Here is a 57671-nt window from a genome sequence, read left to right on the forward strand (position 1 = left end):
CTGACGGATCTGCTGTCGTGGCGGTGGGCGTTCTTCATCAACGTGCCGGTGGCGCTGGCGGTGTTGCTGATCGCTCCCGCGGTGATCAAGGAGTCTCGTCCGTCGGTGCGTCCGAAGCTGGACCTTCCGGGTGCGACCGCGGTGACCCTCGGCCTCCTGGCGCTGATTTACGGTCTGACGCAGGCGGGTGAGCATGGTTGGGGTTCGGGTTCGGCGTTGGGCTGGTTGGCGGCGGGTGTGGTGCTGCTGGTCGTGTTCTATGTGATCGAGGCGAAGAGTGCGGCTCCGCTCGTGCCGGTGTCGGTGCTGAAGAAGAAGACGGTCGCGTGGGGCAACATCGCGGGTCTGATCGCTTTCTTGACCGAGACCAGCCTGGTGTTCCTGATGACGCTGTATCTGCAGGAGGTGCTGGACTTCTCGCCGTTGGCGGCGGGGCTGTCGTTCGGTGTGCTGGGTATCGGCACGGTGATCGGTGGTTCGATCGCGCCTCGGGTGATCGCAGCTTCGAGTACGCGGTCGACGCTGGTGGTGGGTGGTGTGCTGCAGGCGGTGGCGACGTTGAGTCTGATCGCGTTGGGTGAGACCTCGTCGAGCATGTGGCTGCTGCTGATCGCGACGTTCGTCGGTGGTGTGGGGAACATGCTGGTGATCGTCGGGTTCATGGTGACCGCGACGACGGGTCTGCCGGATCACGAGCAGGGTATGGCGACGGGTCTGGCGACGATGACGCAGCAGATCGGTATCACGATGGGTACGCCGATCATGTCGGCGATCGCCGCTGCGAACACGGACATTCACGCGGGGATCACGACCGCGGTGATCGTGAACACCGCGATCGTGGTGATCGGGACCCTGACCACCGTCCTCTTCCTCCGCAACAAGCAGCCCCAGCACGGCAACTAAGGCAACTCCGCCTTGTGACAGCCCTGCCGTGGCGGCGAACGTTGCCCCAGGCACGGAGGGAAGGAACCCCGATGGCAACACCCACCCACTCGGCCGCCGGAACGAACCGTGCCGCGGTCCGCTGGGAGCAGGTCCGCATCCCCTCCCCGTCCGGCCCGGTCCCCGCCAGGGTGTACCGGCCGACGGCGGCGGCACCGCACGGCTGGCTGGTGTGGGCCCACGGCGGCAGCTGGCGCGCCGGATCCGCCCAGGACTGGCACGGCGCGACCGCCGAACTCGCCCGGTTCTCCGGCTTCGGCGTCGTGAGCGTCGACTACCGGCTGGCCCCCGAGGTCCGCCACCCGGCCATGGTCGAGGACGTCCTGTCCGCGCTCGACTGGGCCCGGGAGCGGGCCGGGGGCACGGTTCCCGTCGCCGTCGGCGGAGACAGCGCGGGAGGCACCCTGGCCGCCTGCGCCGCCCTCGCCAGCCGCGACCGCGGCCTTCCCCTGGCGGCCCAGGTGCTCGCGTACCCGCCGCTGGACCCCGGCTGCACCGCGGCCTCGTACCACCGCTTCCCCGACATGTTCCCCACCGCGCCCTACCTGGTCTCGGCCTGGCGGGCCTACCAGGCCCCCGGCCGGCCCCGCGCGGCCGACGGCACCCGCCTCCACAGCACCCCGTTCGAGGCGGCGGACCTGCGCGGTCTCGCCCCGGCCGTCCTCGCCACCGGCGACCTCGATCCCGTCGGCGACGACGTCCACCACTACGCACGCCTCCTGCGTGCGGCCGGAGTGGAGGTCGCCCTGCGCGAGTTCCCCCAGACCGGCCACGGAGCCTTCCTGCAACCGGCCCGGGGCCAGGCCGGGCCCGGCCCGCACAGGCCCGTCACCCTGCGCGGCTGGCTCGGACTGGCCCTGCACCTGCTCACCACCGAACGCCCGCACGAATCAACGGAGTCGGCATGACCACCACCCCCGCCCACCCCACCTCCCGGATCCCCAACCTCGATGCGCTGCTGCGGCACTTCGCCGACCTGCGCGACGGCGTCCACGGCGACGCCGTGACCCGCCCCGGCAAGGAGGAGCACTTCCGTACCGCCGCGCGCCTCCTGGACCCGTACGCCCGCCAAGCCCTCAACGAGCTCAACGACGAACTCCTCCTCGGGCAGGGCGTGGTGGACGCCACCGGCGTCGAGCGCGCCGAGGACGGCAGCCTCTTCCACGCCTGGACGCTGTGGTGGGACGAGCAGTCGACCGCCGACATCCCGCCGGTCACGCTGTACGCGCACTACGGCGCCTCCTTCCACCACCCCCACCTGCGCGGGGCCACCGTCTCCGAGTGGCCGCTGAACGTCTTCGACGACGCCCAGGCCGCCGCCGAACTGCCCACGCTGCGCGCCATCGCCGCCGCCGACCTGCACAACCTCGTCTTCCAGCGGGACTTCAGGATCGTGCCCGCGACCATGGCCGGCGCCTCCGGCATCCCGTCCCACCAGCACTGAAAGGCGACGCACGATGACCAACCCCCGACTGTCCGTACTGGACCAGACCCCGGTCGGCGAGGACCACACGCCGGACCAGGCGCTGCGCGCCTCCGTGGACCTCGCCCGCACCGCGGAAGACCTCGGCTACACCCGCTACTGGGTCGCCGAACACCACGGTTCCCCGGGCTTCGGGGGCAGCGCGCCGGAGATCCTCGCCGGGGCCGTCCTGGCCCACACCTCGCGGATGCGGGTCGGTACGGGCGGGGTGCTGCTGCCCCGCTACCACCCGGCGAAGGTCGCCGAGGTCTTCGGCGTCCTGGCCTCCCTCCACCCCGGACGGGTCGACCTCGGCATCGGCCGGGCCGGCGGCCCCGCCCACGACTTCCCCCAGCGGCTGGCGGACCTGCGCACGCTCCTGGCCGAGGGCGGCGTCGTCCCCCACCCGCCCGTCCCGCCGCAGATGTGGCTGCTGGGCGCGGGACGCGAATCGGCCCGCCTGGCCGGACGCCTCGGCACCGAGTTCGCGTTCGGACACTTCTTCTCCCCGGCCGGCGGCCCCGCGGCGTTCGAGGACTACCGCACCGCGTACACGGCCGCCACCGGGCACCGGGCGGGCGGCGCGCTCGCCGTGCGCGTGGTGACCGCGGACAGCGCCGGCCGCGCCGAGGAACTGGCACAGAGCCTGCTGCTGTGGCGTGCCCGCAAGGACCTCGGCCACGACCGTCCGCTGCCCTCGTACGAGACCACCCGCCGCCACCGCTGGACCGGCGCGGAGCTCGAGCGGGCCAAGGTGCACCGGACGGCCCTGGTCTCCGGAGCGCCCGAGCAGGTGCACGCCGCGCTGACGGCACTGGCCGCGTCGCACGGGGTGGACGAGCTGATCATCAACACCCTGACGCCCGACCCGGCCGACCGGCAGCGCTCGTACGAACTGCTGGCCGAGGCGTTCGACCTCCCCCGCTTGATGGGCCAAACGGGGGACGGGTTAGCATATGAGCGCCGCCTAGCTCGAAAGATAAACCTGTGACTGTCAATGACGACTCGTTCACCAACTGGAAGAACCGCGAGGAGATCGCGGAGTCGATGATCCCGATCATCGGGAAGCTGCACCGGGAGCGGGACGTCACCGTCCTGCTTCACAGCCGCTCCTTGGTGAACAAATCGGTCGTGAGCATCCTCAAGACGCACCGCTTCGCCCGGCAGATCGCCGGCGAGGAGCTGTCCGTCACCGAGACGATGCCGTTCCTCCAGGCCCTCGCAGCCCTCGATCTCGGTCCCTCGCAGATCGACCTCGGGATGCTGGCCGCGACGTACAAGACGGACGACCGCGGACTGTCGGTCGCCGATTTCACCGCCGACGCGGTCGTCGGAGCCACGGGTGCGAACAAGATCGAGCGCGCCGAGGGCCGCGACGTCGTCCTCTACGGCTTCGGCCGCATCGGCCGCCTCGTCGCCCGCCTGCTGATCGAGAAGGCCGGCTCCGGCAACGGCCTGCGGCTGCGCGCCATCGTCGTCCGCCAGGGCGGCGACCAGGACATTGTCAAGCGCGCCTCGCTGCTGCGCCGCGACTCCATCCACGGCCAGTTCCAGGGCACGATCACCGTGGACGAGGCGAACAGCACGATCATCGCCAACGGCAACGCGATCAAGGTGATCTACGCCAACGACCCGTCCGAGGTCGACTACACGGCGCACGGCATCCAGGACGCCATCCTCATCGACAACACGGGCAAGTGGCGCGACCGCGAGGGCCTCTCCAAGCACCTGCGCCCCGGCATCGACAAGGTCGTCCTGACCGCCCCGGGCAAGGGCGACGTCCCGAACATCGTGCACGGCGTCAACCACGACACGATCAAGCCGGACGAGCAGATCCTGTCCTGCGCCTCCTGCACGACGAACGCGATTGTCCCGCCGCTGAAGGCCATGGACGACGAGTACGGCGTACTGCGCGGCCACGTGGAGACCGTCCACTCGTTCACGAACGACCAGAACCTGCTGGACAACTACCACAAGGCCGACCGCCGCGGCCGCAGCGCGCCGCTCAACATGGTCATCACCGAGACCGGTGCCGCCTCCGCCGTCGCGAAGGCGCTGCCGGACCTGAAGGCGCCGATCACCGGCAGCTCGATCCGCGTCCCCGTCCCGGACGTCTCGATCGCCATCCTGAGCCTGCGCCTGGGTCGCGAGACCACCCGCGAGGAGGTCCTCGACTACCTCCGCGACGTCTCGCTGCACTCGCCGCTCAAGCGCCAGATCGACTTCACCACCGCGCCCGACGCCGTCTCCATGGACTTCGTCGGCTCGCGCCACGCCTCGATCGTCGACGCCGGCGCCACCAAGGTCGACGGCGACAACGCCATCCTCTACCTCTGGTACGACAACGAGTTCGGCTACTCCTGCCAGGTCATCCGGGTCGTCCAGCACGTCTCCGGGGTCGAGTACCCGACCTTCCCGGTCCCGGTCCCGGTGGCCTGAGCCGCCGCAGCCGCACCACGCACCGCACCCCCGTCCCGGCCGTCCGGGGGCGGGGGTGCGCCGCGTTCGCGCTACTTCGGGTCGCGGTTGAAAAGCGACGTGGACCAGAGGTAGCCGAGCACGGCCAGCGCCAGGCACCAGGCCACGGCAAGCCACCCGTTGTGGCCGATCTCGGTGCCGAGCAGCAGCCCGCGCAGGGTCTCGATGGCCGGGGTGAACGGCTGGTACTCGGCGATGGGCTGGAACCAGCCCGGCATCGCGTCGACCGGTACGAAGGCGCTGGAGATCAGCGGCAGGACCATCAGCGGCAGGGCGTTGTTGCTGGCGGCCTCGGCGTTCGGGCTGGACAGGCCCATGCCGACGGCGATCCAGGTGAGCGCCAGGGATACGAGCGCCAGCAGGCCCACCGCCAGGATCCACTCCAGGGCGGTGGCGTCCGTGGCCCGAAACCCGATGGCCACGGCGACGGCCCCGACGAGCAGCACGCTCATCACGCACTGGAGCACGCTGCCGATGACGTGTCCGACGAGCACGGAACCGCGGTGGATCGCCATCGTGCGGAAGCGGGCGATGATGCCCTCGGTCATGTCGTTGGAGACGGACACCGCGCTGCCGATCGTGGTGCCGCCGATGGTCAGCATCAGGATGCCGGGCACGAGGTACGCGATGTACTCGGACCGGTCCGCCCCGCCGTCCCCGATGCCGGCGCTCATCACGCCGCCGAAGATGTAGACGAAGAGCAGCAGCAGCATCACCGGCGTGAGCAGCAGGTTCAGCGTCAGGGACGGGTAGCGCCGGGCGTGCAGCAGGTTCCGCCGCAGCATCGTGGACGAGTCGCGCACGGCGAGGGAGAGGGAGCTCATCGGGCATCTTCCTTGGGCTGGTCGGCCCGGCCCGGCACCGCGGAGCCGGTCAGGGCGAAGAACACGTCGTCGAGGTCGGGCGTGTGCACGGTCAGCTCGTCCGCCTCGATGCCGGCCGAGTCCAGCCGGTCGAGGACGGAGCGCAGCTCGCGCTGGCTGCCGTCGCTGGGGATCTGCAACGCCAGCGCCTCGTCGTCCCGGGTGGCGTCGCGCAGGGCCGAGGCGGCGGAGCGGTAGGCGGCCGGGTCGGTGAAGCGGAGCCGGACGTGTCCGCCGGGGACGAGCCGCTTGAGCTCCTCGGCGGTGCCCTCGGCGGCGATCCTGCCGTCGTTGAGCACGGCGATGCGGTCGGCGAGCTCGTCGGCCTCCTCCAGGTACTGCGTGGTGAGGAAGACGGTGACGCCTTCGGAGACGAGCTCGCGGATGATCTGCCACATGTTGTGGCGGCTGCGCGGGTCGAGGCCGGTGGTCGGCTCGTCGAGGAAGATGATGCGCGGATTGCCGACGAGGGTCATGGCGATGTCGAGGCGGCGCTTCATGCCGCCGGAGTAGCTCTGGGCGGGCTTCTTCGCGGCGTCGACGAGGTCGAACCGCTCCAGCAGTTCGGCGGCGACCCGCCGGCCCTCGCGCTTGGACAGGTGGTGCAGGTCCGCCATGAGGAGCATGTTCTCCTCACCGGTGATCAGCCCGTCGACGGCGGAGAACTGCCCGGTGACCCCGATCGCGGCCCGCACCCCGTGCGGGGACGTGGCGACGTCGTGGCCCGCGACCCGGGCCTGTCCGCCGTCGGCCGAGATGAGCGTGGACAGGATCTTCACGGCGGTGGTCTTGCCGGCGCCGTTCGGGCCGAGCAGCGCGAACACGGATCCGGCCGGGATGTGCAGGTCGATGCCGTCGAGGACGGTCTTGTCGCCGTACGACTTGCGCAGGCCGACGGCGGAGACGGCGGCCGGGGACGGCGGACCGTCACCCTTCCTTGAGGTGGGCATGACAGAAGAAGGCATGGGGCCCTCCCGTTCGGGGGCTGGAGTGGTGGGGGAGCGGGCGAGCCGGGGCGCGGGCCGGCTCTGCCCGGGGGTCGTGCCTTGGCGGGGGCAGGCCTAGGCGGGGGTCGGGCCTTGGCGGTGGTCAGGCCTAGGCGGTGGTCAGGCCTGGGCGGGGATCAGGCCTTGGCGCGGCGGACGTCGATGTTGCCGTACCGGGTGCGGGCGCGGATCTTGACGGTGTCCTCGGCCGTCTCCGGGCTCTCGGACGCGGTGAGCGTGTTGCGGACCTGTCCGGAGTTCGAGCTGACGTCGAGCCAGGCGGCCGTGCCCTCGCGGACGCCGACCTCGATGGCACCGAAGCTGGTCTCCAACTGGACCTCTCCGCGGACCACTTCCCCCACCCGCAGGGTGCCGTGGGCGGTGGTGGCGACGACCGAGTCCTCGGCGCGCCGGATCTGGATGTCGCCGTTGGCGTTGCGCACGCGCAGCTCGCCGGTCGCGGCGCCGACGGTCGTGGTGCCGTGCGAGTTCTTCAGGACGGCGGTGCCGTCGACGAGGCCGACGCTCACGCTGCCGGTGCTGGTGGTGATCTCGGCCGCGCCCTCGACCCGGTCCACGGTGATCGAGCCGTGCGACGCGACCAGGTTCAGCGGGCCCGTCGTGTCGAAGCGGGCGTCTCCGGAGGAGGTCTTCACGCGGACCTCGCCGAACCGGCCCTCGCCGAGCACCTGGGCCCAGGCTCCGGTCATGTCGATGCGCGAACCGGTGGGCAGCTCGACCGTGATGTCGACGGTGCCGGTGCGGCCGACGAGATAGCGCGTCTTGGGCGTCCTGACGGTCAGTACGCCGCCCGCGTAGGCGATCTCGGTCTGGCCGGCTGCCCGTACGTCCAGGTCCTTCTTCGGGTCGCGGGGCCGCACCTCGACGACGGTGTCGAGGCGGTCGCCCGCGGTGAACTGGATGGAGCCGGCCTCCACGTGCGCGGTGACCGAGATCGGTTCGGGAGTGTCGAAAGAAGGCATGGCTGTCCCGTCCTCTTGGGTCTTCAGGGCGTCCCCGCTGGTGGGACGTGGTGTGGGTGAGGTGGTGCGGGTGGAGTGGTGCGGGCGGGGATGCGGCTAGGTCGTCTCTTTTGGATCTTGCCGGTTAAGCCCGCGTCGTCTGGTGCCGTGCATCGCAAGGCGGAGGGGCGCCCGAGTACTGGACGTACTTGGGCGCCCCGACAACGCGGCGAGGCGCGGTGCCTGGGGGCACCTCCCAGCGGTAGCTGGGGGAGCGGCGCGGGTCAGGCGAGATCCGACAGAGACGGCCTAGCGCACCCAGCCCGTGAAGCTCTGTCCGATCTGGGTCTTCTCCGTCGTGCGCGGCCGGTTGCCGCCCTCGACCGCGGCCGACACGGCCCGCACCAGCCACGCGTTGACCGACAGGCCCTCGCGGCCCGCGGCCTCCTCGGCGCGCGCCTTGAGGTGGGCCGGCAGCCGCAGGTTGACGCGGGCGGTGCCGCCCTCGTCGCCGTCGGCGGGTGCCTGCGCCGTCAGCGGTTCGACCGGCGCGGTCGGCTCCGTGTGGCCGCCGCCGGTGGGCGGGGGTGTCACCACGAAGTCGGGGTCGAGCCCCCGCAGCCGTACGTCGACCGAGCCGGGGGCGAGTTCGCGGGTGATCTCGTCCATCGCGGCGGAGAGCACGTTGAGCATGGTCAGCCGGGTCGCCGACTCCAGGGGGGCGGTCAGCCTCTCGGCCAGCTCGCGTGCTTCTTCGCCGCCGGCTTCGGCGGCCACCGCGAGTTCGCGGCGGAGGGTGTCGATATACGGCGTGAGGTCCATGACGTCATCATGGCACCACGATGGCGCCATGTGCAAGCCCGTAGCGCGCCATGCCTGGTGCCGCTCTACGGGGATGGCCTCTGACCTGCATAAATGTGGTGGCATTGTTCTGGATGACGGTGGTGTCATCCGTGCCGGTGTGCCGCTGGGGACATGAAATGGCTCTGCTTGGCACCGGGTGGTGCCAAGCAGAGCCATCCGGCGGTCGGGTGGCCGGTCAGAAGTCGAGGACCACCCAGGCGGGGTCGTGGTCCGAGCCGTCGCCGGCGTGCCGGGTGCGCCGGTCGATGTGGGAGCTCTTGTGCCGTGCGTGGAGGCTGCGGCTGAGCCAGATCTGATCGAAGAGCTCGTACTGCGCGGCCGTGCCCGACTCCTTGAACCGGTGCGTCCAGGACCCCGACGCGGGCGGAGGCGGCACGTCCGGCTTGGGCGGGCGGGTCTCCACCGGGTGCGCGAGGGCCTCCTCGAGCGTGAGCTGCGCGGTCGGCGCGGCCAGCGCGGCGAGCGTGGGCGACTCCGGGGTGTCGTTCATGTCGCCCAGCAGCACGAACCGTCCGTCGGGGCGGGTGCGGGCGGAGAGGATCCGGGCGATGGCCTCCGCCTGCAGCGTCCGGAGGTGGTCGTTGTACTCCTTGCCCTCCACCGGGTCCGCCGTGTGCTCGACGAACTGGCTCTTGAGGTGGTTGTTGAAGACCGTCAGCAGGTGCCGGTCCGGATCCCGCGGATCGAGGATCTCCACCTCCAGCAGGTCCCGGCTGAACAGCCGTTCGCCGGGCAGCTCGGGATGGGGCGCGTGCTGCCAGGAGGTGACCGCCCCCATCGGGAACTTGGACAGCACCGCGAGGTCGATCAGCCGGGGGTCGTTGCCCTCGATCAGCGACAGGTACGGGTAGGCCCTGCCGAGGCGCCGCGAGACGAAGAACCGCAGCGTGTCGATGTCCTCGACCTCCTGGACGGCCAGGATGTCCAGGTCCATCGCGATGATCCGCCGGGCGAGCATCTCCTGCTCCTCGGGGCTGATGCCCTTGACGAGCCTGCCCTTGTACCGGCGGATCCGGAACTCCTTCGGATCCTTGAACTCGTAGCTGGAGGTCAGTTGACCGTTGTCCCCGGTCGGCAGGACCTCCTGTATCTCGGCTCTGAAGTTGAACCGGGAGAACAGGTTGTTGAGGTTGAACGTTCCCACTGTGACGTCCATGGCGATGCCCTCTCCCAGGGTGCGTCCGAGCGTGACCGACCCGAGCAGGCGCCTTCCACGGTACGTCGCCCCGCCGCGGGCGGCGCGTCGGGGGCTGGCCGGATGCCGCCGTTGGCATGGACCTGCTGGGGCAAAATACGTGACATCAGTGATGATCACGGGCGGGGTGGTGTGGTCGGTGGTGCCTTTGTCGACAAGGCGATTACGGGCACTGCGCAGGACGACCGGGGTCGGGTCGGGGCTGCAGCGCGCCCAGTCCTTCATGATCCTGACCACCCTGCTCTACCGGACGAGCCATCTGACGGTCGGCGTCCTCGCGGTGGCGCAGCGCCGGCACGACCTCCCCCTCCAGTACGCCGGGCTCGCCGCGGCCCTGGGGCTCAGCGCGCTCGGCTACGGCGCGGCCCTGCGGCGCGGCTGGTTCGACCCGCGGCACGTCTGGGCGGACGTCCTGGTCACCGGGTGCGTGCTGCCGCTCCTGCTCTGTACGTGGGGCGGGGTACGGGAACCCGCCCTGCTCGGCTGGGCGATGCTGCTCGGCGGGTCGTCGAGCGCCGCCGCGGCCATCGCCCTCGAACGCCGCTTGCACGTCCTCACCGCGGTCGCGCTCCTCCTGGTGACCCACCTCATCGGCTACCAACTGGTGGGCGCGAGCCCCGCGGTCATCGGCGGCCACGTCAACTCGCTGCTGTCGTCGGCCGTCATGGCCTGGGTCATGTGGTGGTACCTGCGCCGCCAAGGGCGCCTCCTCGACGACGCCAACGCCCGCGCGCTGGCCGCCGAGGCGCACAAGGCGCGCTACGCCGAACGCCTGGAACACCACCGGGCCCTGCACGACACCGTCCTGGCCACGCTCACCACCCTCGCCGCGGGCGGGATCGACGCCAACGCGCCCCGGGTGCGCGAACGGTGCGGCCGCGAGGCCGCCTACCTGCGCCGGCTGATCCAGCAGACCGCCGACGAGGACCACCACCGGGAGATCGGCGAGGCCCTGGAGGAGGCGGTGAGCTCCGTCGAGAGCCTGCAACTGCGGGTCACCGCCCAGTACCACGACCTCCCGCACGTGCCCCCCGAGGTCGCCGCCGCGTTCGGCGACGCGGCCCGCGAGGCCCTGAACAACGTACGGCGGCACGCGGGCACCGGACACGCCTACCTCACCGCGACCCGGGGCACCGACGGACGGGGCGGAGCCGTCGTCACCGTCGTCGACCGGGGTCCCGGCTTCGACCCCGAGCGGTACCTGCCCGGCCTCGGGCTGCGCGGCTCGGTCTGCGCGCGGATGGCCGAGGTAGGCGGCCTCGCGACCGTGGACACCGCCCCCGGAGAGGGCGTACGGGTGGAGCTGAGATGGCCCCGGTGACCACCGTCGCGGTGGTGGACGACGACCGGATGCTCCTCGACGGCATGCGGGCCTGGCTGGGCACGGTCCCCGAGCTGCGCCTGGTCGCGACCGCGGCCACGGTGGGGGAGCTGATCGGCGCACCCGCCCCGGCCGAACCCCCGTACGGGCCCGCTCCCTCGGGCTACGTCCCGCCCGACGTCGTCCTGCTGGACCTCGTGCTGCGCGACGGCTCCGCACCCGCCGACAACATCCGCCGCCTGCTGCGCACCGGCAGCCGCGTCCTGATGATCAGCACCGTCCCGGACCGCTCCCGGATCATCGAGGCGCTGCGGGCCGGCGCCGACGGCTACCTGACCAAGGACAACGACCTGCCGACGCTGGTCGCCGCGGTCCAGGACGTCGCGGCCGGCCGCAGCGCGCACTCCGCGGAACTCGCCTTCGCCTGCGCCCACGACGACGGTCCCGACCGCCCCCGGCTCTCGCCCCGGGAACGCCAGGTCCTGCTCGACTACGCGTCCGGGATGACCCTCAAGTCCGCCGCCCGGCGCGCGGGCATCACCGTCCACACGGCCAAGGACTACCTGGACCGGGTCAAGGCCAAGTACCAGCAGGCGGGCCGCCCCGCCTACACCAAGCTGGACCTGGCCCGGCGGGTGCGCGAGGACAGTCTCGACGGGGGCTGACTCCCGCGCGCAAGCCCCCCAAACGGACGGCTACAGACCGCGCTCCCGCCTTCGTATCGTCGGCTCCGGCGACGACCTCGCCGCCGCTCGCTCCGCCAGGCGACCGCACCTCCGCTTCCCCGCGCACCAGGAGAGGCAGATGACACAGCTGTACGACCGCACCACCACGGGCATCGACGGCAGACCCCCCGCGCCGGGGGAACTCATCGGCAGGGAAGCCGAGATGGCGCAGATCACGGCGGCCCTGGCCGCCGCCCGGCACGGCCGGGGAGGAGCGGTCTTCGTCACCGGCGAACCCGGCATCGGCAAGACCCGCCTCGCCGCCGAAGCCCTCGCCGCCGCGGCCCGGGAGGGCATGGCCACGGCGCAGGGCCGGGCCGGCACCATGGGCGCCCCCGTCCCCTACCGGCCGCTGGTCGAGGCGCTGCTCCTGCTGTCGCGCGCCGGCCTGCTGCCCGAGCCGGGCGGACCGGGCCGCTACCCGGCCGCCCTCGGCGACCTGCTGAACGGGACCCGGGGCGCGGGGGCCGGCGCCGTGTCCCCGCTCGTGGTCGCCGAGACGGTACTGCGCCTCGCCGCCGCCATCGGACGGGAGCGGGGCTTCCTGCTGGTCCTCGACGACCTGCACGAGGCCGACGCCGAGACGCTGGCCGCCGTCGAGTACCTGCTGGACAACATCGGCCAGCAGCCCGCCGTACTGCTGCTCGCCGCCGGGAGCGAACCCTGCGCGGCGGACGAACTGGCCGCACGGGCCCGCCGGAGCGGGACCGCAACGGTGCTCGACCTGGCTCCCCTCGGCCGTCCCGAGGTCCACCTCCTCGTCGCGGCCGAGCTCGGGGCCGACCCGTCCGAGATCTGCCCCGAGCTCGTGCGGCGCGCGGCGACCTGCGGCGCCGGGATCCCGTTCGTGGTCAAGGAGCTCGCCCACGACGGCGCCGGCCGTGCACCCGGCGACGGCCGGACGCCGCCGGTCCCCGCCGCCGTCGTGGACAGCGTCCGGCGGCGGGCCGCGAAGCTCGGCCTGTTCGGCCGCGAACTCCTCAGCACGGCCGCCCTGTTCGGCCCGCGCTTCCCGCTGCCGGTGCTCCAGCACGCGACGGGCCGCGACCCCGCGGAGCTGGACGTGACCCTGAGCGCCGCGGTGGCCGCCCGCCTGATCGTGCCGGACGAGGCCGGCCCGCACTGGTACGCCTTCCGCTACCCGCTCGCCGCGCAGGCCCTGCTCGACGGCCTCGGCCCCGGCGAGCGCGCCGGACACGCGCGGCGGACGGCGCACGCCCTGGCCGAGCTGCACCCCGGGCTGCCGGGAACGTGGTGTGCACAGGCCGCCGAGCTCCACGGGCACGCCGGCGACACCCGGGAGGCCGTCCGGCTGTACTGCGAGGCGGCGGAGCGGGCGATGGGCGGGGGCACGGTCGAACGGGCGGTGGAGCTGCTGCTCCGGGCCCACCGGCTCCTCGACCCCGCCGCCGAGCCCGCCCTGCACGCCACCGTGCTGGAGCGGCTGCTCGACGCCGTCGCCTGCTCGGGCCGGTTCGACCGGCTGCCCGCGCCGGCCGCCGGCCTCGAAGCACTGGGCGGCGAGCCCGCGGTACCCGCCGGACGCCGGGCCGGGCTCCACGCACGGCTGGCCCGCATCGCCGTCCTGAGGGGCAGCCCCGCAGAAGCCCTCGGACACCTGGACACCGCCCGCCGCCTGCTCGGCGAAAACCCGGCCGCGCCGTCGCCACCAGCCCCGGCCCCGGCCCCGGCCCACGTGGCCCTCGTCGACCTTGCCGCGGCCCATGCGGAACGGTGCCGGTTCGCGCCCGACCGGTTGGCCGCCGCCGCCGCGTTCGCCCGCCGGGCGGCGGACGCGGCGCTGCGCGCCGGCCTGCCCGCCGTGGAGGGCGAGGCCCTGCTCCTGCTCGGGGAGCTGGCCCGGGAACGCGACGAGCCGGCCGCGCAGGCCCACCTCGCGCGGGCCCGGACCCTCGCCCACGAGCACGCCCTGCCCGCACTCGGGCTGTCCGCCGAGGTGCACCTGGCCCGGAGCGCTGCGCTGTACGACGGCCGGACCGCACGGCTCGAACAGGCCCGGCAGGAGGCCCTGCGGACGGGCATGCTGCCGCTGGCGCACGAGACCGGCTTCGTGCTCGCCCTGGACCACGTCCGGCGCGGCGAGTTCGGGCCCGCCCGCGACCGGATCCGCGCCGGGAGGGCCGAGGCGGCCCGGCTGGGACTGGGCCGGGCCCTGGCCCTGCTGCGGCTGGCCGACGCGGTGCGCTGGGCCCACCAGGGCCGGCGTACCGAGATGACGGAGGCACTGGAGGCACTGGCACCGCTCCTCGACCACGCGCCGGGCGTACGGTCCATGGCGTACGGCCTGGCGCGGGCGTTCTGCTCGCTGCTCGAGGAACGGCACGACGCGGCCGAGCAGGAGTTCGCGCAGGCCCTCGCCTACGACGCGGAGAACCCGGCCACGGCCGACTTCGGCAAGCACGGCGTCATCCTGCTGCTCGGCGTGCTCGCCGGGCGCATGGGCCGCCGCCACCACGCCGAGGCGGCCCGGACGAGCACCGGTCGTACCCGCTGGAACCGCCCCTTCGTCGGCCTGGCGCACGCCGTACTGCTGGGCCGCGAGGGCCGCACCGCCGAGGCGACGGCCGCCGCGCGCACCGCCCTGGAGGCGGCCGAGCCCCACCCCGTGGCACACCACCTGTGTCTGCGGCTGGTCGCTCGCACCGCGTACGCGGACGGCTGGGGCGACCCGGCCGACTGGCTGCGCGAGGCGGAGGAGTACTTCCACGGCGCCGGCCTCCAGGCCGTCGCCGGTGCCTGCCGGGCCCGGCTCCGCGGCATGGGCGCCCCGGTCCGCCAGCGCCGCACCGGCACCGAGCAGGTGCCGCCGGTCCTGCGCCGGTGCGGCATCACCTTCCGCGAGTTCGAGGTGGCCCGGCTGCTCGCCGAACGGATCGGCAACAAGGACATCGCCGGCCGGTTGCACATCTCGCCGCGCACCGTTGAGAAGCACGTCGCGAGCCTCCTGCAGAAGACCGGGCACCCCAACCGCTCCGCCTTCGCCTCCGCCGCCCGCGACCTGGTCACCGGCACCGGCACCGGCGCCCCGGTCCCCGTCTAGACGGTGCCGGTCCCGGAGAGCGCGCCGGCCGCAGCCAGGGTCACCACGCGGTCGAAGCGGCCGTCGAGGTCCGCGTCCCCGTGGTGCACCACCAGGAGGGCGCGGCCCCCGGTGCGCTCGCGCAGGGTCCGCAGCACCAGGTCCCTGCCGTCCGCGTCGAGGTTCGAGAACGGCTCGTCGGCGAGGTACACGTCCGCGTCCTCGCACAGGAGCGCGGCGACCCCGACCCGCTGCCGCTGGCCGGACGACAGCTCCGAGGGCAGCTGGTCGGCCAGCCCGTCCAGGCCCATCGACGTGCGCAGCCGCCCGTCGGCGACCAGTTCGCGCACCGGCAGCGGCGGCAGGTTCACCGGGGTGGTCAGGCTCGCCACCCGGGGCGGCAGGGTGACCTCACCCGTGTCCGGGGCGAGGGTCCCGGAGACGATGTGCAGGAGGGTGCTCTTGCCGCAGCCGTTGGGGCCGCGGAGCAGTACGTGCTCGCCCGCCGCCAGCTCGAAGTCCCCGACCGTCACCTCGGCGCCGGCGCCGGCGCCTTCGCCGTACCGCACCCTCGCCCCGCGGACCCGCACCAGGGCCCCCTCCTCGTGGTACGGCGCCTCCTGGGCGTCGCGCAGGGCCTGGATCCGCTTGAGGACCGCGGTGCTCCGGCGGGCCTGCGGGATCATGTTGACGAGGTCGAAGATCCCGGTGACGGCCCGCCACAGCGAGTTCACGAAGGCGAGGAAGCTGCCGAAGGACATCCGGCCCGAGAAGACGAAGAAGGCGCCGATGACCATCGAGGCGGTGTCCGACAGGTTCATGACCAGGTCGCTGAGGGTCTTCTGCTTCAGCGACAGGCGGTAGTTGACGAACTTCAGTCCGAGGAATCCGCGCAGCGCGTCCTGGTTCACCGCGCGGGTGCCGGGCAGCAGCGACGGCAGGCCGCGCAGCGCGTGGAAGGACTCCAGGGTCCGGGTCAGCCGGTTGATGTACCGCGCCTCCGCCTCGCGTTCGGGCTCGGTGTTGTCCTCGATGCGCCGGGCCAGCCGGTTGCTGACGAGCACCAGCGGCGGCACGATCACCAGCAGGATCAGGCTGGCCTGCCAGGACAGGTACAGCAGCACGCCGAGGAAGACCAGCGAGGCGACGGCCTGCCGCGCGATGCGGATGGCGACGTCCACGGCCGGCAGGACGCCCTCGGAGACGTCGTTGTGGATGCGGCTGACGTACGAGGCGTTGCCCGCCGCCGAGACCTTCCGGCCGTCCAGGGCGACCGTGCGGTCCAGCAACTCCGTCTCCAGCACCAGCGTGAACGCGTTCTCGCACCGCCTGCGCCAGGTGGAGATCGCGTAGCCCGCCAGGTTCAGGGTGAGCCCGAGCACCAGGTAGCCGGCGCCGAGGACGAGGAACCGGCGGAAGTCCGCGGCCAGGATCGCCTGGTCGAACAGGGCCTTGAGCAGGAGCGGGTGCAGCAGCGCCTCGAGCCCGCCGGTGGCCGCCTCGGCGGCCATGATCACGATGAACCTGGTCCGGTGGCCGCTCAGCGTGAGCCACAGCTGCCTCACCGCGAGACCTCGTCCAGCAGGAAGTCGGCCGTGCCACCGCCGTTCACGCGGTGCAGCACCCGCAGCACGCCCGCCGAGCCCGTCAGGTAGTCGCAGGAGCAGCGCAGCAGCCCCTCACCCGGGACGCCCAGCGGGGCCGCCCCCTCCCCGCGGGGCACTCCGAAGCGCTCCGCGGGCTCGAACAGGAACACTTTCCGGACGAAGTCGAGCTGCCGCAGCGCGGTGTCGCGGTACGAACGGTCGCCGGTGAACTCGGCCGCGTCCAGCAGCGCGTCGGCGACGCCGCTCATCCCGAAGGCGTACCCCGGCAGCACCGAGTGCCCGGCGTCCAGCCCGCGCAGGACGGTCCGCGCCGCGTCCAGGTCCCCGTAGCGCAGCAGCACCTGCGCCACCCCCGCGGAGCCCACCTCCACGTACGGCTCCATGGTCCCCTCGTGCTCGAACATCACCGGGCTGCCGGGGACGTCGGGGTCCAGGGGCTTCGCGTGGGCCGTCTCCCAGGCCAGCGCCTCCTGCCCGATCCGCAGGAAGCGCTCCTCCCCGGTGACCTGGTGCATCCGCAGCAGGAACAGCGCCACACCGGCCTGACCGAAGCCCAGACCGGTCAACGGCCCCTTGGACGAGAACTCGTTCAGCCAGTAGGCGTGCCGGCCCTCGCGCTGCGCGGCGGCGCACAGTACGCGCGCGCACTCCCGCGCGGCGGCGAGGTCGCGCGGGTCGTGGCCGCGCAGGAAGAAGCGCAGGTTCGTCATGCCCAGCCCGGCGAGGCCGTAGTAGAAGGTGTGGTCGCCGGTCTCGGGCGCCCGCCGGTTGGCCAGGGTCAGCAGCTCGCGGGCCTGGGGCCGCAGCCCGAGCGAATCGGCCGCCCAGGCGATCCCGGCCAGGCCGCTCATCAGGCCGTCCGGGTACTCCGCCACGTCCATGCGGTCCAGTTCGTCGCGCAGCCAGGTACGCCATTCGGGCCGGATCGGGATGCCGGAGGCGTGCAGCGACCACAGGACGCCGCCCGCTCCGAAGCCCAGGCTCAGCGGGTTGGTGACGTGGGCGAACGGGTCGACGGGGAAGAGCGTCGCCCGGTCGGTGTCGGCGACGGCCGTGACGAACGCGGCCACCCCGGCCTCGGCCTCCACCAGGCCGAGCCGCTCCTCGACCACCGGCCGCCGCGGCGCCGCCTCGACCCGGCCGACCAGGTCCTCCTCGTGCTCCAGCGCCTCGAGCACCTCGGGGAGGGTGATCCGCGCCTCGGCCAGGCCGGTGAGCAATTCGTGGATCCGCTCGGGCCAGCCCAGGGCGTCGGTGAAGATCCGGTAGGTGCCGAGGACGTCCTCGCGCAGGTAGGACATGGCCGCGATCGGGAAGATGAAGTAGGCCATGGTGTTCGCCAGGCCGTACAGGTCGCCCTCGGTCCCCGAGGCCTTGTAGAGGCTCCGGGAGAGGCTGAACCCGGGTGTGAACAGCTCGACCGGCTTCTCCAGCGCCGCGTCGTCGCTGACGGCGCCATCCCCGTCCCCGTCCCCGGCCGCCCCGCCCTCGGCCAGCCGGCAGGCCTCCAGGTCGACGATCGTCACCTTGAGGGTGTCGGGGTCGATGAGCAGGTTCGCGGGGGTGAAGTCGCCGAGGATCACCCGGCGTTCGTGGGCGGACCGGATCGCGCGCGCCAGGCCGCGGAAGACGGCGATGAAGATCCGCAGGAACTCCCGGGACCGGTCGATGTCGAACTCCGGCCGTGCCAGCGGGTTGCGTTCGAGCAGGACGGAGCGGACGTCGGAGCCCTCGATGAACTCCTCGGCGATGTAGTGGTGTTCCCAGTGCCGGAAGGTGGCGATCGGCTTCGGATAGGAGCCGGCGTCGGCCAGCCGGTTCAGGAACCGCCACTCCCGGGCGAGGATGTCCACGGCGTCGTGGTCCTGGCGCGGGTTGATGTTGGTGTGCGGGCGGGCCTCCTTGAGGACCACCTTGCGGTCCCCGTCCGCCGTGTCCTCGGCCGTGTACACGCCGCCGCTGTTGGAGAACTGGATCGCCCCGGTCACCCGGAAGCGCCCGCCGAGCAGTCCGTCCCCCTCGTCCCCGTCGGCGGGCTTCCAGTCGGTGAACGGCCACGGCACCCACCAGGGCTGGGCGTAGCCGGGCCGCCGGTCGTCCGGTACGGGCCCGTCCGGTCCGGTGATGTGCGGCACCCGCCGGCCCAGGACGTCGACGGCGTGCGTGTCGAGGAACTGGCCGTAGCGGAAGTAGAGCGCCTTGCTGTCCCGGTAGCGCAGGTCCGACAGCACGTAGGCGCCCTCGACGCCCTCCAGGACGCGGGCCAGGTCGGCCAGGCAGGTCCGGAACTCCTCTTCGTCGCGCGGGTAGACGGTGACGAGCTTCCCGCCGCTGCCCCGGGACATGGCCTTGGAGTTGAGCATCTCGAAGATGTTGAGGTCGAGAGCGATCTTGAAGTCGATCTCGTGCGCGGTCAGATGGGCGATCACCGACGCGGCCGTTTCGCGCACGGTGTGCTGGGCGGCGGAGACGTGGATCTTCCAGCCCTGCGCCGGCAGGTCCGGGTTGTGCCGATGGCTCCACCAGATGCCGCTGCGGACGAACCGTGCCCGCACCCGCTCGTCGAGCCCGGCGAGGAAGTGGTCGGCCCTCGGCTCGTAGAAGACGTCGAGCGGGTCGAAGAACAGCGTGTCGTCCCAGGCGAAGAGGAATCGGTAGACCCATCGTTCGTTGCGCATGTCCGCCTCTGTGATCGTCCGAGGGCCGCCGCCGGCAGCGGCTGGTGGGCAACGGGGAACGGCGATCCGTACGGGGACACAGCGCGTCCCGTACGGATCGCCGTCGGGGTTACACCGGCTTGGTGGAACAGCAGGTGCTGCTGCTGCTCGTCAGACTGACGACGGCCGCGCTGTTGTTCGTCGCCACGGGCTGCAGGTTCTGGAGCTTGAGTACGCTCATCGGGGTCACCTCCTCGCAGGTCGGGTGGGTCGGTGGTCGGAATCGCCGTACAGGGCCGATCGGCATGCCCGAGTCAACGCCACCCGCCCCACCCGCACATGGGAGCTCCCCACCCGTCATTCCCGCGCACCACCCCCAGGAACGGGCCGCCCGGACGGGCCGCAAAGGGTGGTGGGCCGCACGGAGGCGGCCCACCGGGATGTACGGGGTGCGGACATGCGTACGGGCCGGCCCCCCCCGGAGGGAGAGCCGGCCCGTACGGCGGGATCAGACGAGGTCGAACCGGTCCAGGTTCATGACCTTGTCCCACGCGGAGACGAAGTCCTTGACGAACTTCGCCTTCGCGTCGTCGCTCGCGTAGACCTCCGCGAGCGCGCGCAGCTCGGAGTTCGAGCCGAACACGAGGTCGGCGCGCGTACCGGTCCACTTGACCGCGCCGCTCGCGTCACGGCCCTCGAACTCGTCCTGCGCCGAGGACGTCGACTTCCACGTCGTGCCCATGTCGAGCAGGTTGACGAAGTAGTCGTTGGACAGCGTGCCCGGCTTGTCCGTGAAGACGCCGTGCTTCGAGCCGCCGTGGTTGGCGCCCAGGACGCGCAGACCGCCGATGAGCACGGTCAGCTCCGGCGCGCTGACCGTCAGCAGGTTCGCCCGGTCGACCAGCAGGAACTCGGCCGGCAGGCGGTTGCCCTTGCCGGTGTAGTTGCGGAAGCCGTCGGCGGCCGGCTCGAGCGCGGCGAAGGACTCGACGTCCGTCTGCTCCTGCGAGGCGTCGACGCGGCCCGGCGTGAAGGGCACCTCGACGTCGACTCCGCCGTCCTTGGCGGCCTTCTCGACGGCCGCGGAGCCCGCGAGCACGATCAGGTCGGCCAGCGAGACCTTCTTGGCGCCGGTGTTGAAGGACTCCTGGATGCCCTCGAGCGTACGCAGCACCTGCGCGAGGTCGTCCGGGTTGTTGACCTCCCAGGTGCGCTGCGGCTCCAGGCGGATGCGGGCGCCGTTGGCGCCGCCGCGCTTGTCGCTGCCGCGGAAGGAGGAGGCCGAGGCCCAGGCCGCGGAGACCAGCTGCGCGATGGTGAGGTCCGAGGCGAGGATCTGCTCCTTGAGGGAGGCGATGTCCGCCGCGTCGACGAGCTCGCCCTCGCGCGCCGGCAGCGGGTCCTGCCACAGCAGCGTCTCGGAGGGGACCTCCGGGCCGAGGTAGCGCACGACCGGGCCCATGTCGCGGTGCGTCAGCTTGTACCAGGCGCGGGCGAAGGCGTCCGCGAACTGGTCGGGGTTCTCGTAGAAGCGCCGCGAGATCTGCTCGTAGACCGGGTCGAAGCGCAGCGACAGGTCGGTGGTGAGCATGGTCGGGAGGTGCTTCTTCGAGGCGTCGTGCGCGTCCGGGATGATCGCCTCGGCGTTCTTCGCCACCCACTGGTTCGCGCCGGCCGGGCTCTGGGTGAGCTCGTACTCGTACTCGAAGAGGTGCTTGAAGAAGTCGTGGCCCCACTGGGCGGGGGTGGTGGTCCAGGTGACCTCGAGACCACTGGTGATCGCGTCGGCGCCCTTGCCGGTGCCGAACGAGTTCGCCCAGCCGAAGCCCTGCGCCTCGATCGAAGCGGCCTCGGGGTCGGCGCCGACGTTGTCCGCCGGGCCGGCGCCGTGCGCCTTGCCGAAGGTGTGGCCGCCGGCGATCAGGGCGACGGTCTCCTCGTCGTTCATCGCCATGCGGCGGAACGTCTCGCGGATGTCGCGGGCCGCGGCGACCGGGTCCGGGTTGCCGTTGGGGCCCTCCGGGTTGACGTAGATGAGGCCCATCTGGACCGCGCCGAGCGGGCTCTCCAGCTCGCGGTCGCCGGTGTAGCGCTGGTCGTCGAGCCAGGTGGTCTCGGGACCCCAGTACACGTCCTCGTCGGCCTCCCACACGTCGGCGCGGCCGCCGGCGAAGCCGAAGGTCTCGAAGCCCATCGTCTCCAGGGCGACGTTGCCGGTGAGGATCATGAGGTCGGCCCAGGAGATGGACTGGCCGTACTTCTGCTTGACCGGCCACAGCAGACGGCGGGCCTTGTCGAGGTTGCCGTTGTCCGGCCAGGAGTTCAGGGGGGCGAAGCGCTGCTGGCCGGCGCCGGCGCCGCCGCGGCCGTCGCTGATGCGGTACGTGCCCGCGCTGTGCCAGGCCATGCGGATCATGAGCGGGCCGTAGTTGCCGAAGTCGGCCGGCCACCAGTCCTGCGAGGTGGTGAGCACCTCGGCGATGTCGCGCTTGACCGCGGCGAGGTCGAGGGCCTCGAAGGCGGCCGCGTAGTCGAACTCCTCGCCGAGGGGGTTGGCCACGGCGGGGTTCTTGGCAAGGATCTTCAGGTTGAGCCGCTCCGGCCACCACTGGCGGTTTCCGCCGCCCTGGGTCGGGTGGGGGGCGCGCTCGTGGGCGACGGGGCAGCCACCGCCCTCGGTTTTGGCGTCTACGACGATTGCATCGTGGTTCTCAGACATGGGAATCCTTCCGGACCAGGCGGACAGCGGTCTCGACGCCGAGTGGTCACCGTCCCGGACGGTCTCGAATGACTCCTGCCGCTTTGGGGTCATTCATCCTCTTGGCTATCAACGAAACCGATCCTACGATGGACAGAATCCAAGTCAAGACGGACACCAAGCCAATATCCCATCGGATCTCCGACGTCCTCGTGAACCACGGACATCCCGCCGAGCCTGAAAAGGTGAGCCGATATGAGTGACCTGCTGGAACGGCTGCGAGCGCGCGGCTGGCGGTTGACGTCCCAGCGGCGTGTCGTCGCGGAGGTCCTCGACGGTGAGCACGTCCACCTCACGGCGGACGAGGTGCACGCACGCGCCGCGGAGCGGCTGCCCGAGATCTCCCGGGCCACCGTCTACAACGCCCTGGGCGAGCTCGTCACCCTCGGTGAGGTCGTCGAGGTCTCCACCGACGGCCGGGCCAAGCGCTACGACCCCAACGCGCACCGGCCCCACCAGCACCTCATCTGCTCCGGCTGCGGCCTCATCCGCGACGTCCACCCCACGGGCAGCCCGCTGGCCGGCCTGCCCGCGGAGGAACGATTCGGCTTCACCGTGTCCGGGGTCGAGGTCACCTACCGGGGGCTGTGCCCGGCCTGCGCGTAGCGGAGCCCTCCGCCGCCACGGCGACCGGCAGCTCCCGGACGGCGTGGAACCGGAAGGTCGTCATCCAGGGGACCTCCCGGGCGGGGCACGCGAGCCGGAGGGCCGGCAGACGGCGCAGCAGCGTGCCGAGGGCCGCGGAGACCTGCATCCGGGCCAGCGGCGCGCCGAGGCAGTAGTGCAGCCCGTGGCCGAGGGAGAGGTGCGCCTTGTCCGCCCGGCCGAGGTCGAACCGGTCGGGGTCGGGGTAGCGCGTCGGGTCGCGGTGGGCGGCGGCGAGGGAGAACAGCACCGTGTCCCCCGCGGGGATCCGCACCCCGCCGATGTCGAGGGGCTCGGTCGGGAACCGGCGGATCGCGGTGTGGTTCGGGTGCGAGTGGCGCAGCAGCTCCTCCACGGCCTGCGGCAGCAGCTCCGGACGGGCCCGCAGCGCCGCCAGCTCCTCCGGATGCGTGAGCAGCGTGAGCAGGCCATTGCCCAGCAGGTGCTGGACGTTCTCGCTGCCGGCCATGAGGAGGAGGAAGGCCAGCGAGACGAGCTCGTTCTCGGTGAGCCGGTCCTCGTCGTCCCGGGCCGCGATCAGGTCCGACAGCATGTCGTCACCGGGCCGGGCGCGGCGCCGGGCCACCAGGTCGAGCAGGAAGCCGTGGATGGCCTCGATCGCGGAGGCGAGCTCCTCCCGGGACGTGGCCGCGAGCATGGTGGCGACCCAGCCGGAGAACGCCCCCCGGTCGGCCTCGGGCACGGCGAGCAGCTCGCCGATGACCGTGAGGGGCAGCGGCCGGGCGAACTCCTCGACCACGTCGGCCCGGCCCTCGGCCGCCATACGCTCCACCAGCCGGTCGGCCAGCGCGTCCACCGCCGCCTGTACGGAGCCGCGCAGGCCCTCGACGTGCCGGGGGGTGAACCCCTGGGACACCAGGCGGCGCAGCCGCAGGTGGTCGTCCGCGTCGATGTTCAGCAGGTTCGCGTCGAGCGCCGGGGGCAGGGAGAAGCCCTTGAAGCCGGTTCCGGAGTGCCTCTTGTTGACGGACAGCCGGGGGTCGACGAGGCCCTGGCGGACATCGGCCTCCCGGGTCACCAGCCAGACCGGCGAGCCGTCCGGCAGCGCGACGCGGTGCACGGATCCCTGCTCGCGCAGCCGCGCGTACATGGCGTGCGGATCGGCCGGGAAGCCGTGCCCGAAGGGCTGGGGGAGGGCGGTGGGGGCGGTGTTCACGGTCATGCGGGTTCCTTGCGTGGTGTGCCGGGGGCTTTCGGGTGGCCGGCGTAGCGGACGGCGATGGGCGAGGACATGGCACGGGCCAGTCTGCGCTGGAAGGCGAGCTCCGCCGCGAGGTCGCCGGGGGCGGCGGCCATCGGGGTCTGCGGCTGGCGCTGGGGCGGGCGGTCGCGGCGCTTCGCGTCGATCGCGTTCCTGAGCTGCGCCGCCTCCACCACGGCCGCCAGCTCCTCACCGCGCAGGCCGGCCCGCTCGGCGTCCCGCCGGGCCAGCTCGGCCACGTCCGCGTCCATCCAGGTGCGCAGCGCCCACTGGGCGTCGCGGATCTCGATCACCATGCGGTACAGCCGGGTCCGCAGGTCCAGGGCCCCGGTGCACGGCAGGACGGGCTCCGGTACGTGCTCGGTGAGGCTGCGGTGCAGGGGGCCGAGCGCACGGTGCGCGCCGCGGTGTCCCAGCCGGACCCGCAGGGAGGTGAGGTGCGGGCCCCAGTCCGGCAGGATCCAGCCGATCGTCTGGACGATCACGGCGATGGCCACGCCGAGCTGCGCGACGGGCTCCCAGGCGCGTCCGTCGTGCCCGAGCTGGGCCGCGACGACGTCGGCGGTCCGGGCGCCCGTGTAGACGAGCGCGAAGGGCAGGGTGAGGGCGACCATGCGAAGGCCGCGGCGCAGCCAGGGCGACGGCGCGATCCTCGCGTACCGCAGGCCCATCACGCCGACCTGCACCTGGTTCGCCGTGAACGCGGCGAGGTAGACGACAAGGTAGGCGGGGGTGAACTGGGCCCGGGCGACGGCGAAGTCGTGCGGCGCCTCGCCGTGGGCCGACGCCGCGAAGAACAGCACCGCCATGGTGACCAGGACCAGTCCCAGGGCCGCCACGCGGGGGACCGCCTTGCGGCGGGCCGCTTCCGGGCCGTGGCTGAAGTGCAGCAGTACGAGCTGCTGGCAGACCGTCATGACGACCACGCAGCTCTGCGTGAGCAGGCCGGAGAAGTTCTCGATGCCGGCGAGCTCGCTGACCCGCACCCAGACGGACGGGGTGGACACGGTGAAGATGACGAAGAGCAGCAGGAAGTTGGCGACCAGGGCGACCTGGGGGACCGAGCGGTCCGTCCTGAGCACCCGGGCCTTGTAGCCGAGGGCCACCAGGGCCACGCACGAACAGAGCGGATAGAGGAGCGTGTTCACGCCGGGTCCCGCGCCACGGGCGACTCCAGCGAGCTGAGCCGCTCGGCGATCTCCCGGGCTTCCGGGGGCACGGTCCAGGTGGGGTGGATGTTCCACGTGCCGATGAGCCCGCCGATCAGCGAACCCACCAGCTCGGCCTCCTGCTCGGCCTCCGAGTCGCCGTGCTCACGGCCCATGACCCGCCGTACCAGCGCCGGGTCGAGCGAGGGCATCAGCAGCCGCGAGGCGTCCACGCTCATGACGGGCGAGGTGTCGTGGTCGCACACGACGTGGCCGATCTCGTGGAGGATCACCTGCTGCTGGTGGACGGGTACCAGGCGCTCCTCGGCGAAGATGTAGTCCCGGGTCTCGGTCGCGACCCACAGTCCGTGCGGGCCGGCGGAGGGGAGGGCGAGGGTGACGATGTGCACCTGGCGTTCGCGCAGGGTGCCGACGTAGGCGCACAGTTCGTCGACGGTCAGTTTCCCGCCGGGCGGCAGACGCAGGTCCCGCACCCTCTCCCGGCACCGCTCGGCCAGTGGGTTGGCGGCCGGGCCGCCGCGTTTCGATCGCCAGCGCACGACGATCACAGCACGTCGACGCTGAGTGCCGCACCGCTGAACATCCTGGTCCCCCCGAGTGATCGTCAGGAGTTCTACCCCAGCACAGTTGCCCCGGCTGGAACAGGCGGGTTTGCGCCAGTAAGGCCGGTCAAGGGGGGTTCCCCGTCAGTCTTCCGCAGGACTCCCGGATGGCGGCGGGTCCTCCGCGAGACCCTCCAACTCCCGTACTCTTTCTATCAGTTCGTTGATCGAGCGCATGCTCCGCTCCGACAGTCCGGCGGTCCGCAGGGCGACCCGCTGGACCTGGGCGTCGCGCATGGCCGCCAGGAGGGCCAGCTCGGTGTCGACCGTGGCGGTCACCTCGTCGTCGAAGAAGTAGGCGGGCGGCACGCCGAAGAACTTCGCGAGTCCCTCGATGTGCCGCAGCGTCGGATTGTCCCGCTGGCCCTTGCGCAGCAGCCAGATGTAGCTGCCCGAGATGGGGACGCCGGACGCCGTGATGGCACGGGCGACCTCCTCGCCCGTGTAAGGCCCGCGACCGGCCGGCGCCGTGGTGCCGAACAGGTGGTTCAGCTTGTCGGCCAGGCTGCCGGTCGGCTTGTCGTCGGGGTTGGTCATGCGCCGTGCCTCCATCTTCGAAGGCGCACTTTACCTTCGTGCCTGATGGGTCAGCCTGCGGCCGGGGCGCCGGTCGCGAGCCGCAGCAGCCGCGGCGCGTGGTCGGCGAGATAGAAGTGGCCCCCGGGGAACACGTGCCGCGCGTAGGAGCCGGTGGTGACCGAGGCCCACGCGTCGATCCGGCCGAGGTCCACCTGCGGATCGCGGTCTCCGGTCAGGGCGAGCACATCGGCCCGCACGGGCGCCGCACCCGGATCGGCCCGGTAGGTGTCGACCAGGTGGTAGTCGTTGCGGACGATGTCGAGCACCATCTCCCGCAGGTCCGGATCGTCGAACACGGCCGAACGGGTGCCGCCGAGCCTGGTCATGGAGGCCATGAGCGCCTCGTCGTCGCGGATCACCGCCGCGCCCGGCTCGGGCCCCGCCCGCAGCTCCCGGCCCGACACGCACAGCCGCGTGACGGACGAGGAGCCCCAGGCTTCCAGCAGCCGCAGGGTCTCGTACGCGACCGCCGCTCCCATGCTGTGGCCGAAGAACACCGTCTCCCGCGCCCCGTCCGGCTCCTCGGCCAGGGCCTCGGCCACGCCCTGCGCCAGCTGCTTCATCGCCGGGACCAGCGGCTCGGCCAGCCGGTTCTCCCGGCCCGGGTACTGGACGGACCGCAACGTGCAGCCGGGGCCCAGGTGCTGTGCCCAGTCGCGGAACCAGCTCGCGCTGCCGCCCGCGTGCGGGAAGGTGACCACGCGGGTCTCCGCGTCCGGGCCGGGCCCGTAGGCCACCAGCCAGGGGGACTTCTTGCTCATGGTGGTTCCGGCCAATCTGGCTAGCCGAGAACGGCTTCGCCGAGGTGGGTGAGGCGGTGGACGACGAGGTTGCTCTTCCGCTCCGTCGCCACCAGCCCGGACCGCCGGAGCACGCTGACGTGCTTGCTCGCGGACGGCTTCGAGATGTGCAGGCGGCGGGAGATGTCGCCGGTGGAGCTGGGTACGCGGACGCTCTCGAGGACGCTCGCGCGGGTGTGGCCGAGCAGCTCGCGCAGCGCGGCCGCGCCGTCCTCCTCAGCCTGCCACAGGGAGGAGGCCGCCTCGGTGTCGAGCGGGACGTTGTAGACCAGGGTGGTCAGCCCCTGCCGGCCGCTCTCCGGGTCCAGGACGAGCGGGCGGCTGGCGAACAGGGAGGGGGCGAGGACGATCCCGTCGCCGGTGAGGCGGATCTCCCGCGCGTTCTGACCGTTGTCCACCCGTAAGCAGGGCGCGTCCCAGTCGATGGTCGGGTGCAGCCGGTTGAGGGCGCTCTCCACGCCGCCCGACAGGGCCGTCCGCCCGAACAGTTCCCGCTCCATCTCCAGATGGCTGCGGATCCGCCCCCAGAACGGTTCGATCGCCGTGGCGTGGAAGTAGCCGCCGGCCGGCGAGGGGCCCGCCGCGGCGCGGGACGCGGGCGGCGGGGCCGAGGCCGCGATCGTGGAGATCCGGCGCAGTCTTCGCTTCACCTTCCGGCGCCACTCGCTGAACTCGTCCTGGAGCGGCTCCGCGTATCTCAGCTCCGCGAGGCGCGATTCGAACTCCGCCCCCAGCGTGCCGATGAAGCGTATCCGCGACAGGTCCTCGACGGTCAGTCGGAGGGTAACCAACGCATTTCTCCTGATGTCAAAGCCATGCACGCGGTTCCCCGCGCGCCCCCATACCTTGCGCATCCACATGAGTTGATGACTGTCGGTCAGCCTACAGTGATCAACCGGCCTCGGGGCAGGGCGCTTTCGAGCCATCGGGTACGGAGGGTGCGGCTTTGCCGTCAGTCGGGTCGGCGGTTCCCGAACCGCACGCCCAGGGCGTGCTCAGGTCCTGCTCAGGGCGTTTTCAGGGCGTGTTCAGCGGGCCGGTACCGGACCGGTCCCGTCGCCCACCTCCTCCACCGCCGGCGCCTCGGGCGGCCGGCGCATGACCGGGCTCAGCACGGCCGACAGGGCGATGAGGCCCAGCAGCGCCGAGCAGGCCAGCAGCGTGGCGGGCCGTCCACACAAGTCGAAGGCGGCGCCGCCCGCGAGCGGAGCGATCGCCGCGCCGCCCGCACTGCAGATGTTCGCCACGCTCATCACCCGCCCGCGGTGGGTGTCCGGAGTGAGAAGCAGCTGGTACGTGGTGAAGTAGGCGCTGGCCGTCGGCGCGGTGAAGGCGGTGACCCCGAGCAGGATCCCCGGCGTGTAGCTGCCCGGCAGCAGCGCGATCCCCGCGGTCAGCACGGCGAAGAGCCACAGGACAAGGAAGATCGGACGCGAACCGGTCAGCACCCGCTGGAGCCGGGGCGCCGCCAGCGCGCCCAGCAGCCCGCCGACGCCCAGCAGCGCGGCCATCACCCCGACCAGGCCCGAACTCATCCCGCTCGTCTTCGCCGACGCGATCACGACGAAGTACACCGCTCCGTAGAAGAAGTTCGTGACCGTGGCGTACAGCAGGCCCAGCCGCAGGAAGGGCCGCCCCGAGATCCAGCGGATGCCGTCCACCAGGTCCCGCGCGGACCACCCCCGGCCTTCCTTCCGCCCCGCGGGCGGCTGCGGCTTGATGAAGAGCAACAGGACGAAGCTGATCGCGTGGGCGACCCCGCCGAGGGCGAACGGCAGCGCGTTGCGCATCGCCTGCAGGAATCCGCCCGCCGAGGTGCCGACGAGCTGGCCGGCGTACGTGCGCGCCGAGTTCATCGCGACGGCGCCGGACAGCTCCTCCCGGGGGACCAGGGCCGGCACCATCGCCGCGCCCGTGGCCAGCAGCACCGCGGTGGCCGCGCCGCTCACCAGCGCCAGCAGCACCAGCACCGGCAGCGACGCCACCTCCACCCACAGGGACAGCGCCGCGACGCCGAACACCGCCACCAGCACCCCCTCGCACCAGAGCATCACCGACCGCCGGTCGTACCGGTCGGCCACGGCGCCCGCCGGCAGGCCGGCGAGCAGCATGGCGACGGCGTCGACGAACGCGATGACACCCGCCTGCGAGGGGGACCCGGTGATCGTCAGCACCAGCAGCGGCAGCGCGATCAGGGAGGTGCTGTAGGCGAACTCGCTGACCGCCTGGCTCGCCCACAGCAGAGTGAAGTCCTTCCTGGCCATGTCAGCCCAGCACGCGCGAGCGGGACCGGGTGTGCACGTACGTGCGCCGCAGGTCGCGGACCACGCTGGTGCGCTTGAGCCACCGGTCCTCGCCGTCGTACCGGGGCACGAACACGTCCCGCCCGTGCACCACCCGGTAGTTGTCCAGGAAGACGGCCTCGCCCGGGCTCAGCACGACCCGCTCGGCGGACGCGTTCAGCAGCTCCGCCGCCTCCTCCATGGCCCGACCGGCCTCCGCGTCACCGGGCAGCGGACTGGTGAAGTCCGCGTCGATCCGCAGGTACGGGGCGTCGGCGGGGCCGAACAGTACGGACGCCACCTCGTGCTCGCGCTCCTCCCTGGCGACCGGGAGCCCCCCGGAGTACCGCGGCGCGACCGCGTGCGAGTCGTCCGGGTAGAAGCGGAACCGGTCCTGCGCCAGCACCTCCCGCAGCGGCTCCGGCAGGCTGCGGGAGTCGAGCCCGGCGACGGTCGTGCCCACCCGGTCCGGGTTGCGCAGGCACATCAGGGCCACGTAGTCCCCCCGGCAGGCGTGGAACACGTCCTCGGTGTGCAGGGTGAGCTGGGTCTCGCTGCTCGCGCTGGTCAGCGAGGACTCCTGGCCCTTGGCCGGGCAGACGTCGTGCACCAGCCGGCCGTTCTGCTGGTTCGCCCAGGCGAACGGGTCCCCGAGGACGGAGGCGATCAGCAGCAGCACCAGCTCCTCCCGGATCGCCGCCCCCTCCTTCTCGGCGACCTGCCAGCTCGCCGGGGTCGGCACGAGGCGCTCGTCGACGGGGAGGTTCGCCACCGTGATGACGGGCTCCTCGGCAGTCCGGCAGGCCACGAGGAACTGCCGTATCCCGAGCGGCAGCCGCTCGGACTCCGCCCGGATCTCGTCGGCGAGGATCAGCGGCTGCCAGCCCTGGCGGCCGGCGAGGAAGCGGTCCGCCAGATCGGCCACCGCGTCCGTCTCGTTCTGGTTCAAGGCATAGCGACTCACGGGAGGAACCCTTCAGTTGGCACGGGCCTGGCCGGCGATCTGCTCCAGTCCCCGCAGGAACAGGTGGGCCAGACGCTCGACGGTGGCGGTGTGGTGGTGGGCGGGGGAGTGGATCCAGTCGACGCGCAGCTCTCCGTCGACGACGGCCGCCACGATGTCGATCAGGTGCGGGCGCGGGAGCCCCGGCGCACGGTCACGGCCCAGGGGCTCCAGGTGCCCGCGGACCAGCCCGGCCGGATCGGCGGACCGGTCCCACTGGCCCATGTAGTTGAAGCTCACCCGCGGCTGCTCCTGGGCGGCCAGCGCCCGGCCGGGCCCGTCCGGGGCGGACAGGTGGCGCAGGGCGCCGTAGCCGAGCCCCCGCCCGGGCACGGAGCGCAGCAGGCGGCGCACCGCCTTGAGCGCGGGCGGCCAGTCGCCGGCCGGAACCTCGAGGGTGACGGGGTGGATCGTGGTGAACCAGCCCACGGTGCGGGACAGGTCCACGTCCTCGAACAGCTCCTCGCGGCCGTGGCCCTCCAGGGCGACGGTCACCGGAGCCCCGGCCCAGTCGCCCAGCACCCGCCCGAGGACCGTCAGCAGCACGTCGTTGATCTGGGTGCGGAAGGCCCCGGGCACCCGCTTGAGCAGGTCCTCGGTCGCCTCCCGGCCCAGCCGGACGGACGCGACGGCGCTGCCGCCGTAGGTGTTGGCGCCCTCGCCGTCCTGCGGGACGGCCCGCGGGCCCACGGCCCGCGTCCAGTACTCCACCTCGTGGTCGAGGCCGCCGGACCGGACGTGGCCGGCCAGCCGCCCGGCCCACTGCCGGAAGCTGCTGGTCCGTGCGCCGAGGTCGGCCGGGGCGCCGACGGCGAGCTGTCCGTACGCGGTGGCCAGGTCCTCCAGGACCACCCGCCAGGACACCCCGTCCATCACCAGGTGGTGCACGGCCAGGAACAGCTGCGGCGGTTCCTGGCCGACGGGGCCGAGGAAGACGCCCCGGACCAGGGCCCCCGAGGCCAGGTCCAGCCCCCGCTGGGCGGTCAGCGCCGCCTCGTCGGCGGCCCGTTCCCGGGCCCGCGCGTCCGGCTCGCGGGACAGGTCGCGGACCGCGAGCACGCCGCGGGGCGCGTCGCCGTACTCCTGTACCCAGCCCTCGGGGCCGCGGGTGAACCGCAGGCGCAGCGCGTCGTGCCGGGCGATCACCGCGTCCAGGGCCCGGCCGAGCAGTACGGGGTCGGTGCCGGGGGCCAGCTCGACTCGTACCGACATCGCGTACTGGTCCGGGGCGAGGTCCTGCTGCTGCTCGAAGAACCACCGCTGCACCGGGGTGAGTTCCACCGCGCCGCGGTCCGGTTCGACGGCCGCGGCGGGCGCGGAGCCCGGTGCGGCCACCGCGGCCTGCGCGGCCAGGGAGGCGATGGTCTGGTGCAGGAAGAGCAGCCGCGAGGTCAGCCGCAGCCCCTCCTGCCGGGCCCGCGAGACGACCTGGATGGACAGGATCGAATCGCCGCCGAGGTGGAAGAAGTTGTCGTGGACGCCGACGCGGCCGACGCCCAGCACCTCCGCCCAGATCCGCGCCAGCGCCTCCTCCGTACCGTCGCGCGGAGCGGTGAACTCGACGCCGGACGGCCCCTCCTGCGCCTCCGGGGCGGGCAGCGCGCGCCGGTCCACCTTCCCCGACGGAGACAGCGGCAGCGCGCCCATGGCCACGAACAGGGCCGGGATCATGTAGTCGGGCAGCGAGGCGGCCAGGTGCTCGCGCAGCTCCGCCGTGGACAGCTCGCCACCGCCCACCAGGTAGGCGACGAGCCTGCGGTGTCCGCCCTGCTCCTCGCGGGCGGTCACCACGGCCTCGCGGACGCTCTCGTGGCCCAGCAGCGCCGCCTCGATCTCCCCGGGCTCGATGCGGAAGCCGCGCACCTTCACCTGGTCGTCGCTGCGGCCGAGGTGTTCCAGGGTGCCGTCCGCACGCCAGCGGGCCAGGTCGCCGGAGCGGTACATCCGCTCACCGGGCGCGCCGTACGGGTTGACCGGGAAGCGCTCGGCCGTCAGCTCGGGCCGGTTCAGGTAGCCGCGGGCCACACCGGCCCCGGCCACGTGGATCTCGCCGGGCACCCCCACGGGCACCGGACTGCCCGAGGAGTCCAGCAGCAGCACCCGGTAGCCGGGCAGCGGCCGGCCGACCGGGATCCGGCCGCCGTCCGCCAGATGGCCCGCCGACACCTCCTGGAAGGTCACGTGCACGGTGGTCTCGGTGATGCCGTACATGTTCACCAGCCGGGCCCGGCCCGATCCGAAGCGGCCGAACCAGGCCGTCAGGTGCCTGGGTTCCAGCGGTTCGCCGCCGAACACCACCCAGCGCAGCGCGGGCAGCTCCGCCGAGCCGCGCTCCACCGCCGTGGCCACCAGCTCCCGGAACATCGACGGCGTCTGGCTGAACACCGTCACGCCCTCCGCGCCGAGCAGGTCCCACATCGCCTCCGGGCTGCGCGCCGTGTCCCGCGGGACGATCACCGCGCGGCCGCCGGTGACCAGGCAGCCCCACAGCTCCCATACCGAGAAGTCGAAGGCGTAGCTGTGGAAGACCGTCCACACGTCCCGCTCGTCGAACCCGTACGCCGGACGGCAGTTCTCCAGCAGGTGCAGCACCGACCGGTGCTCGACGGCCACGCCCTTGGGACGGCCGGTGGAGCCGGAGGTGTAGATCACGTACGCGAGGTCCGTGCCGGACACCGCGGTCCGCGGCGCCGTCTTGGGGCGCCGGGCGATCGCCGGCCCGTCGCCGTCCAGGTCGACCACCACGGCCCCCGTCACCGGCAGCCCGCGCTCCAGGCCGCGGTGGGTGACCAGGATCCCGGCCCCGGAGTCCTCGACCATGTGCGCGAGGCGGTCCGCCGGGTAGGCGGGGTCCAGCGGCACGTACGCCGCCCCGGACTTGAGGATGCCGAGCATGGCGACGGCCATCTCCGCACCCCGCTCCACGGACAGGCCCACCAGCACGCCGGGACCCGCGCCCAGCGACACCAGGTGGTGCGCGAGCCGGTTCGCCCGTTCGTCCAGCTCCCGGTAGGTCAGGGACTCCGGTCCGCACCGGACCGCCGTCGCCGTCGGGGTGGCGGCGGCCCGGGCGGCGACCGCCCCGTGCAGCGAACCGTCCGGTGCGGGCACCCCGCCCGTCCGGTTCCACTCCCGCACCACCCGCTCGAACTCGCCGGACGCGAGCAGCGGAAGCCCGGCCACGGTCTGCTCCGGGTTCGCGGCGACGCCCGCCAGTACGACCTTCACGTGCTCGGCGAACCGGAGGACCGTCTCCTCGTCGAACAGCTCGCTGCTGTACTCGACCAGGCCCCGCACCCCGTCCGGGTGCTCCTCGAACTCGATGGTGAGGTCGTACAGCGCGCAGTCGCGCTCCATCTCGAAGCCCGACGTGCGCAGTCCGGCCAGCTCCAGGTGGCTCCCCGGGGTGTTCTGCAGCACCACCATCACCTGGAACAGCGGGGTCCGGCTGGTGTCCCGCTGCTGCCCGGCCGCTTCCACCACCCGTTCGAACGGCACCTCCTCGTGGGCGAAGGCCTCCAGCGCCGTCTCCCGGACCTGCCCGAGCAGCTCGCGGAACGGCATCGCGGGGTCGACCTCCGAGCGCAGCACGACGGTGTTCACCAGGAACCCGACGAGGTGCTCCAGCCCCGCACGGCCGCGGCCCGCCGAGGCCGTGCCCACCGCGATGTCCCGCTGCCCGGAGTACCGCGCGAACACCACCTTCAGCGCCGCCGTCAGGGCCATGAACAAGGTGGCCTCCTGCTCCCGCGCCACCTCCTTGACCCCCGCCACCACCTCGGCCGGCACCTCGAAGGTGACGGACCGGCCGTGCGACGAGCGGACGGCCGGCCGCGGCCGGTCCGTGGGCAGCTCCAGCGGCGCGACCCCGTCCAGCCGGTCCCGCCACCACGCCAGCTGCTCCTCCAGCAGACCGCCGTCCTCCAGCCTGCCGCGCTGCCACGCCGCGAAGTCCGGGTACTGGACCGGGACCTCGGGCAGTGCGGCCGGGACCCCGCGCACCTGGGCGGCGTACAGCTCGCCCAGCTCCCGCGCGACGATCCCCATCGACCAGCCGTCCGTGACGATGTGGTGCATGCCGAGCACGAGCACGTGCCGGTCTGCGGCCAGCCGCACCAGCAGCAGGCGCAGCAGCGGGCCGCCCTTCAGGTCGAACGGCCGGTCCACCTCGGCCCGCACCACGGCACGCAGCCGCTCCTCGCGCTCCTCCTCGGGGACCTCCGACAGGTCGGCCGTCCGCCAGCGGGGCTCCAGCGTCTCGTGGACCACCTGCACCCCGCGGCCCCCGGCCAGCGCGAAGGTGGTGCGCAGCGACTCGTGCCGGGCCACGAGCAGGCCGGCGGCGGTGCGCAGCGCGTCCGCGTGCAGCTCGCCGGCCAGCCGCACGGCCGCCGTCGAGTGGTACTCGGTGCTGTCCTCGTTGAAGTCCTGCAGGAACCACAGGCGCTGCTGCCCGAACGACATCGGCAGGCCGCCCGTACGGGACGCCACCGGGATCGCCGGGCCGCCGTCGGCCCCGTTCGCCCCGCCCGCGGGCCCGGCGCCGTCCGCCGGGACCAGCGAGGCCGCGAGCTCTGCGACCGTCGGCGCGTCGAACAGCAGCCGCGGCGAGACCTGGATGCCCAGCGCCTTGTGCGTCCGGGACACCACCAGGATCGCCAGGATGGAATTGCCGCCCAGATCGAAGAAGTTGTCGTGGACCCCGACCCGGGGCACTCCCAGGACCTCGGCCCACAGCGCGGCCAGCGTCTCCTCGGTCCCGGTCCGCGGCGCGACGTACCGGGCCTCCTGCTCGCCCTCGGCGCTGGGGGCGGGCAGCGCCCGGCGGTCCGCCTTCCCGTTCGGCGACAGCGGCAGCCGCTCCAGGCGGACGAACGCGTCGGGCAGCATGTACTCGGGCAGCGAGGCCGACAGGGCGGTGCGCAGCTCGGTCGGGGCCAGCGCGCGGTCGGCGGTGTAGTAGGCGACGAGCCGCCGCACACCGGGGCTGTCCTCCCGTACGGAGACCACGACCTGGCCCACCCCGGCCAGCCGGTCCAGCGCGGCCTCGATCTCGCCCAGCTCGATGCGGAACCCGCGGATCTTGACCTGGTCGTCGGCCCGGCCGATGAACTGGAGCCGGCCGTCCGCCGTGCGGCGCACGATGTCCCCGGTCCGGTACATGCGCTCCCCGGCCTCCCCGAACGGGCAGGCCACGAACCGCTCCGCGGTCAGCCCCGGCCGGTTCAGGTAGCCCCGGGACAGCACCGGGCCGGCCGCGTACAGCTCGCCGGCCACGCCCACCGGCACCGGACGCAGGTCCGGGTCGAGCACGAACAGCGAGGCGCCCGCGATCGGGCCGCCGATCGAGACGGTCTCGGCGTCGCCGTCGCCGAGGTGGTCGGCGACGGTGATCTGGATGGTCGCCTCGGTGGGCCCGTACTTGTTGACGAGCGGCACGTCCCAGGCGGAACGGACGGCGTCGGCCACCGACTTGGGCAGCGGCTCGCCGCCGACGAACAGCCGGCGCAGCGCGCGCGGCCTGCGCTCCAGCGGCAGCGCGCCCAGCAGCGACGGGACGAACTGCGCGATGGTGATCCCGTACCGGTCCATGACGTCGGCGAGCTCGAACGGGTCCTTGGACACCTCGGTGGAGACCACGTGCCCGGTGGCCCCCGAGAGCACCGACAGCATCAGCTCCCAGACCGAGACGTCGAAGCTCATCGAGGTCCGCAGCAGCACCTTGTCGCCGGTGTCCACCGGATAGGCCCGCTCCAGCCAGGGCAGCAGGTTCGCCGCGTTCGCGTGCGTCACCATGACGCCCTTGGGGCGGCCGGTCGAGCCGGAGGTGTAGATGACGTAGGCCAGGTTCCCGCCCGTCAGCTCCACGCGGGGCGCCGTCGCCGGGAGCGCGTCGAGGGCCGGCTCGCCGTCCAGCTCCACCTCGACCGCCCCCGACACCGGGAGCCGGTCCCGCAGTTCCCGCTCGGTCAGCAGGATGCCCATGCCGGAGTCGCGGACCATGAACGCGAGGCGCTCGGCCGGATAGGCCGGGTCCAGCGGGACGTAGGTGGCCCCCGCCTTGAGGATGCCGAGCACGCCGACCACCATCAGCGGGCCGCGCTCCACCGACAGGCCCACCGGCCGGTCGGGGCCCGCGCCCAGTGCGACCAGGTGGTGCGCGAGCCGGTTCGCCCGCTCGTCCAGCTGCCGGTAGGTCAAGGTGCCTTCGGCCCAGGAGACGGCCACCGCGTCCGGGGTCCGAGCGGCCCACCGTGCGAACCGCTCGTGGAGGAACTCCGCCTGGCCGGGCGCCGCACCGGCCGCGCTCGCCGCGCTCGCCGCGCTCGCCGCGTTCCAGCCGCGGACCTCCTGCTCGAACTCCTCGTCCGACAGCATCGGAACGTCCGACACCGCACGCTCCGGGTCGGCGGCCAGCCCGGTCAGCAGCCTCTCCAGGTGCCCCGCCATCCGCTCGACCGTGGCCGCGTCGAACAGCGCGGGGTCGTAGGCCAGGGAGTAGCCGAAGCCGTCGCCCGCGTAGGCGCGCAGGACCAGCGGGAAGTTGGTCGTCTCGACGCTCTCCAGGTTCCGCAGCCGCAGGCCCTGGGCGGCCGCCGTCGTATCGGTCATCGGGTAGTTCTCGAAGTTGACCAGGCTCTCGAAGAGCTGGGTGGCGCCCGCGAGCGGGCTCAGGTTCTGCACCCGCGACAGCGGCACGTACTCGTACTGGGCCGCCTCCACCTGGGCCCGCTGGATCCTCCCGAGCCACTCGGCCACCGGTACGGCCCCGTCGATCTCGACCCGCACCGGCAGCGTGTTGAGCGTCATGCCGACGATCGAGTCCACGCCCGGCAGATCGGCGGGCCGGCCCGAGACGGTCGCGCCGAACAGCACGTCGCCGCGGCCCGTGTACCGCGACAGCAGCAGCCCCCAGGCGCCCTGCACCAGGGCGTTCACCGTGATGCGGTGCCGTCGGGCGAAGGCGGACAGCTCCGCCCCGGCCTCCGGGGACAGCCGCCGGACCAGCCGCTCGGTGGACGCGGCCTGGTGGCCGGGGGCGGGCCGCCGGTCCAGGGGGAGCGGGGTGGGCTCCTCGAAGCCGGCCAGCCGGCCGCGCCAGTACGTCTCCGCCTGCGTCAGGTCCTGGGCCTCGAGCCATTCCACGTACGCGCGGAAGGGCTTGCGGGCCGGCAGGACGGGGGTCCGGCCCGCCGCCAGCGCCTCGTAGGAGACGGAGAGCGCGGACAGCATCTGGAAGGTGCTCCAGCCGTCCAGCAGCACGTGGTGGGAGCTGCGGACCACCCGCACCCCGGTCCGCGAGGTGCGGATCAGGGCGAGGCGGGCCAGCGGGGCCGTCCCCAGGTCCAGGCCCAGGGCCCGGTCCTCGGTGAGGAACCGCTCCAGCTCCGCCCGGTGCTCGTGCTCCGGCAGCTCCCGCCAGTCCAGGTGGGTCACCGGAAGCTCCGCGTGCCGGCTGATCACCATCAGCGGCCGGGGCACCCCCTCCCACACGAGCGAGCCGCGCAGCAGCTCCAGGTGGTCGGTGACGTGCTGCCAGGCCGCCGCCAGTACCTCGACGTCCGCCACGTCGTCGAAATCGAAGACCATCTGGTCGAAGTAGCCGGGGCCGCCGGGGTCGGCGAGGGTGTGGAAGAGCATGCCGGCCTGGGTCGGCGTCAGCGGGTGGATGTCCGCGACCGTGCGCCCGTTCCCGGCGATCCGGTCCACACCGGCCTGGTCGAGGCCGGCCAGCGGGAAGTCGGAGGGGGTGGCGCCGCCGCTGTCCTCGGCCAGGCAGTGCGCGATGAGCTCGCGCAGCGCCGACAGGAACTCCCCGGCGAGCCGCTCGACCGTGGCCTGCGCGAAGACCTCGCCGGAGTACGTCCAGCTCACGCCGAGCCGGCCGTCGTCGATCAGGCCGATGACGTCCAGCAGGTAGGGGCGCGGCTCCTCGGGCGCGTGGTCGAGACCGGAGGCGGCCACCCGCCCGCGGACCAGGCCGTCCCCGTCCGTCGTGCCGTGGAACTGGCCGAGGTAGTTGAAGCTGATCTCCGGGAGCCGGTCGGCGAGCAGCGCGTGGCCCGGGCCGTCCGGCGGGGACAGGAACCGCAGCGCGTCGTAGCCGAGGCCCCGCCCGGGGACCGCGCGCAGCTGCTCCTTCACCGACTTCAGGGACTCGCCCCAGCCGGCGCCGCCGCCCGGCATCGTCAGGGCCACCGGGAAGTGGGTGGTGAACCAGCCGACCGTGCGGGAGAGGTCGAGGTGGTCGAACAGCTCCTCGCGGCCGTGGCCCTCCAGGCCGATCACCACCCGGTCCCGGCCGGTCCAGCCGGCCAGGGTCCGGCCCAGCGCGGCCATCAGCACGTCGTTGATCTGGGTGCGGTAGGAGGCGGGCACCCGGTGCAGCAGCGCCTCGGTCTCCTCCCGCCCGAGCAGCACCTCGACGGTCCGCTCGTGGGCGGTGGTGTTCGCGCCGTCCCGGTCGGTGGGCAGGGCGGGGGCGCCGTTCGGGTCCACCGCGCGCCAGTACGGGATCTCGGAGTCGAGCCCGCCGGACCGCACCAGCTCGGCCAGCTGCCCGGACCACTGCCCGTAGCCGCTGGTCTTCGGACCCAGGTCCACGGTCTTGCCCTCGGCGAGCCGGTCGTAGGCGGCGGCCAGATCGGCCAGCAGCACCCGCCAGGACACCCCGTCCACCACCAGGTGGTGGACGGCCAGCAGCAGCTGGGGCGCCCGGTCCGCGCCGAAGTCGAAGAACACGCCCCGTACCAGGGAGCCGGCGGCGAGGTCGTGGGAGCGCTGGGCGGCCAGCGCGGCCCGGTGCATCACCGTGCGGCGCGAGGACTCGTCCAGCGCGGCCAGGTCGCAGACGTCCAGCAGGCCGGCGCCTCCACCGGCCCTGGAGACGGCCCCGGAGACGGCCCCGGAGACGGTCCCGGCGCCGGTCCCGGAGCCGGTCCCGGAGATGCTCCCGTCGCCGTACTCCTGGACCCATTCCCCGTCCCCGCGCTCGCGCCGGAAGCGCATGCGCAGGGCGTCGTGGTGCGCGACCACGGCCCGCAGCGCACGGTCCAGCAGCCCGCTGTCGGTGTCCGGGGCCAGTTCCACCTGCACCGACATCGCGTAGTGCGCCGGGGCCACGGTGTGCGCCGAGAAGAACCACCGCTGGATCGGGGTGAGTTCGGCCGCGCCCGAAGCCGTCTCCGGCGCGGCCGGGGCGGGGTCCGCGTCCTTCGTCACCACGGCGGCCAGCGCCGCGATGGTCTGGTGCACGAAGAGCTGCTTGGAGGTGAGCCGGAAGCCCGCCTGGCGGACCCGGGAGACGACCTGGATCGACAGGATCGAATCGCCGCCCAGGTCGAAGAAGTTGTCGTGGACGCCGACCCGCTCCGCACCGAGCGCCGCGGCCCACGCGGCGGCCAGCACCTCCTCGGTCTCGTCGCGCGGGGCCGCGTACCCCGCGGCCGGAGCGGCGTCCCGCACACCGGGCTCGGGCAGCCCCCGGCGGTCCACCTTGCCGCTGGGCGTCAGCGGCAGCCGGTCCAGCGTCACGAACGCCGCAGGCACCATGTAGTCGGGCAGCAGACCGCCGAGGTGTCCGCGCAGCTCCGCCGGGGCGAGTGCGCGGCCGGTCACCAGATAGGCGACGAGCCGGCGCCGTCCGGAGGCCTCCTCCCGGGCGACGACGACCGCCTCCTCGACGGCCGGGTGCGACCGGACGGCCTTCTCCACCTCGCCGAGTTCGACCCGGAAGCCGCGGATCTTGACCTGGTCGTCGGCCCGGCCCAGGAACTCCAGATCGCCGCCCGGCAGCCGCCGGGCCCGGTCGCCGGTGCGGTACAGGCGGTCGCCGGCCACGAACGGGCTCGGCCGGAACCGCTCGGCGGTCTGCTCCTCGTTGCCGTGGTAGCCGCGGCCGACGCCCGCGCCCCCGATCCAGATCTCCCCGGGAACCCCGACCGGCACCACCCGCATCCCGGCGTCCAGCACGTAGACGCGGGTGTTCGGCAGCGGTCGGCCCACCGGTACGAACACCCCGTCGCCCAGGGAGTCCGGCCGGGGCAGGAACACCGTCGAGTCGATGGTCGCCTCGGTGCCGCCGTAGGCGTTGACGACCAGCGTGCCGGGGTCGATCCGCGCCAGCAGCTCCCGGCAGTCCTCCACCCGCCAGCCCTCGGAGCCCACCGAGATCAGCCTCAGCGGCGGGAACGGGCTGCCCTGCCGGGCGGACTCCGCCAGCACGGCGTTCAGCAGCGACGGGACGATCTCCAGCCCGGTGGCGCCGGTCCGCCCGATCAGGTCGAGCAGCGCGGGCGGGTCGGTGGTCACGTCCCGGGAGGCGATGATCAGCGCCCCGCCGAACGGCAGCGAGCGGATGAGGTCGGCGAGGAACAGGTCGACGGAGATGCTGGAGACGGACAGGAAGCGCAGCCCCAGGTGGGACAGGCCGTACTGCTCGTCCCAGGCCTCGCAGATGTGCCGCACGTTGCGGTGCTCGATCGCCACGCCCTTGGGGCGGCCCGTCGAACCCGAGGTGTAGATGACGTAGGCCAGGTCCGCGGGAGAGACGCGGACCGCGGGCGCGGTGGCGGGGGCCGCGGCGATCGCGTCGCGGTCGGCCGTCAGGTCGACGAGTACGGCGCCGGACTCCGCGAGCCGTCCGCGGACCGCCTCCTCGGTGACCACCAGGGCCGCACCGGAGTCGTGCAGCATGTGCGCGAGCCGGTCCGCCGGATAGTCCGGGTCGAGCGGCACGTACGCCGCTCCCGCCTTGAGGATGCCGAGCAGGCCCACCGCCATGGCGGTGCCGCGCGGCACGCAGAGCCCGACCGGCGTGCCCGCACCCGCGCCCCGGTCCCGCAGTACGTGGGCCAGCCGGTTGGCGCGCTCGTCCAGCTCGCGGTAGCTCAGGGTGGCGTCGTCGGCGAGGACGGCCACGGCGTCGGGGGTGCGCGCCGCCTGGGCGGCCACCCGCTCGTGGATCAGCGCCGGGTCCCCGGCCTCCTGCTCCGTCGCGTTCCACTCCTCGACGGCCTGCCGGTACTCGCCGTCGGTCAGCATCGGCAGGTCCGCGACGGCCCGTCCCGGCTCGGCCGCGGCCGAGGCCAGCAGCGTGGCCAGATGGCCGGCCAGCCGGGCGGCCGTCCCCGCGTCGAAGAGCTCGGTGCTGTACTCGATCAGGCCCAGCAGCGCACCGTCCCGCACCTCGAACTCCACGGTGAGATCGCAGAGCGAGGCGTCCCGGTCCAGCGGGTACGGCGCCGCGTCGACACCGGGGAACTCCACCGACCCGGCCGGGGTGTTGTGCAGCACCACCATCGCCTGGACCAGCGGGGTGCGGCTGGGGTCGCGCTCCGGCTGGAGCGCCTCCACCAGCCGGTCGAACGGCACGTCCTCGTGCGCGAACGCGTCGAGCACGGTCTCCTTGACCTGGCCCAGCAGCTCGTCGAAGGTCATCTCCGGATCCACGCGCGAGCGCAGCACCACCGTGTTGACCAGGAAGCCGACCAGCTGCTCCAGCTCCTCCTCGCGGCGCCCGGAGGAGGAGGTGCCCAGCGCGATGTCCTCCTGGCCCGACCAGCGGGCCAGCACCGTGCCGACCGCCGCGGTCAGCACCATGAACAGCGTCGCCCCGCGCGAACGCGCCAGCTCCGCCACCGCGTCGAGCGTCGCGCCCGGCACCTCGAAGCGCAGGGCCGCACCGGCCGAGGACCGCACCGCCGGACGCGGCCGGTCGGTGGGCAGCTCCAGCGGGGCGAGCCCCGCCAGCCGCTCCCGCCACCAGGCCAGCTCGCCGGCGAGCAGCTCCCCGCCCTCCAGGCGGCCGCGCTGCCATGCGGCGAAGTCCGGGTACTGCACCGGCACCGGGGCCAGCCGCGGCGCCCGGCCCTCGACCCGGGCCGCGTACAGCTCGCCCCATTCGCGCGCGGCGATCCCCATCGACCAGCCGTCGGTGACGATGTGGTGCATCCCCAGCACGCAGACGTGCTCGGTGTCGGACAGCCGCACCAGCAGCACCCGCACCAGCGGGCCGCCCTCGAGGTCGTACGGGCGGTCCATCTCGGCCCGCACCAGCTCCCGCGCCTGCGCCTCGCGGCCGGCCGGGGCCGTGTCCGACACGTCCACGAACGCCCACGCGGGAGCCAGACCCGGACGCGGGACCTGGACTCCCTTGCCGTCGGCCAGGGCGAAGGTGGTGTGCAGCGCCTCGTGCCGGGCCATCAGGTCGCCGACCGCCGCGCGCAGCGTCCCCGCGTCGAGCGGGCCGGTCAGCCGCAGCGCCTCGGCCAGGTGGTAGTCGGCGCCGCCCGGCGCGAAGTCCTCCATGAACCACAGGCGTTGCTGCCCGAAGGACATCGGGAGGGGCTCGGAGCGCGGGACGCGGGGGATCGCGGGACCGTCCGGGGCTCCGGAGCGGCCGGCCAGGCGCTCGGCGAGGGCCGCGCGCAGATGATCGGGGAGCGCGGCGATCCGGTTCTCGCGCGAAGACGGCGTGTTCATGAGGACTCCTAGAGGACGTGGGCGCCCGGGGCGCACCACGGAGCGTGTGCTCGGGTGTGGAAGGGGAGGAGCGGCGCGGCGGGGCGCGCGTCACGGAGCGGCGTCGCCGGTCTCCAGCTCCGCGAGGATCCGCTCCTCGATCTCGTGCGCGGTCTCGGCGACCGTCGGCCGGTCGAACAGGGTTCTCGGTGAAAGCGCGGTGAGGAAGGCGGAGTTGATGCGGGAGGCCATCCGGACCGCGAGCAGCGAATCACCGCCGGAGGCGAAGAAGTCGTCGTGCACGCCGACGGGTTCGACGCCCAGCAGCTCCTGCCAGATCCGCACCAGCACCTCCTCGGTCGCCGTGCGCGGCGCTTCGTACGCGGGCCCGCCGGCGGCCCGGCCCTCCGGGGCGGGCAGCGCACCCCGGTCCACCTTGCCGCTCGGGGTCAGCGGCAGGACGTCCAGCGGGAGGAACACGGCGGGCACCATGAACTCCGGCAGGAACGCGAGCAGATGGGCGCGCAGCTCCGCGGGGTCGGGATCGCTCCACCCCGGCGCCACGACGTGCCCGACGAGGAAGGTGCGCTCGCCGTCCGCGTGGGCCGTGACCGCCGCGTCGGCGATCCGCGGGTGGGTGACGAGCGCGGCCTCGATCTCCCCGGTCTCGATCCGGAACCCGCGGATCTTCACCTGGCCGTCCGCGCGCCCCAGGTACACCAGGGTGCCGTCGGCCCGCCACCGCGCGAGGTCCCCCGAGCGGTACGCGCGCTCCGCGTGCCCGGCCGCGCCGCCGAAGGGATGCGCCGGGAAGCGTTCCGCCGTCAGCTCCGGCCGGCCCAGATAGCCGCGGGCCAGACCGGCGCCGGCGATGTACAGCTCGCCGGTGACCCCCACCGGCACCGGCCGGCCCGCGGGGTCGAGCAGCAGCACCTGGCAGCCCGGCAGGGGCCGCCCCACGGGCATCGGACCGCCGTCGGCCACGTCCCGGGCCGTGATCTCCTGGCGCGTCACGTACACCGTGGCCTCGGTGGGGCCGTACATGTTCACCAGCCGGGCCGGCCCGGTGCCGTAGCGGTCGAACCACGTGCCCAGGTGCTTGGGCTCCAGCGCCTCGCCGGCCAGGATCACCCAGCGCAGGTCCGGCAGGCCAGGGGCGCCGGCCGCGGCCGCGCTCTCCACCAGGGCGCGGAACATCGAGGGGGTCTGGCACAGCACCGTCACCCCCTCCTCGCGCAGCAGCGCCCAGGCGGCCTCGGGCCGCTGCGCCCAGTCCCGGTCGACGAGCACCAGCCGGCCGCCCGAGGCCAGGCACCCCCACATCTCCCATACGGAGACGTCGAAGGCGTAGCTGTGGAAGGCGCTCCACACGTCGCTCCGGCCGAACCCGTAGCCGGGCCGCGCGTTCTCCAGCAGGTTCAGCACCGAACGGTGCTCCACCGCCACGCCCTTGGGCCGTCCCGTCGAGCCCGAGGTGTAGATCACGTACGCCAGGTCGCCGCCGGAGACCGCCACCTCCGGGGCGGTGGCGGGCCGCCGGGCAAGGTCCGCCCGGTCGGCGTGCAGATCGACCACCGGCACGCCCTCGGCGGCCGGCCCGGAGGGGCCGCTGCCGTCGGTGACCAGCACCGCCGCACCCGAGTCGCGCAGCATGAACGCGAGGCGCTCCGCCGGATAGGCCGGGTCCAGCGGTACGTACGCGGCACCCGACTTCATGATGCCGAGGAGGCCCGTGACCAGTTCGACGCCGCGTCCCGCCGACAGCCCCACCGTCCTGCCCGGGCCCGCGCCCAGGGAGACCAGGTGGTGTGCGAGCCGGTTGGCCTCCTCGTCCAGCTCCCGGTAGGTCAGCGACCGGCCGACGGCCGAGACCGCGACCGCGTCCGGGGTGGCGGCGGCCTGCCGGCCGATCCGATCGTGCAGGCAGCCGTCCGGCACGGCGGGCCGCTCGGGCGCGCTCCAGGTGCGCACCACCCGCTCGAACTCGCCCCCGTCGAGCATCGGCACCTCTGCGACGGCCCGCCCGTCGTCATCGGCGAGCCCGGCCAGCAGGGCCGTGAAGTGCCCGGCCAGGTGCCGGATCGTCGCCTCCTCGAACAGCGCGGGGTCGTAGGCCAGGGTGAACGCGAACGCCTCGTCGGTGTAGGCCAGCAGGTTCAGCGGGAAGCTGGTGATGTCCATGCCCTCCAGCCCCTTCAGCACCAGCCCGCTGTCTCCCGTGGGCCGGTCCTCCCTGGGGTAGTTCTCGAAGACGACCAGGCTCTCGAACAGGCTGGTGCCGGGGGCGGCATCGCTCCAGCCCTGGATCCGGGGCAGCGCCACGTAGTCGTACTGGCGCGCCTCCACCTGCTCGCGCTGCAACCGGTCCAGCCACTCCGCGACCGGGGCCCCGCCGTCGACGTCGACGCGCACCGGCAGGGTGTTGATCAGCATGCCCGCGATCGAGTCGGCACCCGGCAGATCGGCCGGCCGTCCCGAGACGGTAGCGCCGAAGACCACGTCCCGCTCACCGGAGTACCGCGACAGCAGCAGTCCCCAGGCCGCCTGGACCAGGGTGTTGACCGTCAGCCGGTGGGCGCGGGCGAAGGCGAACAACGCCTCGGACGCGGCGGGTGACAGCCGGGTGGCCAGCCGGGCCGTGGAGCGCGCCGCGTGGCTCGCCCGCGGGCTCCGGTCGTACGGCAGCGCCGTCGGCCCGCCCGCCCCGGCCAGCCGCTCGCGCCAGTAGGACTCGGCCTGCGCCGGATCCTGCCGCTCCAGCCACTCCACGTACGCCCGGAACGGCTGCCGGGCGGGCGCCGCGGCCGTCTGGCCCGCCGCGAGCGCACCGTAGCCGCTGTGCGTCTGCGTCAGGACGGAGAAGGCGCTCCAGCCGTCCAGCAGCAGGTGGTGGAAGGAGCACACCACGCGCACCGAGCTGTCGGTGAGCCGGATCAGTACGAGCCGCATCAGCGGGGCCGCCGACAGGTCCAGCCCCCGGGTCCGCTCCCCGGCGAGGAGCCCGGGCAGGGCCTCGTCCCGGCCCTGCCCGGACAGCCCCCGCCAGTCCAGCGTCACCACGGGCAGCGCGGCACGGCGGCGCACCACCATCAGGGGCCGGTCCACGCCCTCCCAGACCACGTGGGCGCGCAGCACGCCCAGCCGGTCGGAGGTCTGCTGCCAGGCGGCCGCCAGCAGTTCCGGGTCGCCCACCCCCTCGAGCACGTACGTCATCTGCTCGAAGTAGGTGGGCGACGCGGGGTCGGCGAGGGTGTGGAAGAGCATGCCGGCCTGCATCGGGGTCAGCGGGTGGATGTCCTCCACGTCCCGTCCGTCACCCGCGATCCGGTCCACGCCGGCCTGGTCGAGGCCGGCCAGCGGGAAGTCGGAGGGGGTGGCGCCGCCGCTGTCCTCGGCCAGGCAGTGCGCGATGAGCTCGCGCAGCGCCGACAGGAACTCCCCGGAGAGCCGCTCGACCGTCTCGGCGGTGTGGATGCCGGGGGAGTGGATCCAGTCGATCCGCAGCTCGCCGTCGCTGACCGCGGCCACGATGTCGATCAGGTGCGGGCGGGGCAGAGCGGCGGCCTGGTCCCGGCCCAGCGCGGGCAGCCGCTTGCGGATCAGCCCGTCCGTGCTGGTCGAACCGTCCCACTGGCCCAGGTAGTTGAAGGAGACCTCCGGGTCGGGGCCGGCCGTCGGCTCCGAGCCCTCCGGGGCGAGGTGCCGCAGCGCCCCGTGCCCGAGGCCCCGGTGCGGGATGGCGCGGATGCGCTCCTTCACGGCCTTCAGGCCGCTGCCCCAGTCCTCACCGGGCACGTCGAGCGCGACCGGGAAGGCGGTGGTGAACCAGCCCACGGTCCGCGACAGGTCGATGTCCTCGAACAGGTCCTCGCGCCCGTGGCCCTCCAGCGCGATGGTGACCGGCGCTCCGGACCACCGGTGCAGGACCCGGCCCAGTGCCGTCAGCAGCACGTCGTTGATCTGGGTGCGGTAGGCCGGGGGCACCTGGTGGAGCAGGGCCTTCGTCTCGGCCCGGCCGAGGACGGCGGAGACGGTCTCGCAGGCGCCGAAGGCGTTCGGCGCCGTCCCGTCGCGCGGCACCGCAGCGCCCGCTGGAACCCCTTGCCAGTACGGGAGTTCGGCGTCGAACCCGCCGTCGCGGGCATGCTCCGCCAGCCGCCCGGCCCACTGCTGGTAGCTGCTGGTCCGGACGGCCGGCTCGGCGGGACGGCCCTGCGCGAAGCGGGTGTAGGCGGCCGACAGGTCCTCGAGCAGCACGCGCCAGGACACCCCGTCCATCACGAGGTGGTGCGCGGTGAGGAAGAGCCTCGGCAGCCGTCCCGCGCCCAGCCGGAAGAACACCCCCTTGAGCAGGCGGCCGGTGGCGAGGTCCAGCGAGCGCTGGGCCGCGAGCGCGGCCCCGTCGAGCGCCGCGCCCTGCTCGGACTCGTCGAGACCGGACAGGTCGCGGGTGGTGAGCAGGGCCGCCGCGGCCGGCTCGCCGTACTCCTGAACCCACGCGCCGCCGACCCGGGCCAGCCGCATGCGCAGCGCGTCGTGCCGGGCCGCCGCGGCGGCCAGGGCCCGCTCCAGCAGGGCCGGGTCGGTGTCGGAGGCCAGCTCCAGCTGGACGGACATCGTGTAGTGGTCGGGACCCTCGGGGTGGTCCTCGAAGAACCGCCGCTGGATCGGGGTGAGTTCCACCCGTCCCGAGACCTCGGAGCCTTCGGAGGCCTCGGTGCGGGCGTCCGTGACCACAGCGGTGACCGGGGCGAGGGTGGCGATGGTCTGGTGGACGAACAGCAGCTTCGAGGTCAGCAGCAGCCCCGCCTGCCGGGCCCGCGAGACCACCTGGAGCGAGAGGATCGAGTCCCCGCCCAGGTCGAAGAAGTTGTCGTGGACCCCGACCTGTCCGACCCCGAGCACCTCGGACCACAGCGTCGCCAGGATCTCCTCCGTCGCACCGGTCGGCGCCGCGTACGCCGGGCCGCCCGGCCGTACCGCCGAGCCCTCCGGCTCCGGCAGGAGTCCGCGGTCCACCTTGCCGTTCGCGGTGAGCGGCAGCCGGTCCAGGAACACGAACGCCGCGGGCGTCATGTGGTCGGGCAGGGAGGCGGCGAGGTGGGCCCGCAGCTCCGCGGCGGGCACCTCCTGCCCGGACACGAGGTACGCCGCCAGACGGCGGTGCCCCGAGTCCCCCTCGTACGGGACGACGACGGCGTCGTCCACGGCGGGATGCTGCTTCAACGCGTTCTCGACCTCGCCGAGTTCGATGCGGAAGCCGCGGATCTTGACCTGCCCGTCGGCCCGGCCGAGGAACTCCACCGCGCCGTCCGAGCGCCGCCGGGCGAGGTCGCCCGACCGGTACATCCGGGCCCCCGGGGCGCCGTACGGGTCGGCGACGAACCGCTCCGCGGTCAGGCCCGCCCGGCCGAGGTAGCCGCGGGCCAGACCGGGACCGGCGATGTACAGCTCGCCCGGCACACCGGCCGGAGCCGGCTCCAGGGCGGAAGTGAGCACGTACACACGGGTGTTGCCGATCGGCATGCCGATCGGGATCGGGGCGGCCGTGTCCAGGTCCGCGCCCAGCGCGTGCACCGTGCTGAGCGAGGTCGCCTCTGTCGGCCCGTAGCCGTTGTGCAGCCGCAGCCGCGGATGCGCCGCCAGCACCCGGGCGCAGTGCTCGGGGGAGACCGTGTCGCCGCCGGCGATCACCTGCCGCAGCCCGCGCAGCGCCCGTACGTCGTCGTCGACGACCTGGTGGAACAGGCCGGCCGCGATGGCCAGATGGGTCACCCCGTGCTCCTCCAGGAAGGCCCCCAGCTCGCCGCCGGTCGGCGCGGCCGGCGGGTGCACGGCCAGCCGGGCGCCGTGCAGCAGAGCGGCCCACACCTCCAGCGTCGAGGCGTCGAAGGACAGCGAGGCGAACTGGGCGACGGCGTCCCCCGGCCCGACGTCCAGGAAGCCGGACTCGCGCACCAGCCGCACCACGGAGCGGTGCGAGGTCATGACCCCCTTGGGAGCCCCGGTGGAGCCTGAGGTGTAGATGACGTAGGCCAGCTGGTCCGGGGAGAGCGCCACCTCGGGTGCGGTGTCCGGGAACGCGCCGCCCTCACCGCCCGGGCCGTCCACGGTGACCACCTCGGCGCCGCCATCCGGCAGCCGGCCGCGCAGTTCCTCCCGGGTGACGAGCAGCCGGACACCGGCGTCCCGGACCATGTACGCGAGGCGCTGCTCCGGGTAGCCGGGATCCAGCGGGACGTACGCCGCGCCCGCCTTGAGCACGGCGAGCAGGGCCACCACGGCCTGCGCTCCGCGCTCCAGGCACAGCCCCACCAGCACGTCCGGGCCGGCGCCCGCGGCCGCCAGCCGGTGGGCGAGCCGGTTGGCGCGCGCGTCGAGCTCGCCGTAGGTCAGCCGCTCCGGGCCGTACGAGAGGGCCACGGCCCCGGGGTTCCCGGCCGCGACGGCGGCGAACAGTTCGGGCAGGGAGGCCTCGGGCAGCGGGCTGTACGTGTCGTTCCAGCCGTGGACGGCCTGCTCGAACTCGGCCCCGGACAGCATCGGCAGGTCCGCCACCGTCCGTCCGGGGTCCTCGCCGGCCGCGTCGAGCAGCACGTTCAGGTGCCCGGCCAGCCGGGCGACCGTCGCCTCGTCGAAGAGGGCCGTGCTGTAGATGATCCGGCCCGCCACGCCCGCACCGTCCTCGGTGAACTCCAGGGTGAGGTCGAAGGGCGCGGCGTTGTGCTCCACCGGATGGGGCGCGACCCGCAGCCCGGGCATCTCCACCTCGCCCCTGGGGGCGTTCTGCAGGACGACCATCGTCTGGATCAGCGGGGTGCGGCCGGCGTCGCGCTCCGGCTGCACCACCTCCACCAGCCGCTCGAACGGCAGGTCCTCGTGGGCGAAGGCGTCGAGCACGGTCTCCTTGACCCGGTCGAGGAGCGCGCCGAAGGACAGCTCGGGCGCCACCCGCGAGCGCAGCACGACCGTGTTCACCAGGAAGCCGACGAGCTGTTCCAGATCGCGGTGGCCGCGCCCGGAGGTCGCGGTGCCGACCGCGATGTCCTCCTGCCCCGAGTGCCGGGCGAAGACGGCCTTGACCGCGGCGGTCAGCACCATGAACAGGGTTGCGCCGCGCTCCCGGGCCAGGGCCCTGGCCTTGGCCACCGTCCCGGGCGCCACCTCGAAGAGGAACTCGGCGCCCGCCGTGGACCGCACCACGGGCCGCGGCCGGTCGGTGGGCAGCTCCAGCGGGGCGATGCCCGCCAGCCGCTCCCGCCACCAGTCGGCCTGCCGCCCCACGACCCCGCTGTCCTCGATCCGGCCGCGCTGCCAGGCCGCGAAGTCGGCGTACTGCACGGCCGGTTCGGCCAGCGCGGCCCGCTGCCCGCGCACCCGGGCCGCGTACAGCCCGCCCAGCTCCCGTGACACCACCCCGGTGGACCAGCCGTCGGTGACGATGTGGTGGATCCCCACGACCAGTACGTGCTCCTCGGCCGCCAGCCGGATGAGCAGGACCCGCATCAGCGGCCCCCCGCGCAGGTCGTACGGCCGGGCGTGCTCGGCGCGCACCAGCTCCCGCAGCCGTTCCTCGCGCAGCCCGGCACCGGTGCCGGACAGGTCGGCGCTGTTCCACTGCGGTGCGAGCGACGGGTGGACCACCTGGACGCCCTGGCCGCCGACCACGCCGAAGGTGGTGCGCAGCGCCTCGTGGCGGTCCGTCAGGTCGGTGACGGCGGTCCGCAGCGCCCCGACGTCGACGCGCCCGGTCAGCCGCAGCCCGAAGGCGGTGTGGTACTCGGCGCTGCCGGGGTCGAAGTTCTCCAGGAACCACAGCCGCCGCTGCCCGTACGACATCGGCAGCAGGCCCTCGCGCGAGACGCGGGGCACGGAGATCTCGGCGCCCTGCTCGGCGTCGCCGACCGAGGCGGCGAGCGCGGCCACCGTCGGGGTGTCGAAGAGCACCCGCAGGGACAGCGTGATGCCCAGCGCCTCCCGCAGCCGGGCGGCGGCCCGGACGGACAGGATCGAGTTGCCGCCCAGGGCGAAGAAGTCGTCGTGGACGCCGAGCTGGTCGAGGTCGAGCACCTCGGCCCAGACCCCGGCGATGGTCTCCTCCACGGCGTTGCGCGGGGCCGTGTACGCACCGCCGGCGTCCTGCGCCGGACCGGGCGCGGGCAGCGCGCGGCGGTCCACCTTCCCGTTGGGGGTCAGCGGGAGGGCGTCGAGCACCACGACCGCCGAGGGCACCATGTACTCCGGCAGCCGCTCCGCCAGGTGGGCGCGCAGCGTCCCGGAGTCGAGCGGCGCCCGGCCCGAGGGGACCGCGTACGCCAGCAGGTTGGTGTTGTGCGTGATCACGACGGCCTGCGCCACGTCCGGGCGCCGGGCCAGCGCGCTCTCGATCTCCCCGAGTTCGACGCGGAAACCCCGGACCTTGACCTGGTCGTCCGCCCGGCCCAGGTACTCCAGGGTGCCGTCGCCCTTCCAGCGGGCCACGTCCCCGGTGCGGTACATGCGGCTGCCCGGTGCGCCGAACGGGTCGGCGACGAAGCGCTCCGAGGTCAGGCCGGGGCGGCCGTGGTAGCCGCGCGCCAGTCCCGCCCCCGCGATGTACAGCTCGCCGCGGACCCCGGCCGGCACGGGCCGCAGCGCGCTGTCGAGCACGTGGATCCGGGTGTTGGCGATCGGTGTGCCGATCGGCGGCACGGCCGCCCCGGCGAGCGGACCGCTCATCGTCGCGCACACGGTGCTCTCGGTGGGCCCGTACGCGTTGACCATCAGGCGTCCGGCGGACCAGCGCTCCACCAGGGCCCCCGTGCTGGCCTCGCCGGCCACGATCAGGGTGGCGCCCTCGGGCAGTCCGCGGCCCTCGGGCAGCACGGCCACGGTGGTGGGGGTCAGCGTGGCGTGCGTGACGCCGTGCTTGCGGGTGTAGGCGGCCAGCGGCTCGCCCGGCTGCAGCGCCTCCTCCGATCCCATGACGAGCGCGGCGCCGTTCAGCACGCCCATGCAGATCTCCCAGAAGGCCGCGTCGAAGCTGGACGAGGCGAACTGCAGGACGCGACTGTCCGGGGTGACGTCGAAGTGCGCGGCCTGCACGGCCGCCAGGTTGCCGATCCCGGCGTGCGGGACGAGGACGCCCTTGGGGCGGCCGGTCGAGCCCGAGGTGTAGATGACGTACGCCAGGTCCTGCGGGTCGATCACCGTCGCGGGCGCGGTGTCCGGCCACCTCTCCAGGGCCGCCCGGTCGCGGTCCAGGTCGACCAGGACGGCACCGGTCTCGGGCAGCCTGCCGGCCAGGTGCTCCTGCGTCACGATCAGGGCGGCCCCGGAGTCCCGCAGCATGTAACCCAGCCGGTCCGAGGGGTAGTCGGCGTCGAGCGGCACATAGGCGGCGCCCGCCTTCATGATCCCGAGCAGCCCGGTGACCATCCGGGCGCTGCGCTCCACGCACAGGCCGACCAGGACGTCACGGCCGGCGCCGAGGCCGATCAGGTGGTGGGCGAGGCGGTTGGACCGCTCGTCCAGCTCCCGGTACGTCAGCGAACCGTATTCGTCGATCACGGCGACGGAGTCCGGGCGGGCCCGGACCCGGGCGGCGAACAGTTCCGGGAAGGTGCCGGAGGGGACCTCGCGGTCGGTGGCGTTCCACTCGCCGGCCATCCGGTCGAACTCGGCGTCCGTGAGCAGCGGCAGGGTGGCGACGGACCGCCCGGGGTCCTCCGCCGCGCCCGCCAGCAGCCGGTTCAGGTGGCCGCCCAGCCGGGCCGCCGTCGTCTCGTCGAACAGGGCCGTGCTGTAGTGCACGAGCCCCACCAGCCCGTCGCCCGCCTCGGTGAACTCCAGGGCCAGGTCGAGCGGGTTGTACGGTTCCCCGTGCGGGGCGTCCGCGCCCTTCAGCACGACCATGGCCTGGATGTACGGGGTCACGCTGGTGTCCTGCTCCGGGGCCAGGGCCTCGACGAGCCGCGGGAAGGCGACCCCGTCGTGGTCCAGGGCGTCCCGCACGGTCCGCCCCGCCAGGCCGAGCAGCCGGGCGAAGGACTCCTGGGCGTCGACCCGGGCACGCAGCACCACGGTGTGCCCGGTGCGCGGCGAGACCGTGCCGACCGCGATGTCCTCCTGGCCGGAGTAGCGCGCGAACAGCGCCCAGGCCGCGGCGGCCAGCACCTCCAGCAGGCCGGTGCCGCCGCGCTCGGCGAGCGCGCGCAGGGCCGCCGCCGTGTCCGCGGGGACCGTGAACGCGTACGCCGACGTCTCGGTGGACCGGACGACGGGGCGCTGCCGGTCCAGTGCCAGGTCGAGCGGGGTGATCGAGTCCAGCCGGTTCCGCCAGAACTCCACGTGCTCGGGCAGGGGCCCGTCAACCGGTGCTGCGGCGCGAGTCAAGCTGTGCCTCCATGAGGGACTGACCTCCGCACCGCGGCCCGCGGCCGGTGGCCGCACGGGACGGGGGAAGTCGGGAGAAGAAGGGGGACGAGGGGGTGCGGCCGTCAGGCCGCGGAGTGGCCGACGCCGCGCAGGCGCGTGGCGGACCGCCCCGCGAGCTGCATCAGGTCCACGGCTCCCGTCGCGGGGTCCGGGACGAAGCGTCCGGGGTAGGGGGCGGCGGCCGTGTCGGTGCGCCGCGCGCTGAAGCGCAGTCCGTCGTGCAGCTCGAGGTCCGCGAGCAGGCCGGAGGGGTCGCTCAGCCGGATGCCGTCGCCGTGCGGCCGGACGGAGAAGACGGTGTCGCCGTTGGCGTAGTCGCCGTACAGCGGGGCCGGATCCGCGGGGGTGCGGCCGGCGGCGGGGGACTCGGTGGACTGGGGGGACTCGGGCCGGGCGCCCGTGTAGTCGGCGACGTCGAGGCCGAGCGTGCGCAGTTCCGCGAGCAGCTCGGGCCACAGCCGGGTCCCCGTGGTGGCGTTGGTGGTCAGTGCCACGGCCGCGCCCGACGCCGGGTGGAAGCGGAGGTGGCAGGTGGCGCCGTCCACGGTGCCGTCGTGGCCCAGCCATTGGCCGTCCGCGCCGTACCGGGCGAGGCCCAGGGTCCAGCCGTCGGCCATCCCGAAGGCGTCGGCGGCGGGCTGCGGGGTGTGCATCGCGGCCCGGTCCCGCGGTCCGAGCAGGGTGTCGGCGCCCGCGGCGGCGCCGGTGTGCAGCCGGGCGAAGCCGAGCAGGTCCCGCGCGCTGCCGCACAGTCCGCCGGCCGGGGCCCAGGTGGGCGGCAGGTACAGGCCGACGGGTCTGGCCTCCCGCTCACCGGGACGGACGGCATGCCCCTCGGCCTCTACGCGGCCGCCCGGGCCGGAGCCGTGCAGGAAGTGCGGCCGTATGCCCAGGGGGCCCAGCAGGAAGTCCCCCAGGGCGGTCTGCCACGAGGTGCCCGTGACCTCTTCGACGAGGCGGCCCAGCAGGTTGTAGCCGGTGTTGGCGTAGCTGAAGGAGGTGCCGGGCGCGAGCAGCAGGGGGAGCGCGGCGACGCTCGCCGCGTACCGGAACAGCGACCGCTCCCCGGGGTCGGGGAGCTGGTGGTCGGAGACCAGGCCCGCGGTGTGGGACAGCAACTGACGGGCGGTCAGGGCGGCGGCGGCCCGGTCCTTCGGCCGCCGGAACTCCGCCAGCGAGTCCGCGAGCGGATCGTCGAGCCCGATGTCGCCGTCGGAGGCGAGCTGGAGCACCAGGGTCGCCGTGAACGCCTTGGTGACCGATCCGTAGGCGAACGCCGTCCCGTCCTCCACCGGCACACCGGCGGTGGACCGGGTGACACCGGTGGCCACCGAGAACACCTCCGTGCCCGTGTCCACGGCGAGCTGGGCACCGGGTACCGCGTGCTCCCGCGCCAACGTGCTCAGCAGGTCGGCGGCATGCCGCATGTTCATGTCCTCCCCCATCGCTCGACATCGCTCGACCGGCACTGCCCGAGGCGGCACGGACGTGTGCGCGCAGTGCGTCTTCCGGCACGCCGGCGGAAAGGTGCGGACGGCGGCCCGGGGGTGTGCCGCCGCTGTCGTGGCCGGCCCCCCGTTGGTACGGCTATCCACACCATCGGGGGTGTGGCTGCCCGTACCTCCACATCCTTGATCGAACGCATGGTCGCGGGCAAGGTGTTTCCCTGGGAGGAAAGTGCGCAGGTCAGAGCGCCTGTGCAGGGCTCAGGACGGGCCCCGTGCGAGGGGGTGCGGCGCAGGCCCGGCCTAGGGTGACCGGCATGTCGGCAACCCGATACGTCTATCTCGGCCCGGAGGGAACGTTCACCGAGGCCGCCCTGCACACCCTCCCCGAAGCGGCCACCAGGGAGCTCGTCCCCATGGTGTCGGTGCCCGCGGCGCTGGACGCCGTCCGCGGCGGCGAGGCCGCCGCCGCCCTCGTGCCGATCGAGAACTCCGTCGAGGGCGGGGTCACCACCACCATCGACGAACTCGCCCAGGGCGAACCGCTGATGATCTACCGCGAGGTGCGCCTGCCCATCGCCTTCGCCCTGCTGGTCCGCCCCGGCACGGCGCTCGACGACATCAAGACCGTGACCGGTCACCCGGTGGCGCAGTCCCAGGTCAGGAGCTGGCTGCGCCGGCATCTGCCGTACGCGGTCTGGGAGTCGGCCTCCTCCAACGCCGACGGCGCCCGCCTGGTGCAGGAGGGCCGCTACGACGCGGCCTTCGCGGGCGAGTTCGCGGCGGCCCGCTACGGCCTGCACCCCCTGGTCACCGAGATCCACGACGCCGAGAACGCCGAGACGCGGTTCGTGCTCGTCGGCCGTGCCGCCCGGCCCGCCGCGCCCACCGGACGGGACAAGACCTCGGTGGCGGTCTGGCTCGCCGGCGACCGGCCCGGCGCCCTGCTCGACCTGCTCCAGGAGTTCGCCGTCCGCGGGGTCAGCCTGATGCTGATCCAGTCACGCCCGACGGGGGAGGGGATCGGCAACTACTGCTTCGTCATGGACGCCGAGGGGCACGTCACCGAACGGCGGGTGGGCGAGGCCCTGATGGGCCTGAAGCGGATCGCCCCGAAGGTCCGCTTCCTGGGCTCCTACCCGCATGCCGGCGACCGCGGCGACACCGTGGGCCCGCCGCCGCGGCCCGGCACGGCCGAGGGCGACTTCACGGCCGTGGCCGACTGGCTGACGCGCATCCAGGACGGGTGGTACTGACTCCTTGAGCCCCCAACCCGCCCCGCCCTCAGGCGGATTCGCCCCGCAGGTGGGCGAGGACCGCGAGGACCCGCCGGTTGCCCTCGGCCGGGTCCAGGTCCAGCTTCATGAAGATGTTGCTGGAGTGCTTGACCACCGAGGCCTCGGTGACGGTGAGCCGCTGCGCGATCGCCTGGTTGGTCAGCCCCTCGGCCATCAGCGTCAGCACCTCCCGCTCCCGGGGGGTGAGCCGGTTCAGCGGACGGCTCGCCGTCTGCTGGCGCAGCAGCACCCGGACCACCTCCGGGTCGATGACGGTCTGCCCGGCGGCGACCCGCCGCAGGGTGTCCAGGAACTCCGAGACCTCGCCGACCCGGTCCTTGAGCAGGTAGCCGAGCCCCGCCGCGCCCGTACCGCCGCCGCCGACCAGCTGGGTGGCGTACGCGGTGGCCACGTACTGGGACAGCACCAGCACGGGCAGCCGCTCGTGCCGGGCCCGCAGCTCCAGCGCCGCCTTCAGGCCCTCGTCCCGGAAGTCCGGGGGCATCCGGACGTCGGTGATGACGATGTCGGGCAGTTCGGCGTCGACCGCGCGCGCCAGCGCCTGCGCGTCGCCGACCGCGGCGACCACCTCGTGGCCGCTGCGGGTCAGGAGTTCGACGAGTCCTGCACGGAGCAGCACTGCGTCCTCGGCAAGGACTACGCGGAGCACGGGACCTCCACTCGGAGCTGGGTCGGACCGCCGACCGGACTGGAGACCAGCAGCCGGCCCCGGAGGATCGCCATGCGGTCCGCCAGCCCGGACAGACCGGTGCCCTTGCCGGGATCCGCCCCGCCGCGCCCGTCGTCGGTGATCAACAGGATAAGCCGGTCGCCCTCCAGCCGGCCGACGACGGAGATCGCGGAGGCCCCGCTGTGCTTGACCGCGTTGGCCAGCGCCTCGGTCACGGCGAAGTACGCCATGGTCTCCACCTGGCCCGGCAGCCGCCGCGGCAGGTCGATGTCCACCGTGACCGGGACGGGGTTGCGCAGCGCGACCTCCGCGACGGCGGCGGCCAGCCCGTGATCGGTCAGCACCTGGGGATGGATGCCCCGTACGAGGTCCCGCAGCTGGTCCAGGGCCCGGCGGGCCTCCCCGCGGCCCCGGGCGACCAGCTCGGAGGCCGCGGGACTCCGGTCGCCCAGCTCCATCTCGGCCAGGCCCAGCGTCATCGTCAGGGCCACCAGCTGCTGCTGGGCGCCGTCGTGCAGATCGCGCTCGATGCGCCGGCGCTCGGCCTCGAAGGCGTCCGCCAGCCGGGCCCGGGAACGGGTGAGTTCGATGACCCGGTGGTCGTCCTGCGCCTCGCGGGGCGCGAGCAGGAACCAGGCCGTCCGTACCTGCGCACCCGCCAGCAGCCCCGCGGCGTACGCGGACAGGACCAGGCCCAGGGCCCCGCAGAGGCTGAACGGCAGCGCGGCCAGCGGATGGCCCACCGCCTGGCCGGGAATGATCATCACGGTTTCCGGTGCCAGCGCCCACACCACCACCGGCGAGACCAGCAGCATCACCGAGAACGCCAGCAGCGCGGTCGCGCCCAGGCCCGCACCGGCGAAGACGACGGCCAGCAGCGCCGTGTAGCCCAGCTCCCGCCAGGTCGCCGACTCCCGCAGCCGGGTCCGCATCCGCGCCCAGGCGCCCAGGTCCCGCAGCGGGCCGTGCGGATCCGCCGGCACGGCCCGCTCGACCAGCCGCAGCCGCCGCCGCTCCGCCCGGGCCACGGGGATCCCGAGCAGCGCGGTCGCCGCCAGGACCAGCAGGCCCACGCCGACCACCGAGAGCGTCACGCCGAGGGCCACCAGCACGGCCAGGCACAGCAGCACGCCCACGCCGAACAGCGCGCCGCTGAACACGTAGGCCCAGCTGCGCAGCGGCCAGCGGGACCGCAGGAAGTGCCGGGGCCCCGACCGC

At 73.5% G+C, this 57671-nt stretch carries 32 protein-coding genes (1 of these 32 running past the window's edge); 10 read left to right on the top strand and 22 right to left on the bottom strand.

Features of this window, described 5'->3' with window-relative positions; all coding sequences use genetic code 11:
- The 5 genes from ACFWP3_RS18220 to ACFWP3_RS18240 form a co-directional block, all read left to right on the top strand.
- Positions 1 to 903 (top strand): MFS transporter (locus ACFWP3_RS18220; protein ID WP_384221901.1); only part of this gene is annotated, 903 nt, incomplete at its 5' end.
- A gap of 71 nt (positions 904 to 974) precedes the next feature.
- On the top strand, positions 975 to 1850 hold the full coding sequence (locus tag ACFWP3_RS18225) for an alpha/beta hydrolase (protein WP_384221903.1): 876 nt from the start codon (positions 975 to 977) through the stop codon (positions 1848 to 1850).
- Positions 1847 to 2386: a hypothetical protein gene (locus ACFWP3_RS18230; protein ID WP_384221905.1), complete on the top strand. Its 540-nt coding sequence runs from the start codon at positions 1847 to 1849 to the stop codon at positions 2384 to 2386. Before ACFWP3_RS18225 ends, ACFWP3_RS18230 begins: the two co-directional genes overlap by 4 nt.
- A gap of 13 nt (positions 2387 to 2399) precedes the next feature.
- A complete protein-coding gene (locus tag ACFWP3_RS18235) occupies positions 2400 to 3395 on the top strand; it encodes an LLM class flavin-dependent oxidoreductase (protein ID WP_384221907.1) in 996 nt (331 codons plus the stop codon).
- Complete coding sequence (locus ACFWP3_RS18240) at positions 3392 to 4843, top strand: glyceraldehyde-3-phosphate dehydrogenase (RefSeq protein ID WP_384221910.1); 1452 nt, start codon at positions 3392 to 3394, stop codon at positions 4841 to 4843. The genes ACFWP3_RS18235 and ACFWP3_RS18240 overlap by 4 nt, the downstream gene beginning before the upstream one ends.
- 71 nt (positions 4844 to 4914) lie before the next feature.
- Here the strand turns inward: ACFWP3_RS18240 and ACFWP3_RS18245 are convergent, their stop codons facing one another.
- The 5 genes from ACFWP3_RS18245 to ACFWP3_RS18265 all read right to left on the bottom strand — a co-directional run bounded on the left by ACFWP3_RS18245 (position 4915) and on the right by ACFWP3_RS18265 (position 9713).
- On the bottom strand, positions 4915 to 5706 hold the full coding sequence (locus ACFWP3_RS18245; protein WP_384221912.1) for an ABC transporter permease: 792 nt from the start codon (positions 5704 to 5706) through the stop codon (positions 4915 to 4917).
- Positions 5703 to 6710, bottom strand: a complete 1008-nt coding sequence (locus ACFWP3_RS18250) for an ATP-binding cassette domain-containing protein (protein WP_384221915.1) — start codon at positions 6708 to 6710, stop codon at positions 5703 to 5705. Before ACFWP3_RS18250 ends, ACFWP3_RS18245 begins: the two co-directional genes overlap by 4 nt.
- A gap of 158 nt (positions 6711 to 6868) precedes the next feature.
- Positions 6869 to 7714: a DUF4097 domain-containing protein gene (locus ACFWP3_RS18255; protein ID WP_384221917.1), complete on the bottom strand. Its 846-nt coding sequence runs from the start codon at positions 7712 to 7714 to the stop codon at positions 6869 to 6871.
- A gap of 288 nt (positions 7715 to 8002) precedes the next feature.
- Positions 8003 to 8515 (bottom strand): hypothetical protein, encoded by a 513-nt coding sequence (locus tag ACFWP3_RS18260; RefSeq protein ID WP_384221919.1) that lies wholly within the window; start codon positions 8513 to 8515, stop codon positions 8003 to 8005.
- A 217-nt stretch (positions 8516 to 8732) separates the two neighbouring features.
- Positions 8733 to 9713 (bottom strand): endonuclease/exonuclease/phosphatase family protein, encoded by a 981-nt coding sequence (locus ACFWP3_RS18265; protein ID WP_384221922.1) that lies wholly within the window; start codon positions 9711 to 9713, stop codon positions 8733 to 8735.
- A 139-nt stretch (positions 9714 to 9852) separates the two neighbouring features.
- Here ACFWP3_RS18265 and ACFWP3_RS18270 point away from each other — a divergent pair, with 139 nt between their 5' ends.
- From ACFWP3_RS18270 to ACFWP3_RS18280, 3 genes are all read left to right on the top strand, one after another.
- Entirely contained in the window at positions 9853 to 11073 is a 1221-nt protein-coding gene (locus ACFWP3_RS18270) for a sensor histidine kinase (protein ID WP_384221925.1), read from the top strand.
- Positions 11061 to 11738: a response regulator gene (locus ACFWP3_RS18275; RefSeq protein WP_384221928.1), complete on the top strand. Its 678-nt coding sequence runs from the start codon at positions 11061 to 11063 to the stop codon at positions 11736 to 11738. Before ACFWP3_RS18270 ends, ACFWP3_RS18275 begins: the two co-directional genes overlap by 13 nt.
- Positions 11739 to 11877: 139 nt before the next feature.
- A complete protein-coding gene (locus tag ACFWP3_RS18280) occupies positions 11878 to 14859 on the top strand; it encodes an AAA family ATPase (RefSeq protein WP_384221930.1) in 2982 nt (993 codons plus the stop codon).
- Here ACFWP3_RS18280 and ACFWP3_RS18285 read toward each other — a convergent pair.
- The 4 genes from ACFWP3_RS18285 to katG form a co-directional block, all read right to left on the bottom strand.
- Positions 14856 to 16403, bottom strand: a complete 1548-nt coding sequence (locus ACFWP3_RS18285; protein WP_384221933.1) for an ATP-binding cassette domain-containing protein — start codon at positions 16401 to 16403, stop codon at positions 14856 to 14858. The genes ACFWP3_RS18280 and ACFWP3_RS18285 overlap by 4 nt on opposite strands.
- Positions 16400 to 19123 (bottom strand): class III lanthionine synthetase LanKC, encoded by a 2724-nt coding sequence (gene lanKC / locus ACFWP3_RS18290; protein ID WP_384221936.1) that lies wholly within the window; start codon positions 19121 to 19123, stop codon positions 16400 to 16402. The genes ACFWP3_RS18285 and lanKC overlap by 4 nt, the downstream gene beginning before the upstream one ends.
- Before the next feature lie 109 nt (positions 19124 to 19232).
- Entirely contained in the window at positions 19233 to 19343 is a 111-nt protein-coding gene (locus ACFWP3_RS18295) for a class III lanthipeptide (RefSeq protein ID WP_208948659.1), read from the bottom strand.
- A 267-nt stretch (positions 19344 to 19610) separates the two neighbouring features.
- Entirely contained in the window at positions 19611 to 21821 is a 2211-nt protein-coding gene (gene katG, locus ACFWP3_RS18300; RefSeq protein WP_384221940.1) for a catalase/peroxidase HPI, read from the bottom strand.
- A 234-nt stretch (positions 21822 to 22055) separates the two neighbouring features.
- On the opposite strand from katG, the gene ACFWP3_RS18305 reads away from it, so the two are divergent.
- A complete protein-coding gene (locus tag ACFWP3_RS18305) occupies positions 22056 to 22466 on the top strand; it encodes a Fur family transcriptional regulator (RefSeq protein WP_384221942.1) in 411 nt (136 codons plus the stop codon).
- On the opposite strand, the gene ACFWP3_RS18310 is transcribed toward ACFWP3_RS18305, so the two are convergent.
- The 11 genes from ACFWP3_RS18310 to ACFWP3_RS18360 form a co-directional block, all read right to left on the bottom strand.
- Positions 22432 to 23688, bottom strand: coding sequence for a cytochrome P450 (locus tag ACFWP3_RS18310; protein WP_384221945.1), 1257 nt, complete (start codon positions 23686 to 23688; stop codon positions 22432 to 22434). The two genes, ACFWP3_RS18305 and ACFWP3_RS18310, sit on opposite strands and share 35 nt — an antisense overlap.
- Positions 23685 to 24875 (bottom strand): MAB_1171c family putative transporter, encoded by a 1191-nt coding sequence (locus tag ACFWP3_RS18315; protein WP_384221947.1) that lies wholly within the window; start codon positions 24873 to 24875, stop codon positions 23685 to 23687. Before ACFWP3_RS18315 ends, ACFWP3_RS18310 begins: the two co-directional genes overlap by 4 nt.
- A complete protein-coding gene (locus tag ACFWP3_RS18320; protein ID WP_384221950.1) occupies positions 24872 to 25369 on the bottom strand; it encodes a hypothetical protein in 498 nt (165 codons plus the stop codon). The genes ACFWP3_RS18315 and ACFWP3_RS18320 overlap by 4 nt, the downstream gene beginning before the upstream one ends.
- Positions 25370 to 25582: 213 nt before the next feature.
- Complete coding sequence (locus ACFWP3_RS18325; RefSeq protein WP_384221952.1) at positions 25583 to 26035, bottom strand: helix-turn-helix domain-containing protein; 453 nt, start codon at positions 26033 to 26035, stop codon at positions 25583 to 25585.
- Between the two features lie 50 nt (positions 26036 to 26085).
- The gene (locus ACFWP3_RS18330; protein ID WP_384221954.1) at positions 26086 to 26838 is read right to left on the bottom strand and encodes a thioesterase II family protein; all 753 of its coding nucleotides are present in this window, start codon (positions 26836 to 26838) and stop codon (positions 26086 to 26088) included.
- Between the two features lie 20 nt (positions 26839 to 26858).
- Complete coding sequence (locus tag ACFWP3_RS18335; RefSeq protein WP_384221957.1) at positions 26859 to 27668, bottom strand: ArsR/SmtB family transcription factor; 810 nt, start codon at positions 27666 to 27668, stop codon at positions 26859 to 26861.
- 237 nt (positions 27669 to 27905) lie between these two features.
- Positions 27906 to 29141 carry an MFS transporter gene (locus ACFWP3_RS18340; protein ID WP_384221959.1) on the bottom strand — a complete coding sequence of 412 codons (1236 nt, stop codon included), beginning with the start codon at positions 29139 to 29141 and terminating at the stop codon, positions 27906 to 27908.
- Position 29142: 1 nt separating this feature from the next.
- On the bottom strand, positions 29143 to 30123 hold the full coding sequence (locus tag ACFWP3_RS18345; RefSeq protein ID WP_384221961.1) for a TauD/TfdA family dioxygenase: 981 nt from the start codon (positions 30121 to 30123) through the stop codon (positions 29143 to 29145).
- A 12-nt stretch (positions 30124 to 30135) separates the two neighbouring features.
- Positions 30136 to 42645 carry an amino acid adenylation domain-containing protein gene (locus tag ACFWP3_RS18350; RefSeq protein ID WP_384221964.1) on the bottom strand — a complete coding sequence of 4170 codons (12510 nt, stop codon included), beginning with the start codon at positions 42643 to 42645 and terminating at the stop codon, positions 30136 to 30138.
- A gap of 90 nt (positions 42646 to 42735) precedes the next feature.
- Positions 42736 to 52998, bottom strand: a complete 10263-nt coding sequence (locus tag ACFWP3_RS18355) for an amino acid adenylation domain-containing protein (protein ID WP_384221966.1) — start codon at positions 52996 to 52998, stop codon at positions 42736 to 42738.
- 104 nt (positions 52999 to 53102) lie between these two features.
- On the bottom strand, positions 53103 to 54473 hold the full coding sequence (locus ACFWP3_RS18360) for a serine hydrolase domain-containing protein (protein WP_384221968.1): 1371 nt from the start codon (positions 54471 to 54473) through the stop codon (positions 53103 to 53105).
- A 329-nt stretch (positions 54474 to 54802) separates the two neighbouring features.
- Between ACFWP3_RS18360 and pheA the strand changes: the two genes are divergently transcribed.
- Complete coding sequence (gene pheA / locus ACFWP3_RS18365) at positions 54803 to 55741, top strand: prephenate dehydratase (protein WP_384221971.1); 939 nt, start codon at positions 54803 to 54805, stop codon at positions 55739 to 55741.
- A 28-nt stretch (positions 55742 to 55769) separates the two neighbouring features.
- Here the strand turns inward: pheA and ACFWP3_RS18370 are convergent, their stop codons facing one another.
- Positions 55770 to 56432, bottom strand: a complete 663-nt coding sequence (locus tag ACFWP3_RS18370) for a LuxR C-terminal-related transcriptional regulator (protein ID WP_384221974.1) — start codon at positions 56430 to 56432, stop codon at positions 55770 to 55772.
- A protein-coding gene (locus ACFWP3_RS18375; RefSeq protein WP_384221976.1) for a sensor domain-containing protein crosses the window boundary here: on the bottom strand, positions 56420 to 57671 show its 3' portion. It continues 62 nt past the right edge of the window; 1252 of the gene's 1314 nt are visible here — the last part of the coding sequence; its start codon lies beyond the right edge, outside the window — the gene reads right to left on this strand; its stop codon occupies positions 56420 to 56422. The genes ACFWP3_RS18370 and ACFWP3_RS18375 overlap by 13 nt, the downstream gene beginning before the upstream one ends.

Source organism: Streptomyces sp. NPDC058525, from assembly GCF_042719495.1.
Lineage (GTDB): Bacteria > Actinomycetota > Actinomycetes > Streptomycetales > Streptomycetaceae > Streptomyces.

Bases quoted from the DNA above. Each gene is read 5' to 3' on its own strand.
- ACFWP3_RS18225 (WP_384221903.1), top strand. From the start codon at position 975: ATGGCAACACCCACCCACTCGGCCGCCGGAACGAACCGTGCCGCGGTC.
- ACFWP3_RS18230 (WP_384221905.1), top strand. From the start codon at position 1,847: ATGACCACCACCCCCGCCCACCCCACCTCCCGGATCCCCAACCTCGAT.
- ACFWP3_RS18235 (WP_384221907.1), top strand. From the start codon at position 2,400: ATGACCAACCCCCGACTGTCCGTACTGGACCAGACCCCGGTCGGCGAG.
- ACFWP3_RS18245 (WP_384221912.1), bottom strand. From the start codon at position 5,706: ATGAGCTCCCTCTCCCTCGCCGTGCGCGACTCGTCCACGATGCTGCGG.
- ACFWP3_RS18250 (WP_384221915.1), bottom strand. From the start codon at position 6,710: ATGCCTTCTTCTGTCATGCCCACCTCAAGGAAGGGTGACGGTCCGCCG.
- ACFWP3_RS18255 (WP_384221917.1), bottom strand. From the start codon at position 7,714: ATGCCTTCTTTCGACACTCCCGAACCGATCTCGGTCACCGCGCACGTG.
- ACFWP3_RS18260 (WP_384221919.1), bottom strand. From the start codon at position 8,515: ATGGACCTCACGCCGTATATCGACACCCTCCGCCGCGAACTCGCGGTG.
- ACFWP3_RS18265 (WP_384221922.1), bottom strand. From the start codon at position 9,713: ATGGACGTCACAGTGGGAACGTTCAACCTCAACAACCTGTTCTCCCGG.
- ACFWP3_RS18275 (WP_384221928.1), top strand. From the start codon at position 11,061: ATGGCCCCGGTGACCACCGTCGCGGTGGTGGACGACGACCGGATGCTC.
- ACFWP3_RS18280 (WP_384221930.1), top strand. From the start codon at position 11,878: ATGACACAGCTGTACGACCGCACCACCACGGGCATCGACGGCAGACCC.
- lanKC (WP_384221936.1), bottom strand. From the start codon at position 19,123: ATGCGCAACGAACGATGGGTCTACCGATTCCTCTTCGCCTGGGACGAC.
- ACFWP3_RS18295 (WP_208948659.1), bottom strand. From the start codon at position 19,343: ATGAGCGTACTCAAGCTCCAGAACCTGCAGCCCGTGGCGACGAACAAC.
- katG (WP_384221940.1), bottom strand. From the start codon at position 21,821: ATGTCTGAGAACCACGATGCAATCGTCGTAGACGCCAAAACCGAGGGC.
- ACFWP3_RS18305 (WP_384221942.1), top strand. From the start codon at position 22,056: ATGAGTGACCTGCTGGAACGGCTGCGAGCGCGCGGCTGGCGGTTGACG.
- ACFWP3_RS18310 (WP_384221945.1), bottom strand. From the start codon at position 23,688: ATGACCGTGAACACCGCCCCCACCGCCCTCCCCCAGCCCTTCGGGCAC.
- ACFWP3_RS18325 (WP_384221952.1), bottom strand. From the start codon at position 26,035: ATGACCAACCCCGACGACAAGCCGACCGGCAGCCTGGCCGACAAGCTG.
- ACFWP3_RS18330 (WP_384221954.1), bottom strand. From the start codon at position 26,838: ATGAGCAAGAAGTCCCCCTGGCTGGTGGCCTACGGGCCCGGCCCGGAC.
- ACFWP3_RS18340 (WP_384221959.1), bottom strand. From the start codon at position 29,141: ATGGCCAGGAAGGACTTCACTCTGCTGTGGGCGAGCCAGGCGGTCAGC.
- ACFWP3_RS18350 (WP_384221964.1), bottom strand. From the start codon at position 42,645: ATGAACACGCCGTCTTCGCGCGAGAACCGGATCGCCGCGCTCCCCGAT.
- ACFWP3_RS18360 (WP_384221968.1), bottom strand. From the start codon at position 54,473: ATGAACATGCGGCATGCCGCCGACCTGCTGAGCACGTTGGCGCGGGAG.
- pheA (WP_384221971.1), top strand. From the start codon at position 54,803: ATGTCGGCAACCCGATACGTCTATCTCGGCCCGGAGGGAACGTTCACC.